Annotated in this window: 48 protein-coding genes, 1 tRNA gene and 1 riboswitch (2 of these 50 running past the window's edge); of the genes, 24 read left to right on the top strand and 25 right to left on the bottom strand. The window is 53.8% G+C overall.

The features are described 5' to 3' along the window. The 4 genes from NTX59_05405 to NTX59_05390 all read right to left on the bottom strand — a co-directional run. Window positions 1-3,390: the 5' portion of a hypothetical protein gene (locus NTX59_05405; GenBank protein ID MCX5785104.1), read on the bottom strand. 3,072 nt of this gene lie to the left of the window's left edge; only the first 3,390 of its 6,462 coding nucleotides appear in the window; the start codon lies at window positions 3,388-3,390; its stop codon lies beyond the left edge, outside the window. Window positions 3,391-3,666: 276 nt separating this feature from the next. After that, window positions 3,667-4,722, bottom strand: a complete 1,056-nt coding sequence (locus tag NTX59_05400) for a class A beta-lactamase-related serine hydrolase (protein ID MCX5785103.1) — start codon at window positions 4,720-4,722, stop codon at window positions 3,667-3,669. A 3-nt stretch (window positions 4,723-4,725) separates the two neighbouring features. Then, a complete protein-coding gene (locus NTX59_05395) occupies window positions 4,726-7,212 on the bottom strand; it encodes an ATP-dependent Clp protease ATP-binding subunit (GenBank protein MCX5785102.1) in 2,487 nt (828 codons plus the stop codon). A gap of 132 nt (window positions 7,213-7,344) precedes the next feature. Beyond that, on the bottom strand, window positions 7,345-8,694 hold the full coding sequence (locus NTX59_05390; GenBank protein ID MCX5785101.1) for a nodulation protein NfeD: 1,350 nt from the start codon (window positions 8,692-8,694) through the stop codon (window positions 7,345-7,347). A gap of 438 nt (window positions 8,695-9,132) precedes the next feature. On the opposite strand from NTX59_05390, the gene NTX59_05385 reads away from it, so the two are divergent. From NTX59_05385 to arfB, 3 genes are all read left to right on the top strand, one after another. After that, window positions 9,133-9,972 carry a hypothetical protein gene (locus NTX59_05385; protein MCX5785100.1) on the top strand — a complete coding sequence of 280 codons (840 nt, stop codon included), beginning with the start codon at window positions 9,133-9,135 and terminating at the stop codon, window positions 9,970-9,972. A gap of 106 nt (window positions 9,973-10,078) precedes the next feature. After that, window positions 10,079-11,554 carry a glycerol kinase GlpK gene (glpK, locus tag NTX59_05380; protein MCX5785099.1) on the top strand — a complete coding sequence of 492 codons (1,476 nt, stop codon included), beginning with the start codon at window positions 10,079-10,081 and terminating at the stop codon, window positions 11,552-11,554. Between the two features lie 33 nt (window positions 11,555-11,587). Further along, window positions 11,588-12,004, top strand: coding sequence for an alternative ribosome rescue aminoacyl-tRNA hydrolase ArfB (arfB, locus tag NTX59_05375; GenBank protein MCX5785098.1), 417 nt, complete (start codon window positions 11,588-11,590; stop codon window positions 12,002-12,004). 17 nt (window positions 12,005-12,021) lie between these two features. Here arfB and NTX59_05370 read toward each other — a convergent pair whose 3' ends face one another. From NTX59_05370 to NTX59_05360, 3 genes are all read right to left on the bottom strand, one after another. Then, the gene (locus NTX59_05370) at window positions 12,022-12,699 is read right to left on the bottom strand and encodes a hypothetical protein (protein ID MCX5785097.1); all 678 of its coding nucleotides are present in this window, start codon (window positions 12,697-12,699) and stop codon (window positions 12,022-12,024) included. 65 nt (window positions 12,700-12,764) lie between these two features. Further along, entirely contained in the window at window positions 12,765-13,499 is a 735-nt protein-coding gene (locus tag NTX59_05365; protein MCX5785096.1) for an SAM-dependent methyltransferase, read from the bottom strand. A gap of 36 nt (window positions 13,500-13,535) precedes the next feature. Next, window positions 13,536-14,966, bottom strand: a complete 1,431-nt coding sequence (locus NTX59_05360; protein MCX5785095.1) for an aminotransferase class I/II-fold pyridoxal phosphate-dependent enzyme — start codon at window positions 14,964-14,966, stop codon at window positions 13,536-13,538. A gap of 176 nt (window positions 14,967-15,142) precedes the next feature. On the opposite strand from NTX59_05360, the gene NTX59_05355 reads away from it, so the two are divergent. Genes NTX59_05355 through NTX59_05340 form a run of 4 tightly spaced genes read left to right on the top strand, consistent with a single transcriptional unit; the run spans window position 15,143 to window position 17,700 of the window. Next, entirely contained in the window at window positions 15,143-16,141 is a 999-nt protein-coding gene (locus tag NTX59_05355; protein MCX5785094.1) for a ChaN family lipoprotein, read from the top strand. Between the two features lie 58 nt (window positions 16,142-16,199). Further along, window positions 16,200-16,796 (top strand): sigma-70 family RNA polymerase sigma factor, encoded by a 597-nt coding sequence (locus tag NTX59_05350; GenBank protein ID MCX5785093.1) that lies wholly within the window; start codon window positions 16,200-16,202, stop codon window positions 16,794-16,796. Further along, entirely contained in the window at window positions 16,793-17,272 is a 480-nt protein-coding gene (locus tag NTX59_05345; protein MCX5785092.1) for a zf-HC2 domain-containing protein, read from the top strand. Before NTX59_05350 ends, NTX59_05345 begins: the two co-directional genes overlap by 4 nt. Next, a complete protein-coding gene (locus NTX59_05340; protein ID MCX5785091.1) occupies window positions 17,269-17,700 on the top strand; it encodes a hypothetical protein in 432 nt (143 codons plus the stop codon). The genes NTX59_05345 and NTX59_05340 overlap by 4 nt, the downstream gene beginning before the upstream one ends. 172 nt (window positions 17,701-17,872) lie before the next feature. Here the strand turns inward: NTX59_05340 and NTX59_05335 are convergent, their stop codons facing one another. The 4 genes from NTX59_05335 to NTX59_05320 all read right to left on the bottom strand — a co-directional run bounded on the left by NTX59_05335 (window position 17,873) and on the right by NTX59_05320 (window position 21,978). Next, window positions 17,873-18,610 (bottom strand): hypothetical protein, encoded by a 738-nt coding sequence (locus NTX59_05335; protein ID MCX5785090.1) that lies wholly within the window; start codon window positions 18,608-18,610, stop codon window positions 17,873-17,875. A 69-nt stretch (window positions 18,611-18,679) separates the two neighbouring features. Beyond that, the gene (locus NTX59_05330) at window positions 18,680-19,891 is read right to left on the bottom strand and encodes an ammonium transporter (GenBank protein ID MCX5785089.1); all 1,212 of its coding nucleotides are present in this window, start codon (window positions 19,889-19,891) and stop codon (window positions 18,680-18,682) included. A gap of 133 nt (window positions 19,892-20,024) precedes the next feature. Beyond that, window positions 20,025-20,672, bottom strand: coding sequence for a response regulator transcription factor (locus NTX59_05325; GenBank protein ID MCX5785088.1), 648 nt, complete (start codon window positions 20,670-20,672; stop codon window positions 20,025-20,027). Continuing rightward, window positions 20,647-21,978, bottom strand: coding sequence for a sensor histidine kinase (locus tag NTX59_05320; protein ID MCX5785087.1), 1,332 nt, complete (start codon window positions 21,976-21,978; stop codon window positions 20,647-20,649). Before NTX59_05320 ends, NTX59_05325 begins: the two co-directional genes overlap by 26 nt. 232 nt (window positions 21,979-22,210) lie before the next feature. Between NTX59_05320 and NTX59_05315 the strand changes: the two genes are divergently transcribed. Beyond that, the gene (locus NTX59_05315) at window positions 22,211-23,110 is read left to right on the top strand and encodes a class A beta-lactamase-related serine hydrolase (GenBank protein ID MCX5785086.1); all 900 of its coding nucleotides are present in this window, start codon (window positions 22,211-22,213) and stop codon (window positions 23,108-23,110) included. 149 nt (window positions 23,111-23,259) lie between these two features. Here NTX59_05315 and NTX59_05310 read toward each other — a convergent pair whose 3' ends face one another. The 7 genes from NTX59_05310 to NTX59_05280 form a co-directional block, all read right to left on the bottom strand. Beyond that, entirely contained in the window at window positions 23,260-24,360 is a 1,101-nt protein-coding gene (locus NTX59_05310; protein ID MCX5785085.1) for a hypothetical protein, read from the bottom strand. A 178-nt stretch (window positions 24,361-24,538) separates the two neighbouring features. Beyond that, window positions 24,539-25,717 carry an acetyl-CoA C-acetyltransferase gene (locus NTX59_05305; GenBank protein ID MCX5785084.1) on the bottom strand — a complete coding sequence of 393 codons (1,179 nt, stop codon included), beginning with the start codon at window positions 25,715-25,717 and terminating at the stop codon, window positions 24,539-24,541. A gap of 52 nt (window positions 25,718-25,769) precedes the next feature. Continuing rightward, window positions 25,770-27,098, bottom strand: a complete 1,329-nt coding sequence (locus tag NTX59_05300) for a 4-hydroxybutyrate--acetyl-CoA CoA transferase (protein ID MCX5785083.1) — start codon at window positions 27,096-27,098, stop codon at window positions 25,770-25,772. A 23-nt stretch (window positions 27,099-27,121) separates the two neighbouring features. Beyond that, window positions 27,122-27,757, bottom strand: a complete 636-nt coding sequence (locus NTX59_05295; GenBank protein ID MCX5785082.1) for a TetR/AcrR family transcriptional regulator — start codon at window positions 27,755-27,757, stop codon at window positions 27,122-27,124. A 182-nt stretch (window positions 27,758-27,939) separates the two neighbouring features. Further along, complete coding sequence (locus NTX59_05290; protein ID MCX5785081.1) at window positions 27,940-28,581, bottom strand: DedA family protein; 642 nt, start codon at window positions 28,579-28,581, stop codon at window positions 27,940-27,942. Window positions 28,582-28,668: 87 nt separating this feature from the next. Beyond that, window positions 28,669-29,862, bottom strand: a complete 1,194-nt coding sequence (locus NTX59_05285; protein ID MCX5785080.1) for a cation:proton antiporter — start codon at window positions 29,860-29,862, stop codon at window positions 28,669-28,671. Window positions 29,863-29,957: 95 nt separating this feature from the next. Further along, a riboswitch (Fluoride riboswitch) is annotated at window positions 29,958-30,018 on the bottom strand. A gap of 266 nt (window positions 30,019-30,284) precedes the next feature. Next, a tRNA-Val gene (locus tag NTX59_05280) sits at window positions 30,285-30,359 on the bottom strand. Between the two features lie 271 nt (window positions 30,360-30,630). On the opposite strand from NTX59_05280, the gene NTX59_05275 reads away from it, so the two are divergent. Further along, window positions 30,631-31,152, top strand: a complete 522-nt coding sequence (locus NTX59_05275) for a hypothetical protein (GenBank protein ID MCX5785079.1) — start codon at window positions 30,631-30,633, stop codon at window positions 31,150-31,152. A 19-nt stretch (window positions 31,153-31,171) separates the two neighbouring features. Here NTX59_05275 and NTX59_05270 read toward each other — a convergent pair whose 3' ends face one another. Further along, window positions 31,172-31,990, bottom strand: coding sequence for a hypothetical protein (locus NTX59_05270; protein ID MCX5785078.1), 819 nt, complete (start codon window positions 31,988-31,990; stop codon window positions 31,172-31,174). A 378-nt stretch (window positions 31,991-32,368) separates the two neighbouring features. Between NTX59_05270 and NTX59_05265 the strand changes: the two genes are divergently transcribed. The 13 genes from NTX59_05265 to NTX59_05205 all read left to right on the top strand — a co-directional run bounded on the left by NTX59_05265 (window position 32,369) and on the right by NTX59_05205 (window position 45,137). After that, window positions 32,369-33,961: an adenylate/guanylate cyclase domain-containing protein gene (locus NTX59_05265; GenBank protein MCX5785077.1), complete on the top strand. Its 1,593-nt coding sequence runs from the start codon at window positions 32,369-32,371 to the stop codon at window positions 33,959-33,961. A gap of 105 nt (window positions 33,962-34,066) precedes the next feature. Further along, complete coding sequence (gpmI, locus tag NTX59_05260; protein ID MCX5785076.1) at window positions 34,067-35,626, top strand: 2,3-bisphosphoglycerate-independent phosphoglycerate mutase; 1,560 nt, start codon at window positions 34,067-34,069, stop codon at window positions 35,624-35,626. Between the two features lie 39 nt (window positions 35,627-35,665). Then, window positions 35,666-35,956, top strand: a complete 291-nt coding sequence (locus NTX59_05255; protein ID MCX5785075.1) for a DUF167 domain-containing protein — start codon at window positions 35,666-35,668, stop codon at window positions 35,954-35,956. Between the two features lie 12 nt (window positions 35,957-35,968). After that, window positions 35,969-36,598 carry a thioredoxin domain-containing protein gene (locus NTX59_05250; GenBank protein MCX5785074.1) on the top strand — a complete coding sequence of 210 codons (630 nt, stop codon included), beginning with the start codon at window positions 35,969-35,971 and terminating at the stop codon, window positions 36,596-36,598. Next, window positions 36,598-37,059 carry a DoxX family protein gene (locus NTX59_05245; protein MCX5785073.1) on the top strand — a complete coding sequence of 154 codons (462 nt, stop codon included), beginning with the start codon at window positions 36,598-36,600 and terminating at the stop codon, window positions 37,057-37,059. The genes NTX59_05250 and NTX59_05245 overlap by 1 nt, the downstream gene beginning before the upstream one ends. Next, window positions 37,052-37,804 carry a hypothetical protein gene (locus NTX59_05240; GenBank protein MCX5785072.1) on the top strand — a complete coding sequence of 251 codons (753 nt, stop codon included), beginning with the start codon at window positions 37,052-37,054 and terminating at the stop codon, window positions 37,802-37,804. Before NTX59_05245 ends, NTX59_05240 begins: the two co-directional genes overlap by 8 nt. Window positions 37,805-37,851: 47 nt before the next feature. Further along, on the top strand, window positions 37,852-38,268 hold the full coding sequence (locus NTX59_05235; protein MCX5785071.1) for a response regulator: 417 nt from the start codon (window positions 37,852-37,854) through the stop codon (window positions 38,266-38,268). A 159-nt stretch (window positions 38,269-38,427) separates the two neighbouring features. After that, on the top strand, window positions 38,428-39,666 hold the full coding sequence (locus NTX59_05230) for a hypothetical protein (protein ID MCX5785070.1): 1,239 nt from the start codon (window positions 38,428-38,430) through the stop codon (window positions 39,664-39,666). 206 nt (window positions 39,667-39,872) lie between these two features. Next, window positions 39,873-41,204: a UDP-glucose/GDP-mannose dehydrogenase family protein gene (locus NTX59_05225; protein ID MCX5785069.1), complete on the top strand. Its 1,332-nt coding sequence runs from the start codon at window positions 39,873-39,875 to the stop codon at window positions 41,202-41,204. Between the two features lie 112 nt (window positions 41,205-41,316). Further along, window positions 41,317-42,246 carry an SDR family oxidoreductase gene (locus NTX59_05220; protein MCX5785068.1) on the top strand — a complete coding sequence of 310 codons (930 nt, stop codon included), beginning with the start codon at window positions 41,317-41,319 and terminating at the stop codon, window positions 42,244-42,246. A gap of 122 nt (window positions 42,247-42,368) precedes the next feature. Continuing rightward, window positions 42,369-43,037: a heavy metal response regulator transcription factor gene (locus NTX59_05215; protein ID MCX5785067.1), complete on the top strand. Its 669-nt coding sequence runs from the start codon at window positions 42,369-42,371 to the stop codon at window positions 43,035-43,037. Between the two features lie 74 nt (window positions 43,038-43,111). Further along, complete coding sequence (locus NTX59_05210) at window positions 43,112-44,578, top strand: ATP-binding protein (protein ID MCX5785066.1); 1,467 nt, start codon at window positions 43,112-43,114, stop codon at window positions 44,576-44,578. Window positions 44,579-44,699: 121 nt separating this feature from the next. Further along, window positions 44,700-45,137, top strand: coding sequence for a hypothetical protein (locus tag NTX59_05205; protein ID MCX5785065.1), 438 nt, complete (start codon window positions 44,700-44,702; stop codon window positions 45,135-45,137). Between the two features lie 200 nt (window positions 45,138-45,337). Here NTX59_05205 and NTX59_05200 read toward each other — a convergent pair whose 3' ends face one another. From NTX59_05200 to secA, 6 genes are all read right to left on the bottom strand, one after another. Continuing rightward, complete coding sequence (locus tag NTX59_05200) at window positions 45,338-46,648, bottom strand: clostripain-related cysteine peptidase (protein ID MCX5785064.1); 1,311 nt, start codon at window positions 46,646-46,648, stop codon at window positions 45,338-45,340. Between the two features lie 457 nt (window positions 46,649-47,105). Then, complete coding sequence (locus NTX59_05195; protein ID MCX5785063.1) at window positions 47,106-48,425, bottom strand: clostripain-related cysteine peptidase; 1,320 nt, start codon at window positions 48,423-48,425, stop codon at window positions 47,106-47,108. A 262-nt stretch (window positions 48,426-48,687) separates the two neighbouring features. After that, entirely contained in the window at window positions 48,688-49,944 is a 1,257-nt protein-coding gene (locus NTX59_05190) for a clostripain-related cysteine peptidase (protein ID MCX5785062.1), read from the bottom strand. A 525-nt stretch (window positions 49,945-50,469) separates the two neighbouring features. Then, window positions 50,470-51,381, bottom strand: coding sequence for a histone deacetylase (locus NTX59_05185; GenBank protein ID MCX5785061.1), 912 nt, complete (start codon window positions 51,379-51,381; stop codon window positions 50,470-50,472). A 6-nt stretch (window positions 51,382-51,387) separates the two neighbouring features. Then, the gene (lnt, locus tag NTX59_05180) at window positions 51,388-52,959 is read right to left on the bottom strand and encodes an apolipoprotein N-acyltransferase (protein MCX5785060.1); all 1,572 of its coding nucleotides are present in this window, start codon (window positions 52,957-52,959) and stop codon (window positions 51,388-51,390) included. A gap of 23 nt (window positions 52,960-52,982) precedes the next feature. Next, window positions 52,983-55,592, bottom strand: coding sequence for a preprotein translocase subunit SecA (secA, locus tag NTX59_05175; GenBank protein MCX5785059.1), 2,610 nt, complete (start codon window positions 55,590-55,592; stop codon window positions 52,983-52,985). A gap of 117 nt (window positions 55,593-55,709) precedes the next feature. Between secA and NTX59_05170 the strand changes: the two genes are divergently transcribed. Together NTX59_05170 and NTX59_05165 are read left to right on the top strand one after the other, a co-directional pair. Beyond that, window positions 55,710-56,258: a dTDP-4-dehydrorhamnose 3,5-epimerase family protein gene (locus tag NTX59_05170; GenBank protein ID MCX5785058.1), complete on the top strand. Its 549-nt coding sequence runs from the start codon at window positions 55,710-55,712 to the stop codon at window positions 56,256-56,258. A gap of 26 nt (window positions 56,259-56,284) precedes the next feature. Further along, a protein-coding gene (locus NTX59_05165; protein MCX5785057.1) for a radical SAM protein crosses the window boundary here: on the top strand, window positions 56,285-57,671 show its 5' portion. It continues 59 nt past the right edge of the window; the window shows 1,387 of its 1,446 coding nt (coding positions 1-1,387); it begins with the start codon at window positions 56,285-56,287; its stop codon lies off the right edge, out of view.

Genomic DNA, 57,671 nt, shown 5'->3' with positions numbered 1-57,671 from the left:
AGACACCAAACCACGGGCCGTGGGCATCCCAGCTTTTGTGGTCCAGCTATTGGCCGTGGGGTCATACTCTTCGTTGGTACTCAAGGCAGGATGTCCCCCAACCATATATAGCTTACCGCCTATTACTCCCGCAGACAATCCTAGTCGGGGCGTGGGCATTGACGCTTTGGTCGCCCAAGTATTAGAAGCGGGGTCATACTCCTCGTTAGCATTATTGGCGCCACCCTGCCCCCCCACCACATACAGCTTACCACCTATTACGCCTGCAGCCAAATCACGACGGTCTGTGGGCATTACTGCTTTTGTCGTCCATTTATTGCCGTTCCGCCAAGTTGAATAAATCCCGTCCTTCGCCACATTAACGCCTGACAAGCCTGTTTCAAGCCCGGTGAACCCGGTTGAAACGTAGCCAGAAGCGGTTATTGAATTACTGGAAACCTCATCAAAGTAAATACCCGTCGGCGCTGTCATACCCGAGGACGAAGTTAAAGTCTTGGTTGATCCCAGCACCAGCCAGGAATAGTCTGTTACCCCCAACGTATTATAAGTCTGCGCGCGGAAATAATAAGTGATACCGGACGATAAACCGGAAGTGGTAAGTTGTAAGGAATAAGTAACAGAAGAAGAAGAAACACCGGAAAAATCGGATGCCGTTGAAATTTGAATTTTATAGCTAGCGCCGGTGCCATTGAACCCGCCAGCCGCCGTGCCGGAGGACCAGTTTACTGTAATACTGGAGACATAAACAGCCACAAACGGTTGACCACTCGCCGGCATGGCAACAGCCGCCAAAGTATAAGTGGAAACTGTCGGGCTTTCGACTGTCTCTACGCCGGCGGCATCGCGTGCTTTGGCTTTAAAACTGTATTGTGTATTGGGTGCCAGACCGGTAAACGATGACGCCACGCCGGGGTCATATTCTTCGTTGGTATTCAAGTAACCACCGTTCTCTCCCCCCACCGCATACAACTTGCCGCCTATTATCCCGGATGACAAATGCTGACGAGTTGTGGGCATCACCGCTTTTGTCGCCCAGGTATTGGCTATGGGGTCGTATTCTTCATTGATATTTAATACACCACTATTATTGTCTCCCCCCACGATATATAGCTTACCGCCTATTACTCCGACTGACAATCTTTGACGGGCCGTTGGCATTATTGCTTTTGTCGCCCATGTATTGGCCGCGGGGTCATACTCCTCGTTGGTATTCACAACATTAGCAGGACTAATCTCTCCCCCAACGGCATACAGTTTGCCACCTATTACCCCGGCAGACAGCATCTGACGGGCCGTGGGCATTATTGCTTTTATCATCCAGGTATTGGCCGCGGGGTCATACTCTTCATTGGTATTCAAGTAAATACCGTTCAATCCTCCCACTGCATACAATTTGCCGCCTATTACGCCAACAGACAAACCGTTACGGGCCGTCGGCATTACCGCTTTTGTCGCCCATGTATTGGCCGTAGGGTCATACTCCTCGTTAACATTTAAGTTGCTTCCATTAGCACCCCCCACGGCATACAGCTTGCCTCCTATTACCCCAACAGACAGCATCTGACGGGGCGTGGGCATTACTGCTTTTGTAGCCCAGGTATTAGCCACAGGGTCATACTCCTCGTTAATATTCAAGTAACCACCATTCGATCCTCCCACGGCATACAGTTTGCCACCTATTATCCCGGCAGAAAAAACATTACGTGCTGTGGGCATTGCCGCCTTTGTGGTCCATTTATTGCCGTTCCGCCAGGTTGAATAAATCCCGTCCTTCGCCACGTTTACGCCTGATAAACCTGTTTCAAGTCCGCTGAACGCGGGCGTAGCGGCGTAACCGGAAGCCGTTATTGAAGTGCTTGAAACCTCATCAAAGTAAATACCCGTCGGCGTTTCAACCAAAGTCCTGGTTGAGCCGAGCGTTTTGTAAGCTGTTATTATCCCGTTACCATTTATAGCCGCCACGCGGGTGTAATAAGTGGTATTGCCCGAAAGACCGGTTAATATTGCATTGATGTTATAAGTATCGGACGATGCCGCCACCAATCCGAAGGCCGAATCAGTGGACGCCTGCGCCCGGTATAAGGTAGTGCCGGCTGGATTGTTGCTTAATGTCCACTGAACCGTCAGCGAACTGGCATATACCGAAGTAAACGCTTGCACTGCCGCGCCAGGAATGGCGGCCAGCGTGTAAGTGGAAACCGTCGGGCTTTCGGCTGTCTCCACGCCGGCCGCATCGCGTGCCTTGGCGTTGAAGCTGTACTGCGTGTTCGGCGTCAGGCCGGTAAACAAAGCCTCCACGCCGGGGTCGTACTCCTCGTTGGTATTTAAGTCACCATTCAACCCCCCCACGGCAGACAGCTTGCCGCCTACCACTCCAACTGAAAAGTATTCACGGGCCGTGGGCATTACTGCTTTTGTACTCCACGTATTCGCCCACGGGTCATACTCTTCGTTGTTATTTAAAAAACCCGGATTCGCCCCCCCCATGGCATACAGCTTGCCGCCTATTACAGCCACTGACAAATTATAACGAGCCGTGGACATTACTGCTTTTGTACTCCAAGTATTGCTCGCGGGGTCGTATTCCTCGTTGGTATTTAAGTATCCCCCATTATTTCCCCCCACGGCATACAACTTGCCGCTTATTACTCCGGCTGCCAAACCCGCGCGGGTCGTAGGTATAGGGGCTTTTGTGCTCCACGTATTGCTCACGGGGTCATACTCCTCGGTATTAGGGGAACTCCCACCCGCCCCCCCTAAGGCATACAGCTTGCCACCTATTGCTCCAACTGACAATGTCTCCCGGGCCGTGGGCATTCCCGCTTTTGTCGCCCAAGTATTGGAAGCGGGGTCGTACTCCTCGTTGGTATTCAAGAGATTCCCATTATTTCCCCCTACTGCATAAAGTTTGCCGCCTATTACTCCGGCTGACAAATACACACGGGCCGTGGGCATTACCGCTTTTGTCGCCCAAGTATTGGATGCAGGGTCATACTCCTCATTGGTATTTCCCATACCACCACTAACACTTCCACCTACTACATACAGTTTGCCGCCTATTACTCCGGCTGCCAAGCCATAACGTGCCGTCGGCATTGCCGCCTTTGTCGTCCATTTATTGCCGTTTCGCCAGGTTGAATAGGTTCCGTTTATCGCCACGTTTACACCGGCCAAACCCGTTTCAAGCCCAGTGAACCCGGTCGAAACGTAGCCAGAAGCCGTTATTGAGTTACTGGAAACCTCGTCAAAATAAATACCCGTCGGCGTTTCAACCGCATATGAATTTACCGCAAAAATTATACAGCCGCAAAAACCCGACAAGAGAATTTTTGCGGCTAGCCTGCGAAACGAGAATAGGAGGATGTTTCTGAAATTCTTAATTATTGCCATACATTCTCATTAAAAACCCAAACCCCTGCCTAAATAGATAAACGCAAACAAAAAAACAATGATTTCACAATTACTATCCCCCAAAGACACGGAACCGGCATCGCTATATCTGTGGAATATAGCTATTTGTTGATTTTACATTAATTAGCGACAGCAATACTATTACACAATGGTATTCGGCAATTATTAGATATTCGCGCAGATATTTATAGTAGAAAGAAAGCAATTGCCGCCAAGGTTTGTAAAACCCGGCGGCCGGAGGGCACAATGAAGGGTTTACATTGATCTGGTAAGTTCTTCGGTGTTGACCCGGGATTGGGCGTAATCGGCGTCTATCTTGTAGTATTTGTAGGTAAGCTTGGCTACCTTGGCGATGAATGCCTTGGCGCTTGTGTAATCGGGGACGTTTGAGGTAAGCACGGCTATTATGTAGTCGCCGCGGGGCGAGAATACTATGCCCACATCGTGGCAGGAACGCCTGAGCAGCCCGGTTTTATGGCCTATCTCCCAGCCAATCGGCAGGCCGCGCCTGAGGCGGCTGCGGCTTTTATTGTGCTTTAAAAAATCCAGCATCTGCCCGCTTGAGTCTTTGTCTATAAGATCCCCATCGTAGATCTGTTCAAGCATGCCGGCCATTTCACGCGCCGTGGTATAGTTCTCGCGAGCCACGCGGCCTGAGGTAAGGCTTAAACCCTCGGGGTAAATTTTGGTATAAACAAGGCCGAGCCTGGCGAATTCCCGCTGAAGGTAATCAAGCCCCATAGAATCTATAAGCATGTGAGTGGCTGTGTTGTCGCTTTCGGTTATCATCTTGTAGATGATCTCCATAACACTGAGCCGCGTGCCGTCGCGCACCCATTTTAGAGAGCCCGAGCCGCCCCAGCGGTCATGGCGGGAAAGCTGTATCTGCGTGTCAAGCGTAAGTTCGCCGGCCTTTATTTTTTCAAAGACCGCCGCCATTATGGGCAGCTTGATCAGGCTTGCCGAAGGGAACAGCCGGTCGGAGTTGTATTCCCAAACCTTGCCGGATTGCAGATCCTTCATGTAAATGCCCACATGGCCGCTGTAAGAGGCCGAGGCGGTTTTAAGGCCGGACGCCATTTCCTGCCATTCGGTATTATTAATGGGCGTTTCCACTTTTGAGGGCTCGGGAGGCGGATTGATCACGGTGGAGAAATAAACCCAGGCCTGATAAAGCGGAAAAGCAAAAGCCGCCGCGGCGAGCACGGCAAAAACTCGCACGGCCGGGCCCAGGCGCCTTTTTTTGGGTTCCTCTACCGGCGGCGGGACATAACGCCATTCAAGCGTGTTTTTAAACCTGTGCACTTTCACAAATTATTTTTTGGGGGCCGTCTGGGCCACTCCCAGCTCCAAAGCTTCGCCTTCGCCTTTATAGCTGATCGTCACCGTGTCGCCTTTTATCATCTTGCTGTTCAGCAGGAATTCGGAGAGCGGGTCCTCAAGCAGGCGCTGCACAACCCTTAAAAGCGGGCGGGCTCCGTATTGCGGGTCAAAGCCCCTCTTTGTCAGGAATGCCTTAGCCTCTTTGCTTATCTCAAAGCTGACGCCCTTATCTTCCAGCTTTTTTTCCACCTTGGCGAGGTTGAGCTCCAGGATCTTGCCCATATCTATTTCATTCAGGGGCCGGAAAACTATAACCTCGTCTATGCGGTTGATGAATTCCGGGTTGAAGACGCGCTTTATCTCTTCTTTAACGGTGTCTTTCATTTCATGGTAATCTTTCTCGCGGTCTTCCCGCGGTATGAAACCCAAAGTTTTGCCTTTGCTGATAAGCCGCGCGCCCACATTGGAGGTCATGATAAGTATGGTGTTTTTGAAACTCACTTTGTGGCCCAGGCTGTCCGTCAGCAAACCCTCGTCCATGATCTGGAGCAGGATATTGAAAACATCGGGGTGTGCTTTCTCGATTTCGTCCAGCACCACCACGGAATACGGTTTGCGGCGCACAAGCTCGGTAAGCTTGCCGCCTTCCTCGTAACCCACATAACCGGGAGGCGCGCCTATAAGGCGGGAAACCGAGAATTTTTCCATATATTCCGACATGTCAACGCGCACCATGGCCTCTTCGCTGCCGAACAGGAAGTCGGCAAGCACGCGGGCCAGCTCCGTTTTACCAACGCCCGTGGGCCCCAGAAAAATAAAATTGCCTATCGGGCGCTTCGGGTCTTTCATGCCGGTGCGGCTGCGCTTTATGGCCTGGGAGACTATTTTTACCGCCTCCTCCTGCCCTATAAGATGCTTGTGAATTTCCTCTTCCATGTGCATCAGTTTGTCGGCTTCGGTCTGCGTCATGCGGGTGACCGGGATGCCGGTCCACTTTGAGGCGATGGAGGCTATATCCTCCTCGGTCACTTCGGGCGCCATCTTGTCGCGCGATTCGCGCCATTTTTTCTTTGAATCTTCCAGCGTCTTTTTAAGCTCTTTCTCGCGCTCGCGCAGTTTAGCGGCCTTCTCAAATTCCTGGCCGTAGATGGCGGCGTTCTTTTCTTTGCCCAACTCTTCCAGCTCGGCCTCTTTTTCCTTGAATTCGGGCGGGGAAACCGAGAGCTTCAGGCGGGCGCGGGAACCGGCCTCGTCAAGCAGGTCTATGGCCTTGTCGGGCAGCGCCCTGTCGGTTATGTACTTATCCGAAAGCTGGACGGCCGCGAAAATAGCGGGGTCGGAATACTTGCACTTGTGATGCGACTCGTATTTTTCCTGCAGACCTTTCAGTATCTCTATGGTTTCCTCAACCGTGGGCGGGTCCACCACCACGGGCTGGAAACGGCGCTCAAGGGCAGGGTCGTGCTCTATGTGCTTGCGGTATTCGTCAAAAGTGGTGGCGCCTATGCACTGCAGCTCGCCGCGCGCGAGCGCGGGCTTGAGCATATTGGAGGCGTCTATGGCGCCCTCGGCCGCGCCTGCGCCTATCACGGTGTGCAGTTCGTCAATGAACATTATGATGGAATTTTTGGCCTTGCGGATCTCCTCGATAATGCTTTTGAGGCGCTGCTCAAATTCGCCGCGGTACTTGGTGCCGGCCACTATCGAGGCCAGGTCCAGGCTTAAAAGCCGCTTGCTCGCGAGCGTGTCTGAAATATCGCCGCTGGCTATTTTCTGGGCCAGCCCCTCCACAATGGCCGTTTTGCCCACGCCGGGCTCCCCTATAAGAACCGGGTTGTTTTTGGTGCGACGCCCGAGCACCTGTATGACGCGGTCCATTTCATTTGAGCGGCCTATAACGGGGTCAAGTTTCCCCTCTTTGGCCATCTGCGTCATGTCGCGGGCGAATTCGTCAAGGGTGGGGGTTTTTGTTTTGCCCTTGACCGCGCTGTGCGGGGCGTGACTTTTCTGCGACGGCTCTTTCTGGCTGTCTTTCTGGTCCAGGTCGCCGAGGATGGTAAGCACTTCCTCGCGCACGGTTTCAAGCTTCAGGCCGAGATTGGCAAGCACTCTTGCCGCCACACCCTCTTCTTCGCGGATAAGGCCCATTAAAATATGTTCGGTGCCGATGTAGGAATGGCCCATCTGCTGGGCCTCTTCCACGGCGTATTCAAGCACTTTTTTGGCGCGCGGGGTGAAAGGTATCTCGCCCAGGAGCATCATATTATCGCCCTGGCCCACTATTTTTTCTATCTCGGCGCGCACCTTGCGCAGGTCGACTCCGAGGCCCTGTAAAACCTGGGAGGCCACACCCTCGCCGAGGGCTATCAGGCCAAGCAGGATGTGCTCGGTGCCCACATAGTCGTGGTTAAGGCGCTTCGCCTCTTCCTGGGCTATCAGAATCACGCGCTGGGCGCGTTCGGTAAATCTTGTTCCCATAGTGTAAAGCCTCCAGAATAAACTTTAAAATCGTCCCGCCGCCGGCGAACACAAATTAATATTATGGCACAACCGCATAATATTTTCAATACGCGCCTATAGATTATAATTCAGGCGCGTTACAGAACTGTTTCATTTTTTCACGCGCACTTTGAAGCCTTCAACGGCGGTGACTGTTATCTCCGCGCCTTCCGCGACATCGCCGGAAACGCTTTCAGCTTCCCAAAGCTCGCCCGCAACCAGCACCGTGCCTTTGGGATTAAGGGCGGTTTTTGCAAGGCCTTTTTTGCCGGCAAGGCTTTCAATGCCGGTCACCACGCGGCGCAGCTGCGCTCTTAGAACCACCCAGGCAAGCGCCGCCACCACGGCGATAAGGCTGATAAGTGTGGAAGTTAATATGGTCATAGAAATAGACAATCCTCCAAGCGAGGGCCTGTTAAACAGCATCAGCGCCCCCAAGATTATGGACACCGCTCCGCCGAGCGTGAGCAGACCGTAGCTGACAACTTTAATTTCAGCGATGAAAAACACAAATCCGAGCAGGATAAGGGCGAGTCCCGCGAAATTGGCGGACAGCGCCTGAAAAGAATAAAACGCAAGCAATAAAGACATCGCCCCCACCACGCCCGGCAGAATAAGGCCCGGGTTGTAAAGCTCTATAAACAGCCCGGCCGCGCCCAGGCTCATAAGTATCATGGCGATGTTCGGGTCGGTGACGGCGGCTAAAAATTTCTGGCGGCGGGTCTGGAGCATAAGATCGACTTTGGGATCTTTAACCGCCAGCCTGCCGAAGCTCTCGACTTCGCGGCCGTTTATTTTAAGCAGCAGATCGTTCATGTCGGAGGCGATAAGGTCCGCCACGCCGAGCTTAAGAGCTTCCTCGGCCGGGATGGAATCGCTTTTGGTGACGGCCTTTATGGCCCATTCGACATTGCGGTTTTTCTGCCGGGTTATGGAATTGATGTAAGCGGAAGCGTCATTTAAAACCTTGGCTTCCATCGGGTCTTTCTTATTGCCTTCTTTTTCGCCGCCCATGGACGGCATGGCGCCGAGCATTACAGGGTGCGCCGCGCCGATATTGGTGCCGGGGGACATTACGGCCAGATGCGCCGCCATGGCGATAAACACTCCGGCGGACGCCGCGCGCGCGCCCTGCGGATAAACATACACCGCCACCGGCACCTTAGACGCCAGGATCTTTTTTATGATGTCGCGCATGGAAGTGTCAAGTCCGCCGGGGGTGTCAAGCTCAAGAACCAGCAGATCGTATTTTTCTTCATTGGCGCGGTCTATGGCGCCGTCCATGAATTCGGCCGCCGCAGGCGTGATAACGCCCGCGTAGGGCGCGGCAAGCACTTTGGTCACGGCGTAAGTTTTCCCGCTTTGCGGCTGGGCCAGCTTGGGAGCCTGGGCTTTTTTGGCCGCTAAAACGCCGGTCTGCGGCAATGCCAGAAACAACGCGAATAAAATTATTTTTTTCATAATCATGTACCTTCCGGGTCAAAATTAAAATAGTTCGCCAGCGATATTGATTATACAATTTTAACCCGAATCCTTCAGTCAGGATTCGCCCGGAGGACAGCTCTTTTGGCCTGTGACATGGAAATTTATTGGCCAAAAGGGCTGGCCCCGCCCTTTTGGTTCGACGATAAATCCAAAAGAGCGGGGCTGGGTTACCCCGCCCTTTTACGGACATGTGTAAGCTTTGAGCGCATTTTTTCATGCGGTCAATATAGCGCAGATACCAGCGTCGTTTCACGTCGGAAAAGGGCGGCGGCACCCCTTCCTGGGGAATTTAGCCACAGGCGGGAACCACATAGTGGTTCCCCCTACCCTGCGGGGCGAAACCTTCAGTCGACTGAAGGTTTCGGGTTACGGTTACTCCCCGTTACGGGTTGGATTTGTTACAATATTTTGACAATGGCAGAAGAGATAAAAGTGACTCTGGCCTGTCGCGGACCTATGGCGCTGTCCGCGACTGAAATTTATTCGGTGCTGATAACGGAAGAAAGACTTCCGGACTTTGCCCTTACGGCTAAAATACTTTCGGAATTCCATTCATTGAATTTAAATGACGCCGGGCGGCTGGTCAGGCATTGCTGGGGTCTTCTGGGTTCCGGCCTGGCGCCCGACAGAGCGCGCGAGTTGGCCGGGAAATGCGAAGCTTACGGTATTAAAACGATAATACTGCCTTCAGCCGGACTGCCCAAGCTTACCCACCCCGCATTGATAAAAAAAGCCGCTTTTGCAAACAACACCTTCAGCTACGCCACCGCCGGCGTCAGCATGAACGCGGCGGCCGCGGATATCCTGGTTTTATCGGCGGCGCCGCTCAAAGAAGAAACGGTTAAAGTAGTAAAGTCGGTTGAAGGCCCCTCCGCAGGAGAGAGGGCGGTGCGAATGGGTATAATGGCCGTGACCGGCCTGCCCATAGGCATGGGGAAAAGCAAGGAAGTAAAAAAAGAGGTGAGAACTTCGGAAACCTCTTTTCTGCTGGACATAATCCTGAAGCAAAATCTCCGTCTGCGGCTGAATCCGGCGGATTTTGACTTTTCCTGCCTTAAAGAAAAAAAGACATATTCCAGCCATACGAATTTTAATCTGATGTGCGCCGAGCTCGCAGCTTTCGCGCATAAAGCGCTTAAAAATACCGGCCTTTGGGCCATACTGGAGCATAAACCGCTTAGCGCGCTGCCCTACGACAGTATGGAAGATTTTGAAAAAGAAACGCAGCGCCTGGCGGTTTTAGTAAATAGGTAGCCAGAAGCCAGAATACAGAAGTCAGAATGGGTGGGAATGTTCCACAATTCTGAATTCTGACTACTGTCTTCTGAATTCTGTCTTCTTAAGCCGTACCGAATTAACCATGAAATATATTCTTGCCATAGACCAGGGGACCACCGGAAGCCGGGCCATAGTCTACGACCGCCGCGGGGAAAAAATAGCGGCCGCTTACTCGGAATTCCGCCAGTATTTTCCAAAACCCGGCTGGGTTGAGCACGACCCCGAAGAAATATGGGAAAGCGTCAACAATTGTATACAAAAAGTCCTGCAAACAGTATCCCCCGGCCTGATCGCCGCCATCGGAATAACCAATCAGCGCGAGACCGCCGTGGTCTGGGACAGGAACACCGGCAGGCCCATCTACAGGGCCATAGTCTGGCAGTGCAGACGCACGGCCCGGCGCTGTGAAGAGCTGAACGCGGACAAAAAAATATCCGGCTACATCCGCCGTACGACCGGCCTGCCGGTTGACGCTTATTTCTCCGCCTCAAAAATAGAGTGGCTGCTGAAACATGTTCCCGGCGCGGCCAAAAAAGCGGCGCGCGGCGGACTGCTGTTCGGGACAACGGACACCTGGATACTGTGGAAACTGACCGGCGGAAAAACGCACGCCACGGACTACACGAACGCTTCGCGCACAATGCTTTTCGATATTACAAAGCTTAAATGGGACGAGCGGCTGCTTAAAATATTCGGCGTGCCGCGCGCGATGCTGCCCGCGGTCCGGCCTTCCGCCGGCGAATTCGGCAGGACGGCAGCCATAGGCCGGCTGCCGGCGGGGATATCCGTAAGCGGCATCGCGGGGGATCAGCAGGCGGCTTTATACGGCCAGGCCTGCTTTGGACCGGGAACGGTCAAGAACACTTACGGCACCGGCTGTTTCCTGCTGATGAATACCGGAAAAAACCGCGTCAATTCAGCCAGCGGGCTTATAACCACGCTCGCCTGCGACGCCGGCGGCGGCCCGGCTTACGCGCTTGAGGGCGCCGTTTTTATAGCGGGCGCGGCCGTGCAGTGGCTGAGGGACGGGCTTAAAATATTGAACTCGGCCTCCCAATCCCGAAAGATGGCGGCCGCTCTGAAGAACAATGAAGGGGTTTACCTTGTGCCCGCTTTCACCGGGCTCGGTGCGCCTTATTGGAAACCTCACGCGCGGGGCGCGCTGTTCGGCATAACAAGAGGCACCTCGCGAAATCATCTGGCGAGAGCCGCAATTGAAGCCATGTGTTACCAGACAAAAGATGTGATGGACGCCATGGAGCGCGACTGCGGCCTGCGCGTCAAAGAACTTAAAATAGACGGCGGGGCTTCGGCCAATAACCTGCTTTGCGCTTTTCAGGCGGACATCTGCGGAATTAAGGTGGTGCGGCCGCGCGTGATAGAAACGACTTCCCTGGGCGCCGCGTATCTGGCCGGGCTGGCCGCAGGTTACTGGAAAAACCCGGAAGAAATACGCGCCTGCTGGGCCAGGGACAGGGAGTTTAAACCCTCCATGCCGCGAAAAGAGGCCGCGCGCCTGTACAGCGGCTGGAAAGAAGCGGTAAACCGGCTGCTATAAACCACAAACGCGGGTTTGCGATATATACCTATGATGACTGAATTTGAATCAGGTTTCTTTCCGGCTCCGGGCTCAATTGAGGAAAAATTTATAAGGAGCGGCGGCCACGGCGGGCAGAACGTGAACAAAGTCGCCACCGCCGTGCAGCTTCGCTTTTGCCCCCGCTTGTCCGGCCTGTCCCATGCGGCGCAGGCGCGGCTCAGACAGCTTGCCGGCGCAAAGCTGACCGAGGGCGGCGATATACTGATCATCGCAAGCGAGCACAGAACGCAGGAGCAGAACCGCCAAGCCGCCAGGGCCCGGCTGCGCGAACTATTGGAACGCGCCATGCGCCCTCCAAGACGCAGAAGGCCCACAAAACCCTCTTACGGCTCAAAACAGCGCCGCCTTGAAAGCAAAAAATGCCGGGCCGACATAAAGCGGACGCGGCGCGGCGCGGATTTATTTTAGCCCCCAAAAAAATAGTGTTATATCCCCGATTCCCACTCGGGAAAAACGGAACCTTTATTGCCGGCAAGCAGGCAGATATGCGTGAATGGGGGGTTGTTCTTTTTTACGTACAGCCCGCCCGCAAGCTCCCGCAGGTCGACCTCATCCACAGAACTGTCAAAATCGGAAGGATTGGCCGCAAAGATCAGAGCGCCGCGCTCACAGTTGTATTTTTTACGGGAACTGTTCAATTGCCGCTTTTTTTTATCATACTTTAGCGCAAGACGAACTATGGAAAAATCGTTGTCCGATTGAAGGCAACAGACCTCAAATACATAGTTCTGGCCGCCCCTCACCCCGGAGATATCCGCGCTTGTGCCGCCGCGCTGCCGGATAAATTTCAAATCGCCAAATTCCTCGCGGTGAAGGAATACCACGGCCCGGAGCTCCGCCAGCGCCGCCCCGAACCTTTCCGGCGCCATATCATTTTTATTAAATCCCGTAATGAACAGAACCTCTTCTTTCGGGCGCCCCAGAATTCCGCTCCCCGCGGCAAGCAGGCGGTCCATATTCCCGATGAAATCCGCGGGATTTCTCTTAAGCTCCGCCTTCAGCGCGGAATGCGGCTTGCGTCCGGCAACCTTCGCAAAATACCGCTTCACATCCTCAGGCAGCCTGGACAATTCAATAAGTTTAAGCACACCTGGTTTATCCATAAAAATCCGCCGGAGAGATTTCCACCCGCCGACAGCTATAAAAACGGCCTCTTATCCATATCCAATTAATACCTGCCGGCGGGCAGCGCCGGCAGTATTATAGACATTCTGTGCTCTATAAGGCCGGCTGCGGCGCGCAGATCCTTTACTTTCAAAGAGCGGAATGATGTTTTGCCTATGAGACCGGCGGATCTTACACGCACAAGATAGACGGGGTGATCCGCCGGGTAACAGCGCTCTATGGGAGCGAACAGCTCTTTTCCGTATTTTTTCAGCGCCTCGCTGGCGCAGAAAATTATCAGCAGCCCGGCCGGGGGCAGCAAACCGGGACGGGCCCGCAGCTCCTCCGCCTTACACACGGAAAATCCTTTGTCCAGCAGCCGCTTGCCGTGTTCCTCAAGCACCCCCAGAATATTGTCCGCCGACGACAGGGCGGGAACCACGCTGAAGGCGTATCCATGCCGGCGGCAATAATCCACTAATATCCCCCCCTCGCTGAAAAGAAGCGGATTGCCGTAGGCGAGATACGCGACCCGCCTGCCTTTTTTAAGCTCAGCTTCTATCAGACGCCAGAGAGCCGGCTGCGGGATGCTCTCGTAGTCGGCGTACGCGATACGCAGGCCGGGAGAAACAAGTTTTAATGTTTTTGTGACCCGTTCGCGGTCTTTATGAATATAAAAGACGACATCGCAGCTCCGCAAAACGCGGACGGTTCCAAGCGTCATGTCGTCAAGAAAATCTATGCCGGCGCCGCACAGAAAAAATTTTCCCCGGGCGGGTCGTTTTTGGACTTTTTTCATGGCAAGGCCTTCTTCTGACTATCTCCGGCGGCGCCTCTATTTTCCCTTAAGCCTGGCTACGTAAGAAGCGTGGAATTTCTTCATATTTTCAACGAGAGCCCTGATATCGTCTTTCGGCGGCAGAAAAGTTGTGCGGAAATGAAGCGTTCCGGGCCGCTGGCCGAACCCCGAGCCCGGCACCACGCAGATCCCGGTCTCTTCCAGCAGTTTCAGGCAATACTCCGAGTCTCTTGCCGTCTCATAGCTGCTCCTTTCCTCCTCCGTCATCTTCGCCGGGTCAACGCCTTCCGGATGCGGGAGGTCGAACTTCACAAAAGCGTACATCGCGCCCTGCGGAATATAAGTTTCCATCCCCTCTATCTCATTTAAGCCGCGGCCGAGTATCTCCGCCTTCTCCTTCAGGCCGCTGAGTATAGCGTCGCGCTCCCGCGCGTAAAGCTCATAGCTCTCCGAGCCTTTTTCGGGCGGCGCCGCCATCAGGTAAGTGACTATCTGCCCGTCCACATTGGCGCACAGACCGATAGACTGCAATTTTATCATCTCCGCGTAAACGTCGTCGGGCATGTTCCTGACTTCAAGATAGCCGCCCCTGTGCCCGCATTCGCCGAGGAACCCCTTGGAAACCGAATGAAAACTGAACAACGTCACATCCGTCTCGCCCTCATCATGCATCACCTTGGCGAACGAATAGAACTTAAGCCCCGGCGCGTAAATATTCTCCTGATAAACTTCGTCGGCAAGGATTGAAAGCTTGTGTTTTCTCGCGAAGCGGACCACCATCTCGATATTTTCCATGGAAAGCACGGCGCCGGTGGGGTTGCCCGGATTTATTACCACGATCGCCACGGGATTAATGCCGTTCTTTTTAGCTTCGTCAAAACTCCTGTTCAGTTCATGCTCGTTCAGCTGCCAGTGGTTGCTCTCATCGAGGAAATAGTTTATCTGCTTCGCTCCGTACAGCTCGATAGTCGCGCTGTAGAGCGGATACTGCGGGATGGGGATCATGTACCCGTCCGTCTCCCTGTTCGTCAGCATGGTCAGCACAGCCTGAACGCCTTTGCTGGCGCCGTCGGTAAGAAGTATCCGGTTCATGTCGACGGGAATGCCGTCGCGCTTATGGATAAAATCGGCGACAGCTTTGCGTATGAACGGAATGCCCGCGCTCTGGGTATAAGCCCCGGTACCGCCGGGATTTTTATCAATTATCATTTTTGCCCGCCTGATCGCGTCGGCGGGGAAAATCTTCGCGGTTTCGGGGAGGGCTATCATGTCCGGATACTCAAGCAGGCTGAGGACCTGCCGCACGAACGTGAGAGGCTTTTGTTTCAGCGCCTGGGGATTGCCTATATTACAGTAAATTATCTTCTTCCCGCGCCCTTCCAGCTCATTGGCGCGGACAACTATTTTACCCCTTACGGCGTAGTGTGCTTTAAGCAGTTTTGAATTTACGGCGGCAAGATTGATCATTCCCAAATTATATAATTATTCGCCCCCCCCGGGCAGTTCCGGCCCAAAGAGCCGGAACTGAAAAGCCGGTCAAATACGGGCCTTGAACACTATACAGCCACGCATATAATTCCATATACTAATATAAGCGGCGTTGCGTGATTCTAGTCAGCGTGAGCGCAAAGGAGCCAACATAGATGTTAAAACTAGCGATAGCTCTGTTCCTCTCCGCCGCCGCAACAGCCCGCGCCGGAATACCTGAAACGCTGAGAGAGCCCGCTTTTGACCGGAACAACTACTACAACCTCCTGATGGAAAACCTGAAAAACACGGAGCCCGCGGTCCCGCCCCCCGCCCCTTCGCCGCGGACAGCCCCCGGCTTTTGCGTCTTCAACTCCCTCTCCGGCGCCCCCGTCGGCGGCCCCGCCGCTTTCCAAACCCTCATTCAGAACAGCGACGCCGTCTTCGTAGGAGAAACCCACGACCAGATGGCGGACCACCTTGCCCAGCTTGAAGCTTTAAAAGCCCTGTATGCCGCCCGCGGCGGCGGCATAGTGGTCGGCTTTGAAATGCTCAATATGACCCTTCAGCCCGTGCTGGACGACTACGCCGCAGGCCGCCTTACCGAAGAAGATTTTCTGCTGAAAGCCGACTGGAAAACGGAATGGGGGTTCGACTTCAACCTTTATAAGCCGCTGTTCGACTTTATCCGCGCCAACCGGCTGAAAGCCCTCGCCCTGAACCTGCCCAAAAAAGTAGTCTCAAACATAGCCCATGTCGGCCTGGAAGCTCTTACCCCCGAAGACAAACAGTACCTGCCCCCGGACCTTAAGGTAACCACCAACGAAGCCTACATAAAATATATCCGCAGCTCCTTTGAAGGCCACATGGCTGATATGTTTAAATTCGAAAACTATCTGGCCGCCATGTCCGCGTGGAACGAAACCATGGGCGCCCGCCTGGCCGCCTTCGTAAACGCCAACCCCGGCTTTGCCGCGTTGGCCGTAGCCGGAGCCGGCCACGTAATATACAACGCTGGCATCCCCGAATCCTTTAAATCCCGGACCGCCGGTCTGCGCCTGGCCTCTTTCTACCCCCAGGACGCCGCAGCCTGCCCCGCAGCCTTTCCAGCGCAGGATGCCGGCCTTGCCGACTATGTGTGGTACCTCGACCACAGCCCCGCACAAGAGCGATAATTACAAAGTGAACTTTTCAGCTTCGCCGCGCTACTAATTAACGAGGGCAGACCGCTTTATGGAAAATGTCTTGGACGACAAACTCATAAATGGGACGGCAGCTGACGAGGATCTTATAAAGGCCGCAGGCGCAGGCGACGCCTCCGCGCTGGGGGAGCTGGTAGAGCGTTATAAGGACAAGGTGTTAAGCTTCATGTCCTGGCATTTTTCACTGCCGCGCGAAGAGGCCCTTGATATGACGCAGGAGGTATTCCTCGCGGTCTGGAAAAGCGCGGCCTCTTACAGGAGAGAGTCGCTTTTCAGCACCTGGCTTTTTTCATTGGCGCGCAATGTCGGCATGACCTATTTTCGGCATTATCTGGCGAAAAAAACCGAAAGTGTCGGACTGCTTTTCGGCAATGAGGAATTTGAGAATATACCGGACGCCGTTCCGGGAATTCTGGAGCGGCTGGAAGCGGGGGAACGCGGGGCGGCGGTACGCGCGGCGGTGGAAAAGCTGCCGGATAAACTTAAAACCGTGCTGCTTCTCAGGGAGTGGGAGGTTCTGTCATACGATCAAATAGCCTCTGTGACCGGCATCCCCGTGGGCACGGTGCGTTCAAGGCTGCATAACGCCCATGCCCTGCTTCTTGAATATTTATCGGAGGATATATGAACTGCGGCGCTGAAATGAAACGGGAAATTATGTCCCTTGTGCTGGGGGAACTTTCCGCGCAAAGGGCCCTGGCCGCGGAACGCCATCTTGCCGGCTGCCGGGAATGCGCGGCCCTGCGGCTGGCGCTCCTTGAGGAGCGTTCGGCACTTGCCGCCGCCGGCGCGCCTCTGCTTTCGGCCGGCCCGGCATTCGCCGGCGCGGTTGTCTCGGCCGCTGTCCGCGGCAGGGTGCGGGAGAAGAAAATGGCCTTCGCTTCAGCGCTGCTTGCCGCCGGATTGGCGGTCTTTATTATAATGGCTGTTCCTGCCCATCGGGTCGCCGTTACGGCGGCAGGCTCCGCCATCACCCCGCCGCTTACGGATGCTTCCTACAGCGTTCCGGACTCCGGGGCGCGGGCTTCTGAATTTTATTACAGGTTAAGCGGGAGGGATGAATTTCCTCCCTATGAAAAAGCGAAGAATAAGGAGGCGTTATGAAAACAAAGACTGTGCTGGTTGTGTTGGCACTGGTTCTGGCGGCGGCGGGCTTTATGGGGCATATGCGCGCGGAGAGAAAGTACCGCGCGGCTGACCTTGTGGCGGGATACCGCGGTTTTGTGATGGAACTGCCCAAGGCCCAGCTCTCCTGGGTGAAAAAGGGCGCCTACCTGGACGTGATCAGCGTGTTCGAGGCGCAGATGAAAGATAACAGAAAAGAAAAAATATCGGCCACCATACTGCAGAACGTGAAGGTGGCCGGCGTTGATCACCGCAAGGGAACTGTTGTGCTGCTGCTGAACCCTCTCGAAGCGGAATATGCCGCTCTTGCTCCGCTGCAGGGAAATATCAGCATAGCGCTGCGCGCCCCTGGAGATTCCAAGCTTGCCCAGCTTGAAATAGGAAGCTACAGCAAACTGATAAAATAGGTGCAAAACACGGCCGGGAACAAGAAGGCCGCTACGCTTAATGCGAACTACCAACTCCGCCCTGAGGAAAAACAGCTTCAGGGCGGAGGTTTCCTCCGCACTTTCCCGCTGACTAAGCGGTAATGTGGAAACGGGAGCCTTGCGTCCGGCTGTTTTTGCCGGACGGCATTATTCAGGGAAAGTTTATATCCACCTGCACCGTATAAGTGTTCCGGCCGGCTGTTTTTTTATTATTATAAATATCGTAACCAAAAATAACGCCGGTATTCGGGGCGAAAGCCCAGAAAACACCAAAATTAAGCGCGCCCAAAGCGGAATCTCCGCCCTGATAATCAACAGCCGCCCAAAGCTTGTCCGACACCTCGCTTATAGTCCTGTCCCAGGATAAAAGCAGGCCGTCGGCCGCCTTTTTACCGTTTTCATCCACAAGCACTGTATTGTTGCCCCTGTAATAACCGGCCGAGAAACGCCCGGCGGCCGATAGGGTCTTTGCGGCCATAGCGTAGAGGATATCCTGGTTCGTTTTGCCGCTCTTTAAGCCCGCGTTGTACACGCCTAAGGCGAAAGCGGGCGAACCTTTGAACCACACGTTTTCCTGGGTGCCCGCCTTGCCATGCAGATAAAGCGGATAATTGTCATTGGCAACGCCCTGATACATCAGGTCGAACCCGGCCTCAGCCTGGATCTTTTCATAAGACAGAAAGCCCACGGTGGGGCCTATCATGCTTAAAGGCGCTTTTCTGGTTCCGTTGCTCTCTTTTCCAGCGGATAGATAACTGTCTATGTTCAGGTGCGCCGTCTTGTATTTCTGTATGTCGGTGGAGGGTATCCACACCTGAGTGGAAGGGGTGGCAAATGCCGCGCCCATGCAAACCAAAACGGTCATAACCGCTGCAATGGATGTTCTCATACAAAGATTTCACTCCGTTTGACGTAAAAAACGGCCGCCTCACAGGACAGCCGTTTTTCTGATGTTTTATTACTGGAGATACGCAGTTTCGCCGTGCTGCGCCTCATCCATCCCGGCCTCTTCTTCCTTCTCCGAGGTCCTGACCGGTGTCACGAGGTTTATGAGCCAGAGCATACAGTAAGTGAACAGGAAGGCATAGATCGCGGCGCCTGCCACCGCTATAGTTTCCTTCAGGAAAAACCTGGTATCGCCGTACATCAGTCCGTCCGCGCCGGCAATGTTAACGGCTTTGGTCGCAAATATACCCAGGCAGATAACGCCCAGAACGCCCCCCATGCCGTGCACGCCCCAGACGTCCAGCGCGTCGTCCCAGTGTAATTTGTTTTTCAGGTTGACCGCTATGTAGCAGACTATGCTGGAGGCGATGCCGATGAACACAGCCGACGTTGTTGTAACGTAGCCGGAGGCCGGGGTTATGGTGGCAAGTCCCGCTATAGATCCCGTCAGGAGGCCGACGAACTTGGGCTTCTTTTCTATAATCCAGGCGATTATCAGCCAGGTCACAGCCGCGAAAGAGGCGGCCACGTCCGTGTTTACGAACGACAGAGCGGTGACCGAATCGACTTTCAACTCGCTGCCGGCGTTGAAACCGTACCAGCCGAACCAGAGAAGGCCGGTGCCGAGAGCGACCAGCGGTATGCTGTGCGCGGACGGGTCGGCGACCTTGCGCTTGCCGACAAAAAACACCGAAGCGAGCGCCGCAAAGCCGGCGGAGGCGTGTACCACTATACCGCCGGCAAAATCAAGCACACCATGCTTGGCTAGTAAACCGCCGCCCCAGACCATGTGACAGAGCGGGAAATAGACGAACAACAGCCAGCCCACGAGAAATATCAGATACGCCTTGAAATTTACCCGGTTGGTGAAGGCCCCCGTGCAAAGCGCCGGGGTTATCTGGGCGAACATCATCTGATAGGCGAAGAAAACTATCAGCGGAATGCTCGATGACCCGGCGAACGCGGTGGTAGGCGTTATCCCGTTCATGAACGCGTAGTTCAGATCGCCGATAAGCTTGCCTTCCCCTCCGGAGAAGCACAGAGAAAACCCGCAGATGTACCACAGGACCGTGGTCACGCCCATGGAAACGAAACTCTGTATCATTATGGCCAGGACGTTCTTCCTGCCCACAAGTCCCCCGTAGAAGAAAGCGAGGCCCGGCGTCATTAACATGACAAGGCTGGTCGCCACCAGCATAAACCCTGTATTTCCGGTATCGAACATATTTTTAATCCTCCGTATAGAATGCGTCCGCGCAGGCGGCCGCCTGTGTCCGTATATTAGGGAAATTATATGTATGCGGGAACGCCGGGAATATCAGGGATTCCCTGATTGGGGTGGGAGAAAAACCCTAGTTTTACAGACTTACAAGGCCTTCCTTCACGGCGTACTTGGTAAGGCCGGCTATGTTTTTGATATTAAGCTTTTCCATTATCCTCTTGCGGTGGGTTTCCACGGTTTTGACGCTTACTCCCAGTTTGGCGGAAATTTCCTTGGTGCTCAGGCCTTCCGCAAAAAGCTGCAGCACTTCCCGCTCCCTGGCCGAAAGCAGGGTGAAAGCGCTTTGGGAATTTTTCGCCGGGTTTTTTATGTAATCACTGAGCACCAGGCTGGTTATACCGGCGCTCAAAAAAACGCGGCCGCATGAAACGGCTTTTATGGCGTCCAGCAGTTCTTCAAAAGCCGAATCCTTCAGCAGATAGGCGCGGGCCCCGGCCTTGAATATTTCAGTGACATATTTTCTGTCGTTGTGCATGGAAAGGGCTATTACGCGCGCTGTTTTTTTTGCTTTCGCTATTTTGCGGGCGGCCTCTATCCCGTTAAGGCCCGGCATGGAAATATCCATTATAACTATGTCGGGCGACAGTTCCCTGCACAGGTGCACGGCTTCAAGCCCGTCGCGGGCCTCGCCCGCCACTTTTATGCCGGGCTGCTTTTCAAGAAGCGCCCGCAGACCCTCGCGGAATATTTTATGGTCGTCACAGATAAGTATTGTTTTTTCCATGTTTCTGATCCTTTCCTAGAGGCGCTGTTATAACGGCCAGCGTCCCGCCGCCGGATTTTGAGTTCACCAGGAACGAGCCGCCCAGGTGCGACATCTTTTCCCTTATGGAGAAAAGCCCGAACCCGCTCTTTTTCCCGTCGTAAACCGAGCGCGCTTCTACATTAAAGCCCCTGCCGTTATCGGCGACCGTCACCACTATTTTTCCGCGGGCGCGGCGCACCCGCATTTTTACGGCCCCGGCGCCGGAATGTTTCACGGCGTTAACCAGAAGTTCGCGGGCGGCCTTGAATATCATTATCCGCGTTTCCGTGGGCAGGGGTTTTGATTTTCCGTCATCCTGAAAGTCCACCGCCATGCCGTGGCGGCGGCGGGTATCTTCGGCCAAACGCTCAAGCGCGCTTTCAAGTCCCAGTTCATAAAGTATCGGGGAAGCCAGCTGGAAGGTGAGATTTCTGGTCCCGAAAATAGCTTCCTCAATGAAACCGGACAGTTTCTTCAGTTCACGCGCCGCTTCAGGCGCAGCGCAGTGAGCATGCAGCGCACCCGCTTTCATTTTTGCCATGGCCAGCGTCTGGCCTATAATATCGTGCAGATCCGTGGCTATTTCATGGCGTTCCCGCTCCTCGGTAAGTATAAGTTCCGAAGAAAGCCGCCGCAGTTTTTCCTGGTAGGAAAGTATCTCTTTCTGGCGCCTTTCGCGTTCCGCCACCTCGGCTTTCAGGGCGGAGTTAAGCTTTTCAAGGTCCGCTGTTCTCTCGCGGACGCGTTTTTCAAGGTTCCTGTGGGCGCTTATCAGCGCCTGGGACGCCGTACGGCGTTCAAAATATGTCCTGAGCATGTCGGCGAGCGAGTTTATAAGGTTCCGTTCTTCGGCGAGAAACGGGCCTTCCGCTTCCGGCGGCATCTTCTTAAAGTAAAACACCTCTATCCTGCCGGACATGCCGCCGCTTATCTTAAAATCGCAGGACTGGCGCCAGCGCGTGCGCCTGAAGCCGGCTGTACGCGCCGAACATTCGCCCACCGCAATGCGGCCGGCGGTTATTTCGGGGTACTGCCAGGCGGGAGGAATGAGTTTTACCACGCGGCCCAGCACCTGAGCCGGTTCAAGCCTGTCGTCCTGCAGTATGCAGACGGCGGAGTGAAGCGCGGTAAGTTCCTTGACCCTTTCGCGCAGGGCGTGTATTATTTCGTTTTTAGGAACTTCCTGCCGCAGCGCATGTATAGCCTGCTCGGGCGGCAGTATGGAAGACGCCGTCTTACCAAGACCGGTTTTTTTTACATTTTTGCGGCTGCTTTCTGTCTTCATGATTATTTTCAGGCTACAAACAGTGTGAAGACACAGCCTGTACAGTTAAGTCTACAAAAAAATCTGCCCGCCGGCTAATTCTTAGCCGGCCCTCAACCGTCAGGCTTGCGGGCGCATAAAGTTAGTATAATTTTGTCGTTATAAGAAAATCCTCAGGGCCGATTTTTCGTGCCGCGCCGCAGGCTCAAGCCCGACTAAAGTATCCGGTGCTTAAGATCAAATAAGAACATAAATGAAAAAAACCTTATCAGCCGTTTTTATCTCAGCAATAGGCTTAAGCCCGGCCTGCGCGGCGGACAGCGCCGGAATGAACGCTTTCCTTAAAGACCTGTCAGGCAAGCTTGATCTCTCCACGGCCTGCATCTCCATAATAGACCTGAGCAACCCGTCCTCTCCCGAACGCGGCGGCTGGCGCGACGCCGAAGTGCAGCCCGCGGCCAGCGTGATAAAGCTGAATCTGCTGGCCGGTGTCTACAACGCCGTGAGCGGCGGCGTGTCCCTGAACTCGAAGATAACGATAACAACGAACAACTGGACCGGCACCTGGGACCCGAATGCGGACGGCATACCCGACTCCGATCCGCCGATACTCGTAGGCGAGACCTGGACGCTGGCTAAACTGACCGAGGTTATGATACGCCGCAGCGACAACGTCGCCGCCAACACGCTGATAGATTTTCTCGACAGAAAAAAGGTGACGGTTTTTGTACAAAGCGCAGGCCTTACTTCCACTTATGTGCGCCATAAACTTTCCAGCGACATAACCGTGCGCGACCCTGAAGCCACAGGCTATAACCAGATGCCGGCGCACGACGCCGCGACACTGCTGATGCTGGTTGCCGGCAGAAAACTGGTCAGTCCGGAAGCCTCGGACGCCATGTACGCGACGCTTTCGGGCCAGCTTGACAGGGAGCTGATAGCCGCCGCACTGCCGCAGGAAGCCTCTTATGCCGGCAAGACCGGAGAACTCGACGCCGCCAGGAACGACGCCGCCATAGTAAAGGCCCCGGGCCGTGAATACGTGCTGGTGGTTTACACGCAGCTGCCCGGCCCGCAGGGCAAGCCTCTGATACAGGCCATAGCCAAAGCCGTGGACGAGTTTATTAAGAACAGCGGCCCTGTTAAGCCTTAAAAGCCTTTCCGCCCCCGGCCGATAAATCCTTTTATCTGCCGCGACGGCGGAAATACGCGCTAATAAAAAAAGCCGGGAACGATTCCCGGCAAAAGCATTCCGCAGCTAAAAAAATCCCCCGGGTTTTAAAGCCCGGGGGATTTTTTCCGTCAGATGGAACTGAGTTCTTTTTCCATCATGGGATATGTCCCCACATCCAGCGGCGTCTGCGAAATGCTTGGGAGGCTAATTTTCCCCCCTCCTTCCATGTAAATGCTGTGCCACACGCCGGTAGGGCCCGGGCCAAAGCCTATCTTCTCGATGTCGGCTTTAGCTTCTTCCAGCTTTTCCTGCTGTTCCGGCCCCTGCAGGTCCAAATTCAGGTATCCTGAAATCATATGGCGGACAACCTCCGCCGCCTCATTGTATTTGGGATCCGCGTCTATCTGGATATTTTTTATATCCTGGTCGTGAATATGCAGCTCTGATGAAACCCAATCCCTGCTGGCCCAGTAATTGACCCATTTTCCCACCGATCGCAGCATGTGAGGTTCCATAAAAAAATTCTGGTCTGTGATAAGCGCGCGGACGGCGGCCTTGTACTTAAGCCCCCCGAACGGATGGCTAAGGTTGAACCCGCCTATAGGATTTCCGAGGGTGACCAGCTTGGCGACCTGCACGCCCCCGCCTTCACTCTCTATTTCCCCCAGAGCCTCTACGGTCAGCATACATCCCCAGCTGTGCACGACCATTATTAAAGGCCTTTTTTTGGACGAAGCATAGGCGGCGGCCAGTTTTATATCTTTCTTGAGGTCATCAACCACCGGACGGGATTGTCTCTCATCCCCGTTCCAATAGAAACCGCTGCCAAAGAATTCGCCGCAGGCGCCGGCGCCGCATATCTTTTTAAGGTCTTTATAAAGGTATTCGGTCTCATTGGCATCCCTGTCCCTGAACAGAAATCCCGCCACCATATCCACTACTTTGCAGGTATCCCTGTTAAGATCGCGCAGCGTATAGGCGGCCGGTATGCTGATCTGCGACCGCCCCTCATAGATCTCCTTGCCGCAGCCGAAAGTTCTGAAATTCAGGCCGTCGACGGTAAGGATGACCGGCTTGGCGGTAAGGTCTACCCCCCCATTTTCGTTTTTCTGGGCGGTAAGGTCCGGCCCCCCGTCTTCGTCTTCCGGGGCGGCTTTGGAAAGCGACGCGCAGACCGTCAGTATGGCCGAAAGAATTACTGCCGCAACGGCTTTATGTAAGTTGTTCATAATATATAGCAGCCTCTTCGGTGTAACAGCCATTGGGCAAAAAAGCTTTGCGGAAATTGTTCTATATGTAGTATAGCCTCGGGGTCTTGCCATGTCAAGGGTCACAGGATCCGGTACGACAGACTGAATAAAAAGAGCCCCGGTCTCCCGGGGCTCTTTTCTTTACGGTTTTTACCGCTTACCGCTCAACGCACATGGCTATGCCCATGCCGCCGCCTATGCAGAGGGTGGCAAGACCCTTCTTCACATTGCGTTTTTTCATCTCGTGCAGCAGGGTTACAAGTATCCGCGCGCCGCTGGCCCCGACGGGATGTCCCAGCGCTATGGCGCCGCCGTTCACATTTACAACGTCGCTGTTGAAGCCCAGTTCTTTTGCCACCGCGAGCGACTGCGCCGCAAAGGCCTCATTGGCCTCTATCAGCTCAACATCCTTAAGCTGCCAGCCGGCGCGCTTCAAAGCCAGGCGCACCGCATCGGCGGGGCCTATGCCCATTATCGCGGGGTCCACGCCGGCCCAGCCGTATGAAACTATTCTGGCCATCGGTTCCAGTGAGTGTTTCTTCACCGCGTCTTCGGACGCCGCCAGCACGCAGGCCGCGCCGTCGTTAATTCCGGAGGCGTTGGCCGCCGTAACCGTGCCGTCTTTCTTGAAAGCGGGCCGGAGTTTGGCCAGTCCTTCCACCGTAACCCCCGGCTTGGGAAATTCGTCCTGCGTAAACATCACAGGGTCGCCTTTGCGCTGAGGAATGGCCACGGGAATTATTTCATCCTTAAAGCGGCCTTCCTTTATGGCCTTCTCGGCCTTGTTCTGCGACAGGGCCGCGAACTTATCCTGCTCTTCCCTGCCAAGGCCGTACTTGGCGGCCAGATTTTCAGCCGTCACTCCCATGTGGTAATTATTAAAAATGTCCCACAGACCGTCGCTTATCATTGAATCCAGCAGTTCCCCGTGGCCCATCTTATAGCCGTAGCGCGCTTTTTTCAACAGGTACGGAGCGTTGGTCATGCTCTCAGCGCCGCCGGCTATTATCATGTCGGCGTCGCCGCACTTTATCTGTTGGGCCGCCATGGCCACTGTCCGAAGACCCGAACCGCAAAGCATATTCACGGTCATGGCCGTTTTGCTGTTGGGTATACCGGCGCCTATGGCTATCTGCCTGGCCATGTTCTGACCCACGCCCGCCTGGAAAATGCTGCCGAAAAGCGCCTCGTCAATGTCGGCCGGGTTAACCTTGGCGCGCTCAAGCAGTGCTTTTGCCGCGGCCTTGCCCAATTCCACGGAACTGAAATCGGCAAGCGCCCCGCCGAAACTGCCTATCGCCGTCCTTACTCCTTCCGCTATGAACACTTCTTTCATCTTGATCTCCTCCGTTATATTTTTAATTCCCTAAAAACTTGTCACTTGAGACTTATATGTACCCCAATTTTACCGCCTGCACTTCAAGCTCGCACCTGAAATCGGGATGCGCCGCGGCTATCAGATTGCGGGCCCGTTCCCGCACCGTGCGCCCGCGCATATAGGCTATGCCATGCTCCGTCACTATATGGTCGGTATTGGCCCGGTGCAGGGTAACAGCCGTACCTTCCGGCAATACCGGTACTATCGTTGACACTTTGCCGCCGCGCGCCGTGGAGCGGCAGGCAATTATGGACTTCCCCAGTCCGTCGTACGCTTCCTTGGCCCCCACGGCCGTGTCGGTCTGGCCGCCGGTGCCTGAATATTGCGCCGTTCCTATGGACTCGCTGGCCACCTGGCCGGTAAGGTCCACCATCAGGCAGGTATTTATGGAAGTCATGCGGGAATTCTGCCGTATCACGGCGGGGTCGTTCACCCAGGCGCCGCGGCGGAATTCCACCGCCGGGTTATCGTCAAGCCAGTCGTAGAGTTTGCGCGAACCCATGGCAAAAGTGCACACGAACTTGTCTTTAAGCAGCGTTTTACGCTTGTTCGTTATTACCCCCGCCTCGTAAAGCTCCATTACGGAATCCACCATCATTTCGGTATGCACGCCCAGGTCTTTCTTGCCCTTAAGCGCCAGCGCGGCGGCGTTGGGAATGCCGCCTATGCCAAGCTGTATGGTCGCTCCGTCCGGCACCAGTTCCGCTATGTGGCCCCCGATGGCAAGCTCTGTCGCGTCGGGCGAGGGCGAAGGCAGGGTGGGCACCTCCTGGTCGTTTTCGACAAAAAAATCCACATCTTCAACGCGCAGATGCGTATCGCCGAAAGTGCGCGGCAGGTTGCGGTTCACTTCAAGGATAACGGTACCGGCGGCCTCGATAACGTCTTTTTCATAGGTCACGCCAAGGGAGAGCGACACAAAACCTCTGGTGTCCGGCGGGGTGCAAGTGCCGAAGAAAATATCCGGCTTCCGCGCGTATATGCGGTCAAGGGCGGCACGGTGCAGCATGTTCGGCACATAGGTGACGGTGCCGGCGCCGGCGGCCAGAGCCTGCCTTGAGCCCGGCGCGTGAAACCAGCTGGCCAATTCAAAACGGCCTTTCATTTCCGGCTTCATATAAAAATCGTAAGGCTTGAGCGTAAGCACGGAAAACACGCGCACGTCGCGCACGCCGGCAGCCGTGTGGAACTGGGCCATGCAGCCCTGCGGCTCCGAAGCGCACTGCGCCACCACCACGTCGTCGCCGGATCTGATTTTGGCCGCGGCCTCGCGGGCCGAAATTAGTTTTTCCCCGTAGACGGATCTTTTAACGGTTTTATTTTTTTTAATGGCAATCATAGTTTCCTCTTAATCCTCATCCTTCAGCCTTTAGCAAGTATCCCGCGGCTGAACACGCGCGCGAAAAGTTTAACCACCGCATCGTCCGGCAGGCCGTAATGCCCCTTAACCTTGAAAAGGTTCTCCATTATGAAGTAATTGAAATAGTTCCAGGTGACCATCATAAGGGCGGCCGCGGGGTCGATGTCGGCGGCTATTTTGTTTTTTGCCCTCACGGGCGAGGCTTTAAGGGCCGCATTGTAACCGTTGCGCATATTACTGAAAATTTTAGATACATGCCGGGCCTGAAATTCCACCACGTCCACATAAATAAGCAGCGTGTAGGTCGAGAACTTCTTCACCGTCTCCCTTGAGGCGAACCCCAGGGCCTCGATGTTGTCTGGGAATGCGGTCTGCGAAAGAGCTTTTATAAGCGGCTGCTCTGGGTTGAAATACTCTTTTTCGCACTTTTCAAGCAGGGAAACGAATATGGCCTCTTTGGTGGGAAAATGGTTGTATATGTTCCCCAGCGACACTCCGGCGCCGGACGCGATATCGCGCGTGGAAGTGCCGTGAAAGCCCCGCCTGGTAAAAAGCGCGGCCGCGGCCGCAAGTATCCGCTCCTGGTTGCCGCCTGCGGCGTCCTTGTTGTTGACTGAAGGTGTTTTTGTTTTTATCATAAATGAACGAGCGTTCGTTCATAAATATTTTAACACAAAACTCGCCGCGCGTCAAGTCCCCTGCTGGCCGCTTGAGGCTAGGGCTGAAGAACTGAAGTTTTGAAGAAAGCGAGGGCAAAGCACTTCAGCTCTTCAGCGATGGGCTTATAGGTTGCGGGATGAAACCCGAGTTGGGCTGCAGTTTACCGGCTGGCTCGTTTATGCCTGATGTATTCTATAACACCGGGCATCACCGACAGGATGATGATGGCAAAAATAACCGCTGAAAAATTGTTTTTAACCACAGGCATATTCCCGAAAAAGTAGCCGGCCAGCATTAAGAGCGTTACCCAGGTGGCCCCGCCGATAATATTGAACATCAAAAACCGCGGATAGGTCATGGCCCCCACGCCCGCCACAAAAGGCGCGAAGGTGCGCACTATGGGCACGTATTTGGCGAGTATTATGGTCTTGCCGCCGTATTTTTCGTAAAAATTGTGCGTCCGGGCGAGATACTCTTTTCTGAAGATCCTTGAGTTCTCGTAGTTAAAGACCTTCGGCCCCACAAATTTGCCGAAAGCGTAATTTGAATTGTCCCCCGCAATGGCCGCAAATATCAGCAGCGGCCAGACCTTTGAAAGGTCCAGATAACCAAGCGCCGAGAACGCGCCTATGGCGAACAGCAAAGAATCCCCCGGCAGAAAAGGCGTTACCACAAAGCCGGTCTCGCAGAAAATGATGGTAAAAAGTATCAGATAGGTCCACGCGCCGAAACTTTGTATTACCTGCCCCAGGTATTTATCCAGATGCAGCAGAACATCTATAAATTTCAGTATGTAAGCCAAAAGACCATGAATGATTTCCATACTTAAGATGTAAATACTATCAAAATACCGTGTGCGGGTAAATCATAAAAGTGTTATGTCCGCGAGCTATTCGTCCCGGGCTGTTTCGGCTTTCTGGGCGTGCTGTTTAATGTTGGCCAGTAAATGCGCGGGTAAAAATTTAAAATTGGCCACCGCGGTCGGAATGACAGCCGACGCTATCACGGTTATTATCAAAAATGAATATTGCCTTTCGTCTATTATGCCGTGCGTCAGGCCGTACAAGGCCGAGATGCTGCCGAAGGTCAGGCCGGTCGACATAAGCAGTGTGTAGTACCATTTTTCGGACCTGTCTTTCCTGAAAATGGAGATCACCGGGTATAAACCGAATATTTTGGTGGAGACCTTGCTTGCGAACAGGATCACAAAGACCATCGGCGCGGAAACAAGCGCCGGTATTGAGACGAACGAACCCGCCCTTATAAAATAGAACGGCGTTAAAAAACCCACGGTCAGGCTTCTGAGCCTTTTGATCCAAAGCTGGTTGTCCGACGCGAATTCCGCCAGCACCATGCCGGCCATGTAGGCGGGCAAAACCGCTTCGCTGTCGGCCCACACGCTTAAAGCGCCCATGGCGAATAAAATGAACGAGACCCATTTAACCCGTATGGCCGCCGTCCTGTTGCCGTAAACATCAGTCAGGTGGTTGGTTATATAAGGAAAGACGGAAAGTATCAGAGCCGTGGCTCCGATGAAAACAATCGTCTTATAAGTAAACGGTGAGAAGATCAGGCCAAGGGCTATAACGGTGCCCAGGTCGTTCACAAAGCAGGCGCCCAGTATTCCCTTGCCGAATTCCGTGGAGTTAAGGCCCGTTTCTATCATCACGGCATACACCACGGCCATTGAAGTTGTGGACAAGGCAACCCCCGCAAGCAGGCTTGCCTGCAGGCCCCAGTGAAGCAGATAATAGCTGAAAACCGACGCGCCCGCGAAAGGCGCCAGAAAGCCGACGAAGCCCACCACCAGGACCTCTTTCAATTTAGCTTTCATGACCTTATGGTCCAACTCCGCACCGGCAAGAAATGTCAAAAACACAGCCCCGGACGAGGCCAAAAATTTCAGCCATTCCTGATCGGAACCCAGCGAATTATGTCCGAAATATTTATTAGCGGCCGTCCCGGCAAGAACGCCCACGCAGATCTCTACCAGTGCTATGGATAATTTCAGGTGGTAGGATATTATCGCGGACAGAACGGCAAGCCCCAGCCACAACGCGCTTATGACGTAGATGTGTTCCATAATAATCTCCTTACTGAGGGCCTCTGTTTCCTCCGCCTTTAATAATTTCTCTATAATCGCGCGGATTTTGACTGAAAACAAAAACTCCCGCGATATAAATCGCAGGAGTCATCAGCCGATCAGGCGGTTCAGGCGAACTCCATCGCCTACACTAAAATACCGGCTATGTTTGCCATAAGCCGTATGCCGTACGCTGTATGCTTTAAAAGGAATTCTTTCTATGCCTATGGCTTAAGGCATATGGCGTATGGCATTTGTGAAAACTGGTGGGTGGTACAGGATTTGGTCACAGGTTCCGGTCTCGCCGTCGCTCAACCGGACCCGCGACCCCGGCTCGCGGATTCGCCTGCTGGCTCATCAACGCTCCGCCTTTCAAATCCTGCCGCGAATCAAGCAGTTGATTCGCTTACCACCTTAAAAACTGGTGGGTGGTACAGGATTTGAACCTGTGACCCCTGTCGTGTGAGGACAGTGCTCTACCGCTGAGCTAACCACCCGTAAGTGTATATTTTACAATAGTTTTTTCTGTTTTTCAGGTTTAATCCAACCCGCCCGGTGTCCGATCTGGTGTCCAATTCCTAAAACTAAATAGAACTAAACAGAACGATATACAGCTAAATTGCACAAAGTCGGCTTCCGGATTCATGACATACATGCTTGCGGACAATTTCCCGAGACTTCTTAAAATTTGCAACAGGCAAATCACTACCGCTATAATAACAAAAGCGGGAATATTTTGCGGGAGATTGTCTTTAAGCGAGGACCCGGATGAAAAAACTTCTATTGTTTGCGGCTGTTGTCCTTTTTTGCGCTTGCACACGGAAAAACATTGAAAAGGCCTCGGGCATAACGTTCTCGATGTATCCCGCCGTGGAAGGCGAAGCGGGAAATAAAAACTGCAAAGACTTTTTGGGAAGCTGCATACTCTTTCAGACCGACAAGCCTTTATTTGAGCTGAGCGGCTTTGAGTTCAGGGCCCTGCCGAGGACCTCGCCGGACAGGCACAATCAAATAGAGCTTTTTCTGGCTCCGAAGCAGGCCTCGGACTTTGAGGCGATACCTGAAAAATATATCGGCGAAGGAAAACGCCTCGCGCTGGTTTATCAGGGCAGGATCCTGCACGCCCCCAAGTTAAAGGCCGGAATAAAAACTAACGCCGTAACCATCGATTTCTGCAACGAGCATGTCTATAAGATAGTGCTGGCGAGCCTGCGCGGAGAAACGCCGCCGGAGTACAAGTTCAGCGACGATAAGTCGTGGAACATATGTGACCCGGTGTCCGAAAAGTGATTAGAAGAGAAAAAGCGGGCTAGTTCTTGTCGGCGGCACGAAAAGCGTTGTAAAGCACATAGGCGCGGCTTACATACTGGGCCTGCGTGCCGTAATTACGCCTCGCTTTGTTGGGTTTAGTCCAGCCGGGCACCGCCACCCTGGGAAAGGATTTTGCCAGGTCGTGGTAGCCCTGGAAATACTCGGTTTCAAAAAGCCTGTTGAACATTTCGTCGCCGTAATAGTTGCGGAAGAAATCCCCGCCATAGTACCACGCCTTGAATTCGGCGGCCAGGAAGCGCAGGCCGTATTCCGGGTTGTTTAGCAACATCGTCTTCGCATTCGAAAGTTGCTTCGGAATACGCACGCTCAGGCCTGGGACCCTCCCCCCAAGCACGTCCGATGCCTGTGTAGACGCTATTCCCGCCGCTACGCCGTCCAAGTGGTTCACGTTGAACTCATGGTCGATCTCGTTGTAACTCTCGAAGACGCAATATGACGCAAGGGCATAGGGGTCCATCTCCATAGCCATGCCGACCTTTTTGAAAAGAGCGCCTTGAGCCTTCCACAGCTCCGGAACATCCCGCAGGATTTCCGGGATATTGTAGGGTTCTTTGTTCTGGCCGCGCGCGTCGTAAAAACCCGGGAAACTTTCCGCATAGAAGTCGTACGTGACCAGTCTGCCGAAAGACGGCGCCGCCTCGGTCTGGACTTGTTCCGGCGCGGCCGGCGGCATGACCACCTGCACCTCGGAAATATTCCCCGACAGGGCCGATTCGAAATCGGAGCTTTGAGCCGACTCCGCTTGAGCAAAAGCGAAAAGCAGGGAAGCTATAATGAATGCGTATCGAGTGTGCATAGAGGTCCCATCAACCCTTACAGTTATAGTGTAAAGTAGCGCAATTAGCATGTCAAGGGCCTCCGGGGCATAGGGCACGCTGACGAAAAAGACAACAGGTGGAAGCGGCATATCGACCTTTAAAGCTGCTCAACTGATCGACAGCGTCCCCTGCTGCCCGCTTTTCCCTCTTCCGCAAAACAAAACCGCGCCCCGGCAGAACGGGGGCCGTTTATTTGGCCGGGAAATTTAAAAATGCCGGCGGTTTTTTTATTTTTATTATAATATTGAAAGCGCGTTCCGGCGGTTCCCTGGAGCGGGAAGATGAGTTTCCGCGCTCTCTATACGCAATTAACGCCCTGCCGGAGAAGGGAAAAAACTTTCAGCCTGGACCAACTTATGAAGAACAGCCCCGGATACCACAGCAAAGGACCTTACGAAATGAACCTTTTCGCCGATTCGATCCTTGAAACCTGCGCGAGAAAAAAGCTCGGCCTGAAAGCCACGCTCGATATTTTCCTGCCGAAAATAGCGCAAGAATTCGGCACTGACGCCGCCGCCCTGGAAACCAGCAACGAGGACCTCAACAAAGAAGTTTTCAGCTGGAAAGCCGCCCCGGCTTTTGAATTGGGAAAAACCCCGGCCAAAGTAAGCGTGGCCGGTTCGCGCGGCCTGCAATGGGTGTCCCAGCCGCTGGACCTGGACGGACGGCGTGTAGGCACCCTGGCCTTCGGCTACCGCGGCTCGGTCAATGTGGACGAGGATTACCGCGCCCGCCTGAATGCGGTATGCGAGGAGCTGGACGGCACGCTCTGGAACATACAGAGCGCGGCGTTAAAACAGAAGCTGATGGAACGCATGACGCGCTGCCTGACGCGCAGCGTCCTGCGCGACGCCATAGACGAGGCGGTGGTAGCCCTGCACGCCGAGATCCCGTTCCGCCACCTTGGACTGGTCTATCTTAACGACGACGCGGCTGAAGGCGAGCGCATACAGTACCGCATCTACCGCGGCAGACGCTGCGTGCACGATTCCGAGCAGCGGCCCCACAAAGCCCTGAGCTTGGCCATAAAAACTCATGGCATACACCTGCTGGACCCTGAAAGACACATGGTCCGCCGCCTGCTGGGGCTGAACGAAGGGATAGGTTTCACGCTTAGCGGCAGGGCCGCCGGCGCGGCCCAACTGGGGAAGCTGGTGACCGAAGTGAAAAACGGGCTTTCCACCTTCGGGCGTGACCTTATGAGCATCTTCGCTAATTCCATAAGCCAGCGCCTGATAGATTATAACCGCGAGCGGCGCCACATGGCCAAATTTTTTTCCCCCTCCACGGTCTCTGAACTGCTGAGCGACCCGGACTATATGCGCAAGCACCTGTCGCCCAGAGTAAAGACCATAGCCATACTTTACGTGGACATAAACTCTTTCACCAAGCTGTGCGAAAAAGGCCTGCGCCGCCCGGACCGGATAGGGGATTTCGTGGACTACTGGAGCGAAGGGGCCGTGCGCATAGCCTGGAACCACGGCGGCACTTTCGACAAGATGGTCGGCGACTGCGTGATAATACACTTCGGCCCTCCTTTCTTCCGTGAATCGCAGGCCGGCTGCGCGCGCCAAGCCGCTCTGGCGGCGCTTGAGATACAGGATTTCACCGCCCGCCTGGGGAACCTGCCGCGCTACCGCGGCCTCGCGGGCAAGATAAAGGCGAAGGGGCTTGGCGTGGCCGCCGGAGTAAACCTCTGCCCGGCCGCCGTGGGACTCTTCGGCCCCAACCACGACTTCACCGCCTTTTCCAGCGGCATGAACCAGGCAGCCCGTCTGCAGTCCAAGGCAGGTTTCCGCGAGACCCTGGTAATGGCCTCGGCTAAGGACGCCATGCTGAAGGCCGGCCTGGCCGGGGGCCTGCGCTTTGAAGGGCCGTACGAGACCGAGGCAAAGAACGTCGCCAAGCCGCTGCGCTACTTCAGGCTGAAGGCCGCAACAAAACGTTAGACCACCTCCGCCGCCCACGCCGGGTTTCCTTACATAAGTCCCTCCTTATTTTCTAAAATAACAGGAACGAGACAATGCCGATGCAGCTTTACCGAGGATAACGATATGGGCAAAAACAAAGTTCTTCTTATAATCCGCGACGGGTGGGGGATAGCTAAGCCGGACAAATACAATGCCGTAGACAACGCCAGGAAACCCAACATGGACCGCTATCTCAAAACCTATCCTAACAGCGTCCTTGAACCCGCAGGCGAAGCCGTGGGACTGCCCAAAGGCTACCAGGGTTCCTCCGAAGTCGGCCACCTCAACATGGGCGCAGGCCGCATAGTAATACAGGAACTAAAACGCATAATGGACATGATAGAAGACGGCACCTTCTTTACAATGCCCGCCCTGAAAAGCGCCATGGATAACGCCGCCAAAAACGGTTCAGCCCTGCATTTAATGGGCCTGGTCCAGGACGAAGGCGTGCACGCCCACCAGGACCACATGTACGCCATCATGCGCCAGGCGAAGAAAATGGGCATAAAAAAGGTCTGGATACATTTCTTCGCTGACGGCCGCGATACGCCCCCCAGGAGCGCTTTAAGCTTCCTTAAAATGCTTGACGAAGTGATAAAAGAAGTCGGCATAGCCCGGGTAGGCACTATCATGGGCCGCTATTACGCCATGGACCGGGGTGAAAAGTGGCAACTCACCGACCAGACCTACAACGCCCTCACAAAAGCCGAAGGCGCCAAAGCCAAAACCGCCGAGGAAGCCATAACCGGCGCCTACGCCACGCTGAAGAATCCCAACGGTTTGCCCATAGTAGACGAATACATTCCGCCCACCATCATAGGCGATTACCCCGGCATGAAAGACGGCGACTCCGTGATCCATTTCAATTTCCGCCAGGACCGCGCCATACAGCTTACCAAAGCCTTCGTAGAGGACAATTACCCCGGAAACCGCTGGAAGAAAATGACCGTGGTCTACTGCGGCCTGACCCGCTACTACGACGAATTCAAATTCAGCGCCCTGCCCCCCATGGACGAAGGCGGCTGTATGGACAACCTGCTCGGCCAGATAATTTCAGAGCAGGGCCTCCGCCAGCTGCGCCTCGCCGAAACCCAGAAGTTCAAGCATGTCACCTCCTTCTTCAACGGCAAGCGTACCGAGCCCTACAGAAATGAAGACCAGGTGGAAATAAAAGGGACCTGGGACCCGTCCAGCTTCGGAGAGCATCCCGAAATGAACGCGCCCGAAGTCGCCGCGCGCGCGCTGGCTGAAATAGCCTCGAAAAAATACGACTTTATTCTGGTCAACTTCGCCAACTGCGATATGGTAGGCCACACCGGCATATACGAGGCCGCCGTGAAAGCGGTGGAAATAACGGACCTCTCGGTGGGCAAATTGGTGGATTCGGCGCTGAAGCATGATTACACCGTAATGGTAACCTCCGACCACGGCAACGCGGAAGAGATGTGGGATTACAAAATAAACATGCCCAAGACCTCGCACACGACCAATCCGGTGGAGTTCATTTTTATAACCGCCGGCTCCTCAGGCGTGAAACTGCGGCCGCACGGGATATTGTCCGACATCGCCCCGACCGTGCTTGAGGTTCTGGACCTGCCAAAGCCGGCGGATATGACGTCAGCATCTCTTATTGCGAAGCAATAAGAGACGGCCATAAGCCATATGTCATAGGCCATAAGCTCTATGGAAACTCCTAAAAAAGCATATGGCATACGGCCTATGGCGCGGCTGGAACAGCCGCTTATGTCTACCGTTATGTTCATAAAACTTAAAGTTCACGCGGCCTCCAAAACGGAAAAGATAATTAAAAAAGCCGCCGACGCCTATGAAATATGGGTCAAGGCGCCGCCTGAACGGGGGCTTGCCAACATCGCGGCCATAAGCCTGCTGGCGGCCTCAACGGGCAGGGAACCCAAGCGGATACATCTGGTTAAAGGCGCGCATTGCCCCTCCAAAATAGTAAAAATTTTATAGTATAATCACATTATGTCCTATGTAAAAACAGCGAGGAAGCTTGCCATAGCGGCGTTCCTTATATTCATGGCCACGCTTGCAACTTTACTGGCAAGGCAGATGAACCTGGGCCCAATGCGGCCCGTTCCGGCCTTCCGCGCTTTAGGCCGGAAAACAGCCGAGATACAAATTTATGAATACACCGACTTCGCCTGCCCCCACTGCAGCATGGCCTATTTCAAACTGGAAGAGATGCTTAAGCTTTACGCGGGCCATATAGCGGTTCATTTCAAGCACTATCCGCTTATGTCCATACACAAATGGTCCTTTCACGCCGCCGCTTACGCCGACTGCGCGGGCGAGCAGGGTAAATTTCAGGAATACGCGGCCCTGCTTTTTGTAAATCAGGAACTCTGGGGGCACGCGGAAAAAAAACCGGCTGAATTTTTCAGCTACGCTAAAAAACTGAACCTTGACCTTTCGGCTTTTGAGGCCTGCTCAAATAACGCCGAAACCATCCGAAGAATAAAGCTTGAAATGGCCGAAGGCGACCTGAAAGGCGTGACTGCCACGCCCACTTTTTTCATAAACGGAAAACGCGCCGTGGGCGCGGGCCAGCTGGTTGACGCGGCAAAACATTTTGACAATCTGCTGAAAAAATAATGGAAAACGAAAACAGGGCTAAAATGGCGTGCGGGCTGGCGGCAAGGCTTATCGTGGGCGGGGTGTTTATTTACGCGGGCTATTTAAAGGCCGCTTCCCCGGCCGAGGAGTTCGCCTACGCCATAGAGGGCTACAAAGTAGTTCCGCCGTGGCTCGCGCTCTGGACGGCGCTCGCCCTGCCCTGGCTTGAACTTTATCTGGGGCTTATGCTCGCAACCGGCCTGTTTACCCGTTTTTGCGCCGCCTCGCTCGGCCTGCTGCTGCTGGGTTTCGAGGCCCTGCTCGCCCAGGCCTGGCTGCGGCATTTGCCGGTATTGTCCTGCGGCTGCTTCGGGACCAGCGGTTCCAACTCGCTTGCCGGGGAATTCGCGCGCAATATTCCGCTGCTGATCTTTGCCGTTATGGCTTTCCGGCTCGGCGCGGGATTTTCGCTGGACTCGGCGGTTGATAAACATGACTAGAAAAATATTTCTTCCGGCAATGTTCTTTTGCGCGGTATTGCCAGCCCTCGCTTTCCGCCCGTACGGCCAGAAAGCCGCGGCCAAAGTCAGCTGGATGAACGTGTCCGCTCTTCAAACGGGAAAAGAGTACTACATGGAAATATCGCAGGACGGCCAGGCGATGATGCGGATCGAGACAAAAAAAGCCTCCATAACGCGCCGGGGGATTGTGAGCGTGCAGCTCGCGAAGGATTTTTTCCGTGAAATAGAAAACTCGGAAATACTGAATTTCCAGGACGGAGCCGGGAATAAAATGGTTTTTTACCGCGGCGAAGTTTTAAGTATTTCGGCTTACATAAACGGGGAGCTGCGCCGGGTAGACGCCCCGCTCAACACTTTCGGGGAGGCCTTCTCTTACGCCTTTGGCGAAGCCAAAAAAAGCATAGAAAAGCTGCCGCTGGATAAAAAACTTTACGGGTTCCTGATAGCGGAGCCGATCGCGGGTGACGAGCTTGACCAGTTCAGGGAACACGCTTCCAAGGAACATGAGATAAAAAACATTGAAACCTACGATATACAAAAAGTAAAGCCTCTTTTTGAAGCCATAAGGCAGCCTTACCGCCTTATCCCGCTTCAGAGCCAGGATGACGCGAAAGACATAAGGAGTTTTATTTCGCTTAATCAGCTTTACGGACTGCGCAAACTTTTTTACCTGCCGAGCACCAGGGGGGTTTTTAAGTGCCAGGTAAAGGAAGCCGGCAAATAGTGCGAACCGGGAAGCGGTTTTTTTGTTAGAATTAAGATACTTAAGCTATGGAACAGGAAAAACCTATACGGGTGGTGGCGGTGGACGATGACGAAGCCATACTTGAAATTTACGAGACGGGGCTCTCCTCCGACAACTGCGAAGTAAAAACATTTTCAAGCCCTAAAAAGGCGAAGGAATTCTTCGCCGGGGCCAAACCGGAAGAAATACCCGATGTCGTTCTGATGGACATCATGATGCCCGGTGAGGACGGCATAAGCCTTATGGGCGATATCCGGTCCATGCCCGCGTCCGCCCATGTGCCCATACTTGCCGTAAGCGGCTTAAACGACGCCGCCACCTTGAATGACGCCCTTCTTTTCGGCGCCATGGACTATCTTGTTAAGCCTTTTGACCTGGAAATGCTGCTGGCCAAAATAAAAAAAGCCGCCGAAATTTCCCGGAAAAGAGCCCCAAAAACATAAATTATTGTCAGCCGGCCGTTCGCGTTCGCGGACGGCTTTTTTCATCCCCCCTTTCCCCGGCAACCGGCAGCTGACGACCAAGAACCTTCAACCCCCCGTTCCTTCCGGCTCTTAATATTTATATATAATGTTATCCAGCCATGGAGGCTCCTAAAATATATGCTTAAAACACTGAAAATCGCTTTTACGCAAAAAACGCACGACGGCACCACGGAACGCCTGCTGCAGCTGGCGTTCGCCTACTTCGCCACCTACATACTGACGGGGGTCTTCCCGAAATACTTCATGAACACCGCTCCCGGCTATCCCGCCATGAGCGACGTGCAGTATATGGTCTACTCCACTCTCTTGTCCAGCCTTTTCTGCGTAACGCTCGTCATAATCTGGAAATGGTACAAATTCCAATCCCAGGGCAGGATCACGGTGCTCGGCCTGACCTTCCCCAAAGAATTCCTCTACATCATACCGTCCGGTGTCTGCACCGCGGTGGTCATACCGACCACCACGCTGATGTACCTGCTGCCCATCTCGGTGATGGTCGCCATGATCATCATGCGCGCGAGCATCATTATAATAAGCCGCATCATCGACTCCATACAGATACGCCAGGGCATCCTGACAAAGACCGTCTACTGGGAAGAGAACGTGGCCGTGATATTTGCGCTTTTCGCGGTGGCTCTCCAGCTGCTGAATTTCAAAGGCGCCATCGCCCTTATGCAGGAGACGCACGGGATAATAGCCGCCTTGAAACAGCTGTTCGTCTTTGATCCCAATAATTTCGCCTTTATAAAGAACGCGGCCGCGATGACCATACTGACAAGCTATATTACCGCCTACTCCATCCGCATCTACATAATGAACTACTTCAAGAATACGCGGACAAAGGGCGTGCCCTACGACAACAAGGGCTTCTTCGCTGTGGAGCAACTTTCCGCCAGCACCGCAATGATCCTGGCAACGCTGACCGTGGTATTTTTCATGACCCCGGACCTGGCCAATCCCAAAGATTTTGTGGCCAACTTTCAGGGCGCGTTCTCAAACGCTCATAAGGATTGGTTTAAAGCGGCGCTTGCCGGCATCCCCTACGGCATAGGCGCTTTTTTCTCGGTGTTCCTGTTCATGTTCAAGGGCCGTACCGCCACCTTCTCGGGACTTGTCAACCGCCTGACCTCGCTTATCGCGGGCACCATAGCGACCCTGATAGTGTATTTCCTGATGGCCGCCAAACCGCCGAAACTGGAAGACTGGATAGGGCTGGCAGTCATATTCATCGCCATCTATTTCCTTGGCCTCGCGGAAAAAAAGCGCGCCTGCGAACTGGCAAAGGCGCATGAGCTGGAGCCGGAAGCGGGTTCCGAATTGGCCTGCGGCCCGGCAGAACTGCGCCATAAGCTTTAGGCTATACGCTTTATGCCATAGGCCTTAAGGAATTCCTTGAAAGCATATAGCTTATGGCGTACGACTTATGGCGCGGCTGTCCGTCTGCTGAGCATAGCTCCTGATACGGCACCTGCGCAAGCATTGGAACAGCCGTACGGCTTATGGCTTAAAGCTTATGGCAGGCAATTACAATTGAATCCTGACTAACTATTCGGAGAGTAAAGATGAAAAAACCAGTGAACGAAAAGGTTAACATCTGCGTGGTGGGAGCGGGCTATGTGGGCCTGGTCAGCGGCGCGTGTTTTTCCGAGCTTGGGCACCGCGTGGTCTGTGTGGACAGCGACCCAAAAAAAATCGCGCTGCTGCGCAAGGGCGTAATGCCCATTTACGAAGACGACCTGGAGCGCGTGGTTAGGAAAAACGTGAAAGCCGGCCGTCTGCATTTTTCAAATTCCATAAAAGACGGGCTGCACCACAAAGGCCACAGGGCCGAGGCCGTATTCATAGCCGTGGGCACCCCGCCCCGCGAAGACGGTTCGGCGGACCTTTCCGCCATAGAAAAAGTTTCAGAGGAAGTGGCTAAAAACATGACCGGCTACACGGTAATAGTGGAAAAATCCACCGTGCCGGTGGCCACCTGCGACTGGATAAACAAGACAGTAAAGCGCCACAATAAGCGCTGCATACCCTTTGACGTCACCTCAAACCCGGAATTCCTGCGCGAAGGCACGGCGGTTTGGGATTTCCTTAAGCCCGACCGCGTGGTGGTAGGCGTATCGTCGCCTCAGGCCGAAGCGCTTATGCGGCGGATCTACAAGCCGATAAAGGGCGCGCCGATCGTGGTTACCAGCGTAAAAAGCGCGGAACTTATAAAGCACGCCTCCAACTCTTTCCTTTCCACCAAGATCTCCTTCATAAACGCCGTGGCCAATGTCTGTGAAAGGACCGGCGCCAATGTGGAGGACGTGGCCAGGGGCATGGGACTCGACAAGCGCATAGGCAACTCTTTTCTTAAAGCCGGCATCGGCTTCGGGGGTTTCTGCTTCCCCAAAGACCTGGAAGCCTTCTACTGGCTGAGCAACCAGGTGGGCTACAACTTCGAACTTCTGAAGAATGTGAAAGACATAAACGAAAACCAGAAAATGTGGCTGGTTAAAAAAATCGAAGAAGAACTCTGGAACCTGGAAGGCAAGACGATAGCGCTGCTGGGTCTCGCCTTTAAACCCGAAACCGACGATATGCGCTTTGCGCCGTCCATAGATATCGCGCGCGAACTTTTAAAACGGGGCGCGAAAGTGCGCGGCTATGACCCTGTTTCGCAGGAAAACGCCAGGCACGTCATCAAGGGGATTTACTTTGCCATGGACGCCTACGATTGCGTGAAAGGCGCCGATTGCGTGTGCCTGGTCACCGAGTGGAAAGAATTCGCCGGGCTTGACCTGAAAAAAGTCATGGCGCTCGCGAAACACCCCATAATGGTGGACGGCCGCAATCTGTTTGACCCGGCCAAGATGCGCAAAATGGGGTGGACGTATACGTCTGTCGGTCGGCCGTAAGCCGACCGACGCCATAAGCCATACGCTTTAAACCATAAGCACATAAGGTGCTCCTTATAAAAGCCTATGGCATACGGCTTACGGCCTATGGCAATAGTATAGGAGTTTCCAAATGAGAATACTTGTTACCGGCGCGGCGGGGTTTTTGGGCAGCCATCTTTCAAGATATCTTCTGGCTAAGAACCATGCCGTTGTGGGAATAGACAACTTCATCACTGGCAGAGTGGACAACATACAGGACCTGTTAAAAGAGCCGAAGTTTGAATTCATAAAATATGATGTGACCAACTATCTGCATGTGCCGGGAAAACTGGACGCCGTTTTGCATTTCGCCAGCCCCGCTTCCCCCATTGACTATCTCAAATTTCCCATCCCAACGCTTAAAGTGGGCGCGCTGGGCACTCACAAGGCGCTGGGTCTTGCCAAAGACAAGAAGGCTATCTTCATGATAGCCTCCACCTCGGAAGTTTACGGCGATCCGCTGGTTAACCCCCAGCGCGAGAGCTACTGGGGCAATGTCAACCCCATAGGCCCGCGCGGAGTCTACGACGAGGCCAAGCGTTTCGCCGAGGCCATGACCATGGCCTATCACCGCTATCACAAAATGCCGGTGCGCCTGCTGCGGATCTTTAACACTTACGGCCCGAATATGCGCATTGAAGACGGACGGGCTGTGCCCAATTTTATGGCCCAAGCGCTAAAGAACAAGCCCATCACGGTTTACGGCGACGGCTCCCAGACCAGAAGCCTGTGCTACGTGTCCGACCTTATAGACGGCATTTACCGCCTTCTGCTGTCGGGAATAAACGAACCGGTAAATATCGGCAACCCGCAGGAAATAACCTTGCTTGAACTCGCGCGCGCCATAAAAAGAATAACAGGCAGCCGCTCCAAAATAGTTTTCCGGCCGCTGCCCGAAGACGATCCCAAAGTCCGCAGGCCGGATATTACGCTTGCAAAGACGAAACTGAAATGGTTCCCGAAGGTGGACCTGGAAAGCGGCCTGAAAAAGACCGTGGTCTATTTCAGGGCTAACATTTGACAACAGGTGGATGAGAGAAGTCAGAAGACAGAAGTCAGAATATAGAACGCAAAAACCAGATTAATGAAAGAGTTCCTCGAAATCCCAGCTTCTGAATTCTGTATTCTGACTTCTATATTAACATGCGCATATTGATAATTGAAGACGAAAAAAAAATAGCCGAATTTATCAAGCGCGGCCTTAAAGAGGAAAATTACGCCGCCGACACGGCCCTGACAGGCCCCGACGGCCTGCGGCTGGCTCTTGAGAACCCGTACGACCTGCTTATCCTTGACCTTATGCTGCCCGGCCTTGACGGCCTGAGCCTTTGCGCCAAGCTCCGAGAGGACGGTTTTTTGAAACCCATACTTATGCTGACGGCCAAAGACCGCGTGGAAGACAAAGTAAAAGGCCTTGACTCCGGCGCCAACGACTACCTCACCAAGCCTTTCGCCTTTGAAGAGCTGCTGGCGCGGGTGCGCGTTCTGCTGCGGAAAAACCCGGCTGAACCGGCGACGCTGCTCAAAGCCGGAGACCTTGAAATGGATCTGCTCTCCCACAAAGTAAGGCGCGGCGAAGTGGAAATAACGCTGAGCTCGAAAGAGTTCGCGCTTTTGGAATATCTTATCAGGAACGAAGGCGCCATTGTAACCCGCACCATGATAGCCGAGCATGTCTGGGACATAAATTTTGACACCGACACCAACGTGATAGATGTTTTTATAAACTACCTGCGCAAAAAAATAGACCAGGGAAGTTCAAAAAAACTCATCCACACCATCCGCGGCAAAGGCTACACTCTGAAACCGTAAATTCGCAGGCAGCCGGGAGGTTATCACTTAGGTTTACCTGAGCAGTTACCTTCCCAAGCAGCAACTTAAACTTTATGTTCAAATCCGTCCGCTTCAAACTGACCGTCTGGTACGCCCTGACCCTTTCGGTAACGCTTTCGCTTTTCAGCGTGCTGGTCTACAATAATCTTCAAAAAACGCTTTACGAGAACATGGACCGGCTGCTTGAATTCCGTGCCGAGGGCCTTGCCGACGCCGTTGAGGCCTATCTGGAAACGGAGGAAATTGAAACCGGCAGGGTGCCCAAGGCCTCCTCTAAAAGCGGAACTTTTTTTAAGGTGACGCAGAGTCTGTTGAACGGCGACGTCTACGACCCTAAATTTGCGGCCATAGAGGTGAAAATAACCGACGCCGGTGGCATAATATTGGCGAGTTCCCCGGGCGCGGCGAATGCCCCGGAAATACCGGAGGGTACGCTGAACGAAGCCGTCAGGGGCGAAGCCGCCTACGACACCATTAAAGCGCCGGATTCGCAGGACAAAGAAAGCGTTTACCGCTCTTATACCACTCCCGTGCTGAAAGACGGCGAAACTGTTTACCTCATACAGGCTTCAAGGCCCCTGTATCAGACCGAGTTCGCGCTGAATAACTTACGGACCATGATGGCCGTTCTTGTGCCGCTCATAGTGCTTTTTACCGGAGCGGCCGGCATGATATTCGCGCGCGTGGCGCTTAAGCCGGTGCACGGAATGATAAAAACAATAAGGCAGATAAGCGCCGAAAACCTCAGCCTGCGCATCCCCGCGCCTGACACCAGAGACGAAATCAGAGATCTTGCCAGCATGTTCAACGACATGCTCTCGCGGCTTGAGGGTTCCTTCCTTTCGCAGAAGCGGTTTATTCAGGATGCCTCGCACGAATTAAAAACGCCGCTCACCATCTTAAAAGGCGAGTTGGAAGTAGCGCTGAAAAAAGCCCGCTCCGAGCCGGAATACACCTCGATACTGCAAAGCAACCTGGAAGAAACCAACAAAATTTCAAGACTGGTCGAGAACCTGCTGACGCTGGCCAAATTTGACAACCGGGAAATCCCCCTTGATATTTCGCCGGTGAACCTGAACCAGGTCCTTGAATCGCTTGCCTCCGACATGGTTCAGGTGGCGGAAAAAAAGCGCATAAAGCTCGCTCTTAAGCTGGCTCCCGGTCTGCCTGAAATAAAGGCCGACGCCGGACAGTTGAGGCGGGCTTTTTTGAATATCCTGGACAATGCCGTTAAATACAGCGATGAAGGCGGGACCGTAATCATGAGCTCCGCTATCGCGGGCGCCGGGGTTCTGGTTATGTTTTCCGACACTGGCCGCGGCATAGCGCCAAAAGACCTGCCGCACGTTTTTGAAAGGTTTTACCGGGCCGATTCTTCCAGGAGCACGGAAGGCTTCGGCCTGGGGCTTGCCATAACTAAATCCATCCTTGACGCGCACGGCGCCGCCATAATCGTAAAAAGCGAACCTTTAAAAGGCTCTTCTTTCAGCGTTTCTTTTCCCGGCCAGGACATAGGGTAAATGATTAATGGGGCAAACCCTCAGTTTAAGCATTAAAATCTTTTAATCCTGTTTTAATTCGGGCTTAACGTATTGTTTGCTATACTAGAAACAAGGAAGTAAATTGAAAGGAGAAACTACAATGAAAAAATCAATGTTAGCGGCAGTAACCCTCATCGCTTTCGCAGGCTTAAGCTTCGCGCAAGCCCCTGCGGCCGCCCCTGTGGCGGCCCCTGCGGCAGCCCCTAAGGTGGAAGCCCCCAAAGCGGTTAAGCCGGCGGTCAGGAAACATGTGCCCGCCCCGAAAGCTGAAATTATGATGGGCGAGATAACCGCGGTTGACACAGTGAAGAACGAAATCACCGTGAAAGACAAAAAGACTGCCGTAGAAAAGACCATCGGCGTTGATGTCAAGAAAATCGCCGGTTTCAAAGTCGGCGAAGAAGTTAAAGTAAAAACCCAGGGCGACAAAACCGACGTTAAGGTCATTAAGAAGCACGAAGGCAAGCATATGGGCAAGCATGAGGGGAAGAAACCCGAAGCTCCCGTAGCGCCCGCAGCGGCCGCAGCGGGAAAATAAGTCGTTCCCCGCAAATATATAAAAATACCGGCAGCCCAAACGGCTGCCGGTATTTTTATGCCCGAAAGTCGAGATTGCGGTTACTCCGGATCAAGAAGTAAGATGGACACCTTACTGAATTTTTCTGGCTGCGCGCGGTGAGCACGCAAAGGAAAGGGGCCGGCGTTTTTTAACGCCGGCCCCTTAGATTAAATGCCTTTTTAGCTGTTCATCCAGGTGATGAACTCGTCCCAGTTGGAATACTTCGCCCATTGGAGATCGGCGTAACCGTCGCCCTGGCCTGAAGAAGGCATGTATATTGATATGCCCTTTGCCGGACCGTAGTCAACAGGCCCGGACCAAAAGCCGCCGGCGGAATTATTCGTTCTGTTATACATCACCAACCCGCCGGTAATGAAGGACATCAGGGCTTTGCCTTTTTCGGCCACGGCGGGATTTTTGGTCCCCGCCACTACGTGACTGACGAAATCATAAAGGTCCTTATTCTCCGGTATGGCGAATCCCACGGCCGCATCCCTGGCGCTCTTGGCCAGATCCTTTTCCCCCGCCTGCGTAACGGCATAAGAAAAGTCATTGGTCAGGGTGAGCAGCTTGGGGATGGAAGCCGCCTTAAGGAAGCTCTGAGTGGAACCCTCTGAGCCGCCCTTGTAGTGATCGGAATAAGCGTCAACGGCGGTACGCGCCAGCTCCTCAGGGGTCATGGCCGGTTTGGCCGCAAGCGGGCCGAGGAAGGTATCGTAGGTGTAGCCGTCGCCGGGCTCCGTTTCCTCGGAACCGACTATGTATTTGACGTTGTCCTTCAACTCATAGACCACCTCAGCCATCTGCATGAGGCAGGCATCTGAACCGTAAAGGTCCACGCCGCCGATGTCTTTGAGTATCTGGCCCAGTTGGGGAGTGTTGATGTGGTTGTTGGTCTCATCATCGTAAGAGATGCCCTTTGAAATGGGCCGTCTAATGCCTTTCTCCCAGCCGGAGCCGTGATTCCAGACTATAAGCATGTATTTTTTCGCCGGGTATTTCTGCTTGGCCCATTTGCCGAAGTCTACAACGCTCTTATAATCGCCCATGTCCACCTTGCCCAGGTCCTGAACCACGGGCGAGGTCACTTTGGACAGGTCTTTATCTTTCTTTATCAGGAACCGTCTGGTTCCCTTCCAATCGCCGTCGGAAGTGTCATAGCCGTCCATGCGGCCGGCTTCCACCACTATATTAAGCTTGGCGGTGGAACCCACAACTTCCATTTCGTTCATGTCCTTTAAGGCGAACGGTTCCAGATTATTTTTGCCGTTCACAAAAACCATTATGGTCCACTCGGCGGGCTGTTTACCGAACAGCCAGTCCCATATTATGCCCTTCTCGGGCGAGGCCGGAGAGATGGACGGAACTTCAACGGCGCCCAATTCCTCTTTGAGATTAACCTGCGCGCCGCCGTCAAAACCTATTTCCGCTGAAGCGAGCGAGCCCAGCATGGACAGGGTTACGGCGGATAAGGCGAATTTTTTAAACATTTTTTCCTCCTTGCAAAACATTGCGATACTTATCGAAAGCGGACGATATATAGTTTATCACTACGGTCAAAAAGCAACAAGAGGCAAAAGGCCCAGTTCGGCCCCGACGAAAAGCCCATATCAGATAAGCCCTAAAGGCGCTGTGGCAGGGCGTAAGAGCGCCGCTCCCGTCATAAGCCGTAACTTTTAGCCGCAATTATTGCCATAGGCCATAAGGGCGCCACCGCCGCCATAAGCCGTAAGCCGTGCGGCTGTTCCAGCCGCGCCGTAAGCCATACGCCATAAGCTATATGCTTTCAAGGAATTCCTTAAGGCCTATGGCATATGGCGTATAGCCTATGGCAATCTTTCCGCTTACGGCCTAAAGCGTACGGCGTTTTATGCATTTACTCTTACGGCAAAAAAGAAGGGCCGGCTGTCGCCAGCCGGCCCTTTTGAATTCCACAAACCCGTTATTTTACGGCTTCTGATACCAGCCAATGAACTGACTCCAGTTGGAATACTTGGCCCAGGCAAGGTCGGTATAACCGGCCTCGGGAGCGGACGGCGGCAGGTAAATGGCCATACCGTGGGAATCGGAGTAGTTCCCGGTTGTCCTGTTGGCCAGCACCATGCCGGTTATGTAGGACATGAGCGCGTTGCCCTTGGCTTTAACATCCGCTGACTTGGTTCCCGCCACTACGAGCTGGGCGAAGTGATAGAGATCCTTGTTCTCCGGATAAGCGTAGCTCTGGGCCGAGCTCATGGCGCTTTTCACAACGCTCTTATCCCCCGCCTGGGTTATGGCGTAGGAGAAAGCGTTCACCGCGTTAAGCATTCCGGGGATGCTGGTGGATTTTATATAGCTCTGCGTGGAACCCTCGCCGCTGGCCTTGTAATGGTCCGCATACGCGTTCACCGCGGTCTTCGCAAGTTCGTCCGCGGTCATGGCCGGCTTGGCCGCCAAGGGACCGAGGAAGGTATTATAAGTGTACCCATCGCCGGGCTCGGTCTCTTCCGAACCTACAATGTACTGCGCGTAATCCTTTATCTCGTAGACCACTTCCGCCATCTGCATAAGGCAGGCATCCGAACCATATATATCCACTCCGCCTATGCCTTTGAGTATGGCGGCCATCTGCGGGGTATTGATGTGATTGCCGGTCTCGTCATCGTAAGAAATGCCTTTATTATTGGTATTGACGGATTTTATCCAGCCCGCGCCGTGATTCCATATTATGAGCATGTAGTGATTGGCGGGATAGGTCTTCTTGGCCCAATTGCCGAAATCTATCACGCTGTTGTAATTACCCATGTCCACCTTGCCCATATCCTGTACCACCGGGGAGGTCACGTTGTTGGTGTCTTTATCTTTCTTTATAAGGTAGCGTCTGGTGCCGGTCCAGTTTCCTACCGTGGTATACTCGCCCATGCGGCCGGCTTCCACCACTATATTGAGTTTGGCTGAAGAGCCGACCTGCTCCATTTCATTCATGTCCTTGAGGGCGAACGGCTCCAGATTGTTTTTGCCGTTCACAAAAACCATTATAGTCCATTCAGCGGGTCCCTTCGGCGCCGGTGCTCCGAAAAACCAGTCCCATATTGCGCCTTTGTCCTGCGGCGCACTCGGAGGCGTAACCTCTGTATTCGCCAGTTCTTCCTTAATATTGATGCCCGTGCCTTTGTCAAAATCGACTTCCGCCGATACTAGGGAAGCGAACAGTGACACGGCCAGCACCGACAGCGATATTTTGCGTATCATGGATTCCTCCGTGGTGGTGTTAAGTTTGTTCCGCATGTATATAGTTTAACCCTGCCATTGATCTTTAACAAGGGACCTAAGACCCAGAAGCGGAGTTACCCAAAGGGCCTAGACTGCCATAAGCCATATGCTTTAGGCCATAAGCTTTTAGGGAGTTCCTTACAAGCCTATGGCATATGGCTTAAAGCGTATGGCGGTTCTGCTTATGGCTTATGGCAATAGCCGTATCTAAAGTTTGCGGCTATAACAAAAGAAGGGCCGGCTGTTAAGCCGGCCCTTCCGTCAGCGTGCTGCGCGCTTATTTAGTGTACCAGTTGATGAACTCGTCCCACTGCGAGGCCTTGGCCCATGCCAGATCGTTGTAGGCCGAATTCGGGGAGTCGGGCAGGTATATGGCTAAACCGTGTGAGTCGGCGTATGTGCTGTTCACGCGGTTGTGAAGGATCAGCTTGCCTGTCAGGTAGTCCTGAAGGGCCTTCGCCGCGGCCTTCACATTCGCGTTCTGGGAAGAAGCGCTGTAGAGGCTCAGGAAGTGCCACAGGTCCTTGTTTTCCGCGTAGGCGTAAGACTGCGCGCTGCCCATGGCGGTCTTGATCAGGGGTTTCTCGTTGGCTGCGATGGCGGCGGCAACGAAGTCGTTGATCACGGGAACAAGGCCGTTCATGGCGGAAGCCAGCACAAGGCTCTGAGTGTGGTCCTGGGTGCCGTAATGATCGCTGTAGGCGTCCACGGCCAGCTTGCCGAGTTCCGCACCGAGCATGGTGGGTTTGGCGACGAGGGGCCCGAGCAGCATGTTATAGGTATAACCGTCGCCGGGTTCGGTCTCTTCGGAACCCACTATATAATCCACATAGTCCTTTATTTCATAGTTTACTTCAGGCATCTGCATCAGGCAGGCATCCGAGCCGTACACATCGATTTTGCCGATGCCCTTCAGAGCCATTCCCAGCTGGGGGGTGTTGATGTGGTTGCCGGTCTCATCGTCGTAGGAAATACCCTTGACCTCCAGGCCGCGGGACTTGATCCAGCCAGCGCCGTGGTTCCAGACTACCAGCATGTAGCGCTTGGCCGGGTAGTTCTTCTTGGCCCAGGTGGCGAAGTCTATCAGGTGCTTGTAGTCACCCATATCCACCTTGCCCAGGTCCTGCACCACGGGAGAGGCGATTTTGCTCATGTTGGCATCTTTCACCACTAGATAACGGCGGGAACCGACCCAGTTGCCGTCCGAGCTGTCGTAGCCGCTCATGCGGCCCAGTTCGGTCACCACGTTCACCTTGTCGGTGGAGCCTATCATCTCCATCTCGTTCATGTCCATCAACCCGTATTTTTCCAGGTTGTTCTTGGCGTTGATGAAGACCATTATGGTCCATTCTTTATCCACTTTGCCGGAATGCGCTTTTACATCCACCGGTGCGGCCACAGGCACGCTCAACTCGAGATCGGCTATTTCCTGCTGAAGGGTTGTTTTCTTGGGGGTGTCGAAATTTATTTCGGCTGACACCAGGGGTGAAACTATGGCTATCATGGCGAATACTGCGACTAATTTCTTAAACATTACTACCTCCCATGCGGTTTTTAGTGTGGAAGCCTTTAAGGCTGGCAGGCGCTTGAAAGCTTACCATACTAGTTTGAAAGTATTATTGATTGCAATCAAGGCCAAAAGGCCTATGTCTGTTTGGGCCGACAGGCCTATTGCTTTTTGGGCCCAAAGGCCCATAGACATGTCAATAGCCCATTGGGAGAAGCCCCATGCCGCCGCCAAAACGACTTTTTATATATTTTATAGCAGGATTTAATTTTAGACTAAAGGGCACATTGCATGGGCCTATTGGCCATTGGGAGCGAACTCAACAAAGCAGGCCGTTTTCTGCCGCTATTCGCTATTCCCGATTCCCTATTCGCCGCCTTGATAGTTTTCCGCCCCTGTTCGCTAGCCCCCATTCGCTATTCGCCGCCTTGATAGTTTTCCACCCCTATTCGCTAGCCCCCATTCGCTATTCGCCGCCTTGATAGTTTTCCACCCCTATTCGCTAGCCCCCATTCGCTATTCGCCGCCTTGATAGTTTTCCACCCCTATTCGCTAGCCCCTATTCGCTAGCCCCCATTCGCTATTCGCCGCCCTTATAGTATTTGCGTGAATGCGGACAGTGTCTTTGAATTTTTTAGCGTAGCCGCCGCTTAAAACCACCGCCACCGGCAGCCCGCGCCTTAAACATTCCCTGAAAACGAAAGCGTCCCTTTTTTTGATCCCCTCCATGGTAAGTTTGAGTCCGCCAAGCAGGTCGCCGGCGTAAACATCGGCCCCCGCCACGTAGAAGGCCAGATCGGCCCTGGCTTTTTTGAGCGCGGCCGGCAGGTTCTTTTTTAACAGGCCCAGGTAAGCGCCGTCACCCGTGCCGGGCCGGAGCTCGATGTCCAGGGAACTTTTTTCCTTTTTTTCCGGATAGATGTCCCTGTTATGCATTGAAAATGTAAAGACCCTTTTGTCCTTTTCAAAGATGGAAGCCGTGCCGTTGCCCTGGTGAGCGTCCAGGTCTACAATTACGGCGCGGCGGATTTTTTCTGTTTTGAGCAGTTTTTTAACCGCCACCGCGATATCGTTCAGCAGACAGAAGCCCTCTCCGTGATCCGCGAACGCGTGGTGGGCGCCCCCGCCGCAATTAACGCCAAGGCCGTCCGAAAGGGCTATTTCCGCCGCTTTTACGGTGCCCCCCACGTTCATCAAATGTGCCAGAACCACTTCAGGGGTTATCTCAAGTTCGGCGCGAGCGCTGTCTTTCGCGGTAAAACTAAAACTGAGATTTTTATCCACCCACGGCGCGCTGTGGGCGAGCCTAAGGTCTTCCCGCGAAGGCTCCGGCGCTTCCACAATATCCCCGCGGCTTATTATCTTTTCCCTGAGCAGCGTTTTCAGCGCCCCCTCGAATTTATCCGCGCGGAACACATGATCATGATTATTTACCGTGTATTTTTTTGAAAAAACAATTTTCATACATATTTACAGGAACAGCATAGGAAGCAGGAAGGCGGCGCAAAGCAAGGCGGTCGCATAGGCGAACAGGTCGCCGTGTCGGACATAAAAACTTTCGACCGGAACGGCGGCAAGCCGCACCTCGACGTCCAATACCCCCGCGCTGTTAAGCCCAAGGCTGCTTTGGATCCTGCCCCATGGATCTATATACGCCGAAATGCCGTTGTTCGCGGCCCGGATGACCGGGCGGCGGGTTTCCACCGCCCTGAAGATATTTACAAGCAAATGCTGATAGGGGGCGGCGGTGTCCAGATACCAGCCGTCGTTCGTTATATTGACAAAAATTTCAGCTCCCTTTGAGGCATCCTCCCTGAAAAGGAAAGGGAAAATGGATTCATAGCAGATAACTCCGGCTATCTTCACGCTTTTGCTTTTTTGCCGACCGACTTCCATGAGCGGCTGCGAGAAGCTGCCCGGCAGAAATTCCCCAAGCGCGGCCACCGGTTTTATGTAGCTGCCCAGAAAATCCCTGAACGGCACATATTCGCCGAAGGGCACCAGCACCCGTTTGTAATATTCCGCCGTTATGGTCCCCGATGAATCCACCAGAAAAGCCGCCACTCGGCTGCCGTCGCCGCGCGAAACCGAACCCACAAAATTGGCTGTCTGTTTTTCAACAGCGATATCCGACACCCAGGCGCCGTAGTGTTTATTTTCTATCCAGCCGGGCAGGGCGTTTTCCGGCCATACGATAAGGTCGGTTTTTTCTATTCCTTTTATCAGGCCGTTTATTTTAGCCTCAATTGCGGCCGCCTGGCTGGCGTCCCACTTGGCGTAAAGATCTATGGCGGGTTGAAGCAGACTGGCGTTGAGCGGCGCTTTAAAGGCAATGGACTCCGCTTTTTTAAGTTCTCCGGCGCCGTAAAACCATAAACCGGCCAGTAGCGCAAGGGCCGGCGAAAATTGAATCATGGCTTTAATAGGTTTTTCCTTTTTGTGGATAAGCGCGCCCGCGAGCGCACCGCTCAAAGCTACGGCAAAGCTGAGCCCGTAAAGCCCGGTAACGGAAACTATCTGTATAATTTTCGTGTATTGCCACTGAGTATAGGCAAGCGTAAACCACGGGAACCACACCGCCTTATAGTTTACGGTAATTTTGGCCCATTCCATCGCGGCCCACGCGGCGGAGAACACATAAGGGAAAACACCGGGGCCGGCCTTTTTAAGATAAAAGCCAAAACCGGAAACCAGCAGGAATTCAAGCGAGAGCAGCGCGGCAAGCAGCGCCAGCCCCAGCGCCGAAACCGCCGGCCCGACCTGGCCCGCGCGCATAGTGGGATATATCCAGTAAAGCAGCCCGAGATAAAAAAAGAAGCCGGAAAAAAATCCGCGCAAAAGCGCCGCTTTCAGGGTTTTGGCCGACAGCAGCGAATAAACCAGCGGAGCGAGCGCCAGCCACGCCAACCAGCCCTGGTTAAACTTAGGATAACTCAGGATAAGAAGCAGGGAGGTGGATAAAGGGAGCGAACAGCGAATAGCAAGAGAGCGAATAGTGGCAACCGAAAAAAAATTACTATTGGCTTCTTTGCTATTCGCCATTTGCTATTCGCTATTCGCTGTAGCTACGCTCCGTGGCATTTTTTGTACTTCTTCCCGGAACCGCAGGGACAGGGGTCGTTGCGGCCTGTTTTAGAGTTAATGAATTTATTCTGCGGTTTTTTCTCGGCCGGGGGCTGAGCGCCTGCCTGGCCCTGCGGCTCGGCGGCAACGGGCCGGGGAACCACCTTCGGCGGCAATTGTATGCGGAAAATATATTCCACCATCTCATCGCGCACGCGCCCCAGCATGTTCTCGAACAGAGAATATGACTCTTTCTGGTATTCGATCAGGGGGTCTTTCTGCCCGTAGGCGCGCAGACCTACTCCCTTTTTAAGATGGTCCAGGTCATAAAGATGATTTTTCCAGATATGATCTATTATCTGCAAAAGCAGTATTCTCTGCATCTCGCCGAAATTCACTTCGCGCTGGGCGAATTCCTCGGTTCTGCGCTGATACGCCTCAAGGGCGCGTTTTTCTATGTCCGCCTGCGCGGCCGCCAGCGTTAGCCCCCGCAGCTCGTCCTCGCTGTAGGCAAGCGCGAAGCCGAACACTTTTTTAAGGTAGACATTCAGCATTTCGATGTTCCACAGGGCCGCGGCCTGCCCCTCGGAAGCGTTTTGGTTAAGCCGTTCCACGGCGGCTTCGTTTATCATGCTTTTTACGCGCTCGGTAACATCCAAACCGTCAAGCACCACATTGCGCAGTTCGTAAACCGCCAGGCGCTGCTTGTTCATAACATTATCGTAGTCCAGCAGCTGCTTTCTGGAGTCGAAATTCATGCCCTCAACGCGCTTTTGCGCGCCTTCTATCTGGCGGCTGACCAGCATGGATTCTATCACCTCGCCCTCTTCCATGCCCAGCTTTTCCATTATGGCGGAAATGCGCTCCGAGCCGAAAAGGCGCATCAGCTCGTCTTCAAGCGACACATAAAACACCGAACTGCCCGGGTCGCCCTGTCGGGCGCAGCGGCCGCGCAGCTGGTTGTCTATACGGCGCGATTCATGGCGCTCGGTGCCCATCACATGCAGACCGCCCGCCGCCACGACTAGTTTCTGGTTTTCCTCTTCCGCCGGAGTTCCCCCCAGAACTATATCGGTGCCGCGCCCCGCCATGTTGGTGGCTATGGTCACCTGGCTCCTGCGGCCCGCCTGGGCTATTATCTGGGCCTCCATTTCATGGTATTTGGCGTTTAAAACCTGGTGCGGTATGCCCTTGGCGCGCAGCATAGCTGAATACTTTTCGGATTTTTCTATAGAGCGGGTGCCCACAAGCATGGGCTGTCCCTTGCGCCAGCGTTCTTCTATTTCCGCTACTACGGCGTTGTTTTTCTCGCGCTCGGTGCGGTAAATGCGGTCGGCGGAGTCCGCGCGCACGCAGGGGCGGTTGGGCGGTATTTCCACCACATCCAGCTTATATATTTCCCAAAACTCGTCGGCCTCGGTCATGGCCGTGCCGGTCATGCCGGAAAGCTTCGCGTAAAGCTTGAAATAATTCTGGAAGGTGATGGTGGCTAGGGTCTGGTTCTCCTCTTTTATGCGGAGAGTTTCCTTGGCCTCTATGGCCTGGTGCAGGCCGTCGGACCAGCGGCGCCCGGGCATAAGACGGCCGGTGAATTCGTCCACTATGACTATTTCGCCGTCCTTGACCACGTACTCAACATCTTTCCTGAACAGATGGTGAGCCCTCAGGCCCTGCGTAAGGTGGTGCGCCCATTCGGAGCCCACATCATCGTAAATATTGCCGACGCTCAAAATTTTCTCGGCTTTGGCCACTCCTTCTTCCGTAAGCGTGACATTGTGGCTTTTCTCGTCCACCAGGGCGTCATAGCCCTTGCCAAGGTCGGTGCCTTCGCGCTTGGACTCTATTTCCTCTTTCTCGGTGACGAAACGCGGCGTTAAAAGCGGTATGACGCGGTTGACTATGTAGTACTTGTCTGTGGATTCCTCGGCGGGGCCCGAGATGATGAGCGGGGTGCGGGCCTCGTCCACTAAAATAGAGTCCACTTCGTCCACTACCGCGTAATTGCGCGAGCGCATAACGCGTTCCGACTTGTCCATCACCATGTTATCGCGCAGGTAATCAAAGCCTATTTCGTTGTTGGTGACGTAGGTGATGTCGCAGTTGTACATTTGCCTGCGCTCTTCGTTATTCATGTCGTGCTGTATGAAGCCGACCGTGAGCCCCAGAAATTCGTGTACTGGGCCCATCCACAGGGAGTCCCTCTTGGCCAGGTAATCATTGACGGTAACCACATGCACGCCCTTGCCGGACAGGGCGTTCAGGTACGTGGGCAGCGTGGCCACCAACGTTTTACCTTCGCCGGTGCGCATCTCGGCTATCTTTCCGCGGTGCAGCACTATGCCGCCTATAAGCTGCACGTCGTAAGGACGCATTTTAAGGGTGCGCTTGGCAGATTCCCTTACGCAGGCGAAAGCCTCGGGCAGAATGTCGTTCTCGGTTTCGCCCTTGGCCAGCCGTTCCTTGAATTCCGCGGTTTTAAGACGCAGTCCGCCGTCCGAAAGCCTGGAAATTTCGTCCTCTAAAGCGTTTATCTGCTCCACCAGCGGGTGGATTTTTTGCAGGGCGCGTTCGCTCCTGGAACCTATAATTGCCTCAACAAGTTTTTTCAGCATAGTATCACTATTAAACAAATTTATGGGGGCTTTATAAAGCCGCTGCTGCCTGAAACTCCGATGCGCGGTTAATTATAGGCGATAGTTTTTATATAATACACTGTAGGAAAGGCGAAAATGGAAAAGCATATAAAGTGCAGTAAATGCCCGATAGAGGGAGTTTATATCCTGGACCCCAAAATCCACACCGATCAGCGCGGGTCTTTGATGAAAGTTTTTAATTATGATGACTTCTCCGCTCACGGACTTGAAACAGGGTTTAAAGAAAGTTTTTTTTCCGTTTCCGCTAAAAATGTCGTCCGCGGGATGCATTTCCAAACCCCGCCTTTCGCCTATACCAAGCTGGTTTATGTCACACATGGGGCCATACTGGACGTGCTTCTGGATTTAAGGCGTTCAAGCCCCACTTATGGCAAATATTTCAGCCTGGAGCTGACTTGGCGCAACAGCAAAATAATATACCTGCCAAGAGGATTGGCGCATGGCTTCCTCTCTCTTGAAGACCATTCCTGCGTGGTGTATATGCAGACCAGCACCCACGCGCCCGACCATGACGCGGGCGTCAGGTGGGATTCTTTCGGTTTTGACTGGGGAATAAAAGACCCGGTGCTTTCCCCGCGTGACGCGGCTTTCCCGGCTTTTGACGGATTTGCCTCCCCTTTCTGAATCATAAATCCGCTTAGGTAAACCTTATGCGAGCTACTTTGATCTTTCCCGGCATCGTTCTGAGCGGCTGGGGAAGTTTTGGGCAAGGCGGGATAAGCGAAAATTTCGTGCCGTACGGGCTGGCTTATATTTCCGCTTACGCTAAAAAAGAAGGGCATGATATAGACCTGCTGGATTTCCGCAAACTCAGCGGCTGGGATAATTTCGAATCGGAGGTGAAAAAAAGATCGCCCGGAGTTTTCGGGATCTCCGTAATGAGCATCGATTTTCCCTCCGCCGTTGAGGCCGCCTCAAGGATAAAGGCCGTGGACAGTTCTTCTATAGTCATTATCGGCGGCGTTCACCCCACGGTGGCGTTAGAGGAGGTGCGCGAATTACGGCAGATCGATCATATAATCACAAGAGAGGGGGAAATAAGCTTTTCCCGGCTTTTGTCTAAAATAGAAAAAGGAGAACCGCGGGAAAAGGTTATAGAAGGGATTCCGGCGGATATAGGGACCATTCCTTATCCGGACAGGGATATCTTTGACTATGAGAACGGAGAGGCCTCCAACCCCTGGATGCCGTTCATGGAAAAGCCTTTTGTGTCCATAATAGCGGGCAGAGGGTGCCCCTTCAACTGCTCTTTCTGTCAGCCGGCCGAGCGCATGATATTCGGCGGAAGAGCGAAAATAAGGACGGTACCCGATATTATCGGCGAACTTGAATATTTAAGGGAAAGATATAAATTCAACAGCCTGCTCATCCATGACGACCTTTTCACGGTGAACAGCCATCATGTCCTTGAGTTCTGCAGGGCTTACAGGGAGGAAGGCTTGCCACAGTCTTTTGCCTGCCAGGCCAGGGCCGATTTTATAGTGAAGAACGAGGCTGCCGTGAAAGAAATGGCTGAGACCGGGCTTAAATGCTTTCTGATAGGTTTCGAAAGCGGAAGCCAGAGGATACTGGACCTGCTGAAAAAGGGGACAACCGTCGCCCAGAACATTGCGGCTGCGGAGATCTGTAAAAAATACGGCGTAAGTATTTTCGCTAATTTCATGCTCGGCATACCGGGGGAAACGGCCGGAGAAGTAAAAGAAACGGTCAGGCTTATACGGGAAATACGACCCGCCTACCCGAGTCTGGCGTTCTTCACTCCGTATCCGGGCACCGAACTGGGCGATTACTGCGCGAAGAACGGGCTGTTGCTTAAAAAAGCGGGCGCTTTTTATAACAGGTCCTCCAGCGCGGAAGGCAAGCTGAAAGGTATTGATTATACTTTTCTCAAAGCTGCGGCGGAAAGGGCGCAGGATTATGACAGGAAGTCTTTATATCCCTCGTACCCTGGCGAATCGGCCGGAGCCGCCGGCTCTCACGGGTTTGCCAGCAGAGTCTGGAAAAAATTCAGGACCCAAACTACCGGCGCGTTCGCGA

It is taken from the genome of Elusimicrobiota bacterium (genome assembly GCA_026388155.1).
Classification (GTDB): domain Bacteria; phylum Elusimicrobiota; class Elusimicrobia; order Elusimicrobiales; family UBA9959; genus UBA9634.
Note: the sequence above shows the minus strand (reverse complement) of the source record. Positions and strands in the feature narration are given on the sequence as shown.

Coding starts and splice junctions, on each gene's coding strand:
- NTX59_05395 (MCX5785102.1), bottom strand. CDS start 7,212: ATGGGAACAAGATTTACCGAACGCGCCCAGCGCGTGATTCTGATAGCC.
- NTX59_05390 (MCX5785101.1), bottom strand. CDS start 8,694: ATGAAAAAAATAATTTTATTCGCGTTGTTTCTGGCATTGCCGCAGACC.
- NTX59_05385 (MCX5785100.1), top strand. CDS start 9,133: ATGGCAGAAGAGATAAAAGTGACTCTGGCCTGTCGCGGACCTATGGCG.
- glpK (MCX5785099.1), top strand. CDS start 10,079: ATGAAATATATTCTTGCCATAGACCAGGGGACCACCGGAAGCCGGGCC.
- arfB (MCX5785098.1), top strand. CDS start 11,588: ATGACTGAATTTGAATCAGGTTTCTTTCCGGCTCCGGGCTCAATTGAG.
- NTX59_05370 (MCX5785097.1), bottom strand. CDS start 12,699: ATGGATAAACCAGGTGTGCTTAAACTTATTGAATTGTCCAGGCTGCCT.
- NTX59_05365 (MCX5785096.1), bottom strand. CDS start 13,499: ATGAAAAAAGTCCAAAAACGACCCGCCCGGGGAAAATTTTTTCTGTGC.
- NTX59_05360 (MCX5785095.1), bottom strand. CDS start 14,966: ATGATCAATCTTGCCGCCGTAAATTCAAAACTGCTTAAAGCACACTAC.
- NTX59_05355 (MCX5785094.1), top strand. CDS start 15,143: ATGTTAAAACTAGCGATAGCTCTGTTCCTCTCCGCCGCCGCAACAGCC.
- NTX59_05350 (MCX5785093.1), top strand. CDS start 16,200: ATGGAAAATGTCTTGGACGACAAACTCATAAATGGGACGGCAGCTGAC.
- NTX59_05345 (MCX5785092.1), top strand. CDS start 16,793: ATGAACTGCGGCGCTGAAATGAAACGGGAAATTATGTCCCTTGTGCTG.
- NTX59_05340 (MCX5785091.1), top strand. CDS start 17,269: ATGAAAACAAAGACTGTGCTGGTTGTGTTGGCACTGGTTCTGGCGGCG.
- NTX59_05335 (MCX5785090.1), bottom strand. CDS start 18,610: ATGAGAACATCCATTGCAGCGGTTATGACCGTTTTGGTTTGCATGGGC.
- NTX59_05330 (MCX5785089.1), bottom strand. CDS start 19,891: ATGTTCGATACCGGAAATACAGGGTTTATGCTGGTGGCGACCAGCCTT.
- NTX59_05325 (MCX5785088.1), bottom strand. CDS start 20,672: ATGGAAAAAACAATACTTATCTGTGACGACCATAAAATATTCCGCGAG.
- NTX59_05320 (MCX5785087.1), bottom strand. CDS start 21,978: ATGAAGACAGAAAGCAGCCGCAAAAATGTAAAAAAAACCGGTCTTGGT.
- NTX59_05315 (MCX5785086.1), top strand. CDS start 22,211: ATGAAAAAAACCTTATCAGCCGTTTTTATCTCAGCAATAGGCTTAAGC.
- NTX59_05310 (MCX5785085.1), bottom strand. CDS start 24,360: ATGAACAACTTACATAAAGCCGTTGCGGCAGTAATTCTTTCGGCCATA.
- NTX59_05305 (MCX5785084.1), bottom strand. CDS start 25,717: ATGAAAGAAGTGTTCATAGCGGAAGGAGTAAGGACGGCGATAGGCAGT.
- NTX59_05300 (MCX5785083.1), bottom strand. CDS start 27,098: ATGATTGCCATTAAAAAAAATAAAACCGTTAAAAGATCCGTCTACGGG.
- NTX59_05295 (MCX5785082.1), bottom strand. CDS start 27,757: ATGATAAAAACAAAAACACCTTCAGTCAACAACAAGGACGCCGCAGGC.
- NTX59_05285 (MCX5785080.1), bottom strand. CDS start 29,862: ATGGAACACATCTACGTCATAAGCGCGTTGTGGCTGGGGCTTGCCGTT.
- NTX59_05275 (MCX5785079.1), top strand. CDS start 30,631: ATGAAAAAACTTCTATTGTTTGCGGCTGTTGTCCTTTTTTGCGCTTGC.
- NTX59_05270 (MCX5785078.1), bottom strand. CDS start 31,990: ATGCACACTCGATACGCATTCATTATAGCTTCCCTGCTTTTCGCTTTT.
- NTX59_05265 (MCX5785077.1), top strand. CDS start 32,369: ATGAAGAACAGCCCCGGATACCACAGCAAAGGACCTTACGAAATGAAC.
- gpmI (MCX5785076.1), top strand. CDS start 34,067: ATGGGCAAAAACAAAGTTCTTCTTATAATCCGCGACGGGTGGGGGATA.
- NTX59_05255 (MCX5785075.1), top strand. CDS start 35,666: ATGGAAACTCCTAAAAAAGCATATGGCATACGGCCTATGGCGCGGCTG.
- NTX59_05250 (MCX5785074.1), top strand. CDS start 35,969: ATGTCCTATGTAAAAACAGCGAGGAAGCTTGCCATAGCGGCGTTCCTT.
- NTX59_05245 (MCX5785073.1), top strand. CDS start 36,598: ATGGAAAACGAAAACAGGGCTAAAATGGCGTGCGGGCTGGCGGCAAGG.
- NTX59_05240 (MCX5785072.1), top strand. CDS start 37,052: ATGACTAGAAAAATATTTCTTCCGGCAATGTTCTTTTGCGCGGTATTG.
- NTX59_05235 (MCX5785071.1), top strand. CDS start 37,852: ATGGAACAGGAAAAACCTATACGGGTGGTGGCGGTGGACGATGACGAA.
- NTX59_05230 (MCX5785070.1), top strand. CDS start 38,428: ATGCTTAAAACACTGAAAATCGCTTTTACGCAAAAAACGCACGACGGC.
- NTX59_05225 (MCX5785069.1), top strand. CDS start 39,873: ATGAAAAAACCAGTGAACGAAAAGGTTAACATCTGCGTGGTGGGAGCG.
- NTX59_05220 (MCX5785068.1), top strand. CDS start 41,317: ATGAGAATACTTGTTACCGGCGCGGCGGGGTTTTTGGGCAGCCATCTT.
- NTX59_05215 (MCX5785067.1), top strand. CDS start 42,369: ATGCGCATATTGATAATTGAAGACGAAAAAAAAATAGCCGAATTTATC.
- NTX59_05210 (MCX5785066.1), top strand. CDS start 43,112: ATGTTCAAATCCGTCCGCTTCAAACTGACCGTCTGGTACGCCCTGACC.
- NTX59_05205 (MCX5785065.1), top strand. CDS start 44,700: ATGAAAAAATCAATGTTAGCGGCAGTAACCCTCATCGCTTTCGCAGGC.
- NTX59_05200 (MCX5785064.1), bottom strand. CDS start 46,648: ATGTTTAAAAAATTCGCCTTATCCGCCGTAACCCTGTCCATGCTGGGC.
- NTX59_05195 (MCX5785063.1), bottom strand. CDS start 48,425: ATGCGGAACAAACTTAACACCACCACGGAGGAATCCATGATACGCAAA.
- NTX59_05190 (MCX5785062.1), bottom strand. CDS start 49,944: ATGTTTAAGAAATTAGTCGCAGTATTCGCCATGATAGCCATAGTTTCA.
- NTX59_05185 (MCX5785061.1), bottom strand. CDS start 51,381: ATGAAAATTGTTTTTTCAAAAAAATACACGGTAAATAATCATGATCAT.
- lnt (MCX5785060.1), bottom strand. CDS start 52,959: ATGGCGAATAGCAAAGAAGCCAATAGTAATTTTTTTTCGGTTGCCACT.
- secA (MCX5785059.1), bottom strand. CDS start 55,592: ATGCTGAAAAAACTTGTTGAGGCAATTATAGGTTCCAGGAGCGAACGC.
- NTX59_05170 (MCX5785058.1), top strand. CDS start 55,710: ATGGAAAAGCATATAAAGTGCAGTAAATGCCCGATAGAGGGAGTTTAT.